The 54,570-nt window shown below is 67.5% G+C and carries 59 protein-coding genes (2 of these 59 cut by a window edge); 29 read left to right on the top strand and 30 right to left on the bottom strand.

The window, feature by feature from the left end:
• Positions 1 to 750, bottom strand: partial view of an AmpG family muropeptide MFS transporter gene (locus F579_RS0108765; RefSeq protein WP_019023549.1) — the 5' portion only. Its footprint begins 678 nt before the window's first position; only the first 750 of its 1,428 coding nucleotides appear in the window; its start codon is at positions 748 to 750; its stop codon lies beyond the left edge, outside the window.
• A gap of 21 nt (positions 751 to 771) precedes the next feature.
• Positions 772 to 1,545 carry an exodeoxyribonuclease III gene (locus F579_RS0108760; protein WP_019025608.1) on the bottom strand — a complete coding sequence of 258 codons (774 nt, stop codon included), beginning with the start codon at positions 1,543 to 1,545 and terminating at the stop codon, positions 772 to 774.
• A 103-nt stretch (positions 1,546 to 1,648) separates the two neighbouring features.
• Between F579_RS0108760 and pyrE the strand changes: the two genes are divergently transcribed.
• Positions 1,649 to 2,284, top strand: coding sequence for an orotate phosphoribosyltransferase (pyrE, locus tag F579_RS0108755; RefSeq protein ID WP_019023551.1), 636 nt, complete (start codon positions 1,649 to 1,651; stop codon positions 2,282 to 2,284).
• Positions 2,285 to 2,289: 5 nt separating this feature from the next.
• Here the strand turns inward: pyrE and F579_RS0108750 are convergent, their stop codons facing one another.
• From F579_RS0108750 to F579_RS0108740, 3 genes are all read right to left on the bottom strand, one after another.
• Positions 2,290 to 3,309, bottom strand: coding sequence for a LysM peptidoglycan-binding domain-containing protein (locus tag F579_RS0108750; protein WP_051076684.1), 1,020 nt, complete (start codon positions 3,307 to 3,309; stop codon positions 2,290 to 2,292).
• Positions 3,310 to 3,311: 2 nt separating this feature from the next.
• Entirely contained in the window at positions 3,312 to 4,142 is an 831-nt protein-coding gene (locus tag F579_RS0108745; RefSeq protein ID WP_019023553.1) for a PP2C family serine/threonine-protein phosphatase, read from the bottom strand.
• Between the two features lie 72 nt (positions 4,143 to 4,214).
• A complete protein-coding gene (locus tag F579_RS0108740; protein ID WP_019023554.1) occupies positions 4,215 to 5,165 on the bottom strand; it encodes a PDC sensor domain-containing protein in 951 nt (316 codons plus the stop codon).
• Positions 5,166 to 5,301: 136 nt separating this feature from the next.
• Here F579_RS0108740 and F579_RS0108735 point away from each other — a divergent pair, with 136 nt between their 5' ends.
• Complete coding sequence (locus tag F579_RS0108735; protein WP_019023555.1) at positions 5,302 to 5,805, top strand: GNAT family N-acetyltransferase; 504 nt, start codon at positions 5,302 to 5,304, stop codon at positions 5,803 to 5,805.
• Positions 5,806 to 5,823: 18 nt separating this feature from the next.
• Here F579_RS0108735 and F579_RS0108730 read toward each other — a convergent pair whose 3' ends face one another.
• The 6 genes from F579_RS0108730 to F579_RS0108705 form a co-directional block, all read right to left on the bottom strand.
• Entirely contained in the window at positions 5,824 to 6,036 is a 213-nt protein-coding gene (locus F579_RS0108730) for a hypothetical protein (protein WP_019023556.1), read from the bottom strand.
• Positions 6,037 to 6,151: 115 nt separating this feature from the next.
• Positions 6,152 to 7,156: a hydrogenase expression/formation protein HypE gene (gene hypE / locus F579_RS0108725; protein ID WP_019023557.1), complete on the bottom strand. Its 1,005-nt coding sequence runs from the start codon at positions 7,154 to 7,156 to the stop codon at positions 6,152 to 6,154.
• The gene (hypD, locus tag F579_RS0108720; protein ID WP_019023558.1) at positions 7,153 to 8,241 is read right to left on the bottom strand and encodes a hydrogenase formation protein HypD; all 1,089 of its coding nucleotides are present in this window, start codon (positions 8,239 to 8,241) and stop codon (positions 7,153 to 7,155) included. The genes hypE and hypD overlap by 4 nt, the downstream gene beginning before the upstream one ends.
• Entirely contained in the window at positions 8,238 to 8,492 is a 255-nt protein-coding gene (locus F579_RS0108715) for a HypC/HybG/HupF family hydrogenase formation chaperone (protein ID WP_019023559.1), read from the bottom strand. The genes hypD and F579_RS0108715 overlap by 4 nt, the downstream gene beginning before the upstream one ends.
• 3 nt (positions 8,493 to 8,495) lie before the next feature.
• Positions 8,496 to 10,811, bottom strand: coding sequence for a carbamoyltransferase HypF (gene hypF / locus F579_RS0108710; protein ID WP_019023560.1), 2,316 nt, complete (start codon positions 10,809 to 10,811; stop codon positions 8,496 to 8,498).
• Complete coding sequence (locus tag F579_RS0108705; RefSeq protein ID WP_018863238.1) at positions 10,808 to 11,068, bottom strand: hydrogenase maturation nickel metallochaperone HypA; 261 nt, start codon at positions 11,066 to 11,068, stop codon at positions 10,808 to 10,810. The genes hypF and F579_RS0108705 overlap by 4 nt, the downstream gene beginning before the upstream one ends.
• 201 nt (positions 11,069 to 11,269) lie before the next feature.
• Between F579_RS0108705 and F579_RS0108700 the strand changes: the two genes are divergently transcribed.
• From F579_RS0108700 to ubiB, 6 genes are all read left to right on the top strand, one after another.
• Positions 11,270 to 11,590: a hypothetical protein gene (locus F579_RS0108700; protein ID WP_019023561.1), complete on the top strand. Its 321-nt coding sequence runs from the start codon at positions 11,270 to 11,272 to the stop codon at positions 11,588 to 11,590.
• A gap of 366 nt (positions 11,591 to 11,956) precedes the next feature.
• Complete coding sequence (locus F579_RS0108695) at positions 11,957 to 12,862, top strand: DMT family transporter (RefSeq protein WP_019023562.1); 906 nt, start codon at positions 11,957 to 11,959, stop codon at positions 12,860 to 12,862.
• 191 nt (positions 12,863 to 13,053) lie between these two features.
• Positions 13,054 to 13,419: a gamma-butyrobetaine hydroxylase-like domain-containing protein gene (locus F579_RS0108690; RefSeq protein WP_019023563.1), complete on the top strand. Its 366-nt coding sequence runs from the start codon at positions 13,054 to 13,056 to the stop codon at positions 13,417 to 13,419.
• Between the two features lie 2 nt (positions 13,420 to 13,421).
• The gene (gene ubiE / locus F579_RS0108685) at positions 13,422 to 14,171 is read left to right on the top strand and encodes a bifunctional demethylmenaquinone methyltransferase/2-methoxy-6-polyprenyl-1,4-benzoquinol methylase UbiE (RefSeq protein ID WP_019023564.1); all 750 of its coding nucleotides are present in this window, start codon (positions 13,422 to 13,424) and stop codon (positions 14,169 to 14,171) included.
• A 6-nt stretch (positions 14,172 to 14,177) separates the two neighbouring features.
• Positions 14,178 to 14,771, top strand: coding sequence for an SCP2 domain-containing protein (locus tag F579_RS0108680; RefSeq protein ID WP_019023565.1), 594 nt, complete (start codon positions 14,178 to 14,180; stop codon positions 14,769 to 14,771).
• A 299-nt stretch (positions 14,772 to 15,070) separates the two neighbouring features.
• Entirely contained in the window at positions 15,071 to 16,756 is a 1,686-nt protein-coding gene (ubiB, locus tag F579_RS0108675; protein WP_019023566.1) for a ubiquinone biosynthesis regulatory protein kinase UbiB, read from the top strand.
• A 148-nt stretch (positions 16,757 to 16,904) separates the two neighbouring features.
• Here the strand turns inward: ubiB and odhB are convergent, their stop codons facing one another.
• Both odhB and F579_RS0108665 read right to left on the bottom strand, forming a co-directional pair.
• Complete coding sequence (gene odhB, locus F579_RS0108670) at positions 16,905 to 18,224, bottom strand: 2-oxoglutarate dehydrogenase complex dihydrolipoyllysine-residue succinyltransferase (RefSeq protein ID WP_019023567.1); 1,320 nt, start codon at positions 18,222 to 18,224, stop codon at positions 16,905 to 16,907.
• 28 nt (positions 18,225 to 18,252) lie between these two features.
• The gene (locus F579_RS0108665; RefSeq protein ID WP_019023568.1) at positions 18,253 to 21,054 is read right to left on the bottom strand and encodes a 2-oxoglutarate dehydrogenase E1 component; all 2,802 of its coding nucleotides are present in this window, start codon (positions 21,052 to 21,054) and stop codon (positions 18,253 to 18,255) included.
• Between the two features lie 177 nt (positions 21,055 to 21,231).
• On the opposite strand from F579_RS0108665, the gene uvrD reads away from it, so the two are divergent.
• Positions 21,232 to 23,445: a DNA helicase II gene (uvrD, locus tag F579_RS0108660; protein WP_026300986.1), complete on the top strand. Its 2,214-nt coding sequence runs from the start codon at positions 21,232 to 21,234 to the stop codon at positions 23,443 to 23,445.
• Between the two features lie 360 nt (positions 23,446 to 23,805).
• Here the strand turns inward: uvrD and F579_RS0108655 are convergent, their stop codons facing one another.
• Positions 23,806 to 24,336: a DsrE family protein gene (locus F579_RS0108655; protein ID WP_019023570.1), complete on the bottom strand. Its 531-nt coding sequence runs from the start codon at positions 24,334 to 24,336 to the stop codon at positions 23,806 to 23,808.
• A 160-nt stretch (positions 24,337 to 24,496) separates the two neighbouring features.
• Between F579_RS0108655 and rpsT the strand changes: the two genes are divergently transcribed.
• Positions 24,497 to 24,766, top strand: coding sequence for a 30S ribosomal protein S20 (gene rpsT / locus F579_RS0108650; RefSeq protein WP_012981510.1), 270 nt, complete (start codon positions 24,497 to 24,499; stop codon positions 24,764 to 24,766).
• A 141-nt stretch (positions 24,767 to 24,907) separates the two neighbouring features.
• Here the strand turns inward: rpsT and ggt are convergent, their stop codons facing one another.
• Genes ggt through coaD form a run of 3 tightly spaced genes read right to left on the bottom strand, consistent with a single transcriptional unit; the run spans position 24,908 to position 27,387 of the window.
• Positions 24,908 to 26,611, bottom strand: a complete 1,704-nt coding sequence (gene ggt, locus F579_RS0108645; protein ID WP_019023571.1) for a gamma-glutamyltransferase — start codon at positions 26,609 to 26,611, stop codon at positions 24,908 to 24,910.
• Positions 26,612 to 26,613: 2 nt separating this feature from the next.
• Positions 26,614 to 26,862, bottom strand: a complete 249-nt coding sequence (locus tag F579_RS0108640) for a YfhL family 4Fe-4S dicluster ferredoxin (RefSeq protein WP_012981508.1) — start codon at positions 26,860 to 26,862, stop codon at positions 26,614 to 26,616.
• 33 nt (positions 26,863 to 26,895) lie between these two features.
• Positions 26,896 to 27,387: a pantetheine-phosphate adenylyltransferase gene (gene coaD / locus F579_RS0108635; RefSeq protein WP_019023572.1), complete on the bottom strand. Its 492-nt coding sequence runs from the start codon at positions 27,385 to 27,387 to the stop codon at positions 26,896 to 26,898.
• A 142-nt stretch (positions 27,388 to 27,529) separates the two neighbouring features.
• On the opposite strand from coaD, the gene F579_RS0108630 reads away from it, so the two are divergent.
• Positions 27,530 to 27,757, top strand: coding sequence for a hypothetical protein (locus F579_RS0108630; RefSeq protein ID WP_018139831.1), 228 nt, complete (start codon positions 27,530 to 27,532; stop codon positions 27,755 to 27,757).
• 11 nt (positions 27,758 to 27,768) lie between these two features.
• Here F579_RS0108630 and F579_RS0108625 read toward each other — a convergent pair whose 3' ends face one another.
• From F579_RS0108625 to F579_RS0108615, 3 genes are all read right to left on the bottom strand, one after another.
• Positions 27,769 to 28,797, bottom strand: coding sequence for a PA2778 family cysteine peptidase (locus F579_RS0108625; RefSeq protein WP_019023573.1), 1,029 nt, complete (start codon positions 28,795 to 28,797; stop codon positions 27,769 to 27,771).
• Positions 28,798 to 28,804: 7 nt separating this feature from the next.
• Complete coding sequence (locus F579_RS0108620; protein WP_026300988.1) at positions 28,805 to 29,224, bottom strand: PA2779 family protein; 420 nt, start codon at positions 29,222 to 29,224, stop codon at positions 28,805 to 28,807.
• A 169-nt stretch (positions 29,225 to 29,393) separates the two neighbouring features.
• On the bottom strand, positions 29,394 to 29,831 hold the full coding sequence (locus F579_RS0108615) for a hypothetical protein (RefSeq protein ID WP_026148128.1): 438 nt from the start codon (positions 29,829 to 29,831) through the stop codon (positions 29,394 to 29,396).
• A gap of 155 nt (positions 29,832 to 29,986) precedes the next feature.
• Here F579_RS0108615 and F579_RS0108610 point away from each other — a divergent pair, with 155 nt between their 5' ends.
• Complete coding sequence (locus F579_RS0108610; RefSeq protein WP_019023575.1) at positions 29,987 to 30,223, top strand: GDCCVxC domain-containing (seleno)protein; 237 nt, start codon at positions 29,987 to 29,989, stop codon at positions 30,221 to 30,223.
• A gap of 16 nt (positions 30,224 to 30,239) precedes the next feature.
• Here the strand turns inward: F579_RS0108610 and F579_RS0108605 are convergent, their stop codons facing one another.
• Complete coding sequence (locus tag F579_RS0108605) at positions 30,240 to 31,505, bottom strand: 6-phosphofructokinase (RefSeq protein WP_019023576.1); 1,266 nt, start codon at positions 31,503 to 31,505, stop codon at positions 30,240 to 30,242.
• A 220-nt stretch (positions 31,506 to 31,725) separates the two neighbouring features.
• On the opposite strand from F579_RS0108605, the gene F579_RS0108600 reads away from it, so the two are divergent.
• The 4 genes from F579_RS0108600 to F579_RS0108585 all read left to right on the top strand — a co-directional run bounded on the left by F579_RS0108600 (position 31,726) and on the right by F579_RS0108585 (position 36,138).
• Positions 31,726 to 32,739, top strand: a complete 1,014-nt coding sequence (locus F579_RS0108600) for a class 1 fructose-bisphosphatase (RefSeq protein WP_019023577.1) — start codon at positions 31,726 to 31,728, stop codon at positions 32,737 to 32,739.
• A 107-nt stretch (positions 32,740 to 32,846) separates the two neighbouring features.
• On the top strand, positions 32,847 to 33,818 hold the full coding sequence (locus F579_RS0108595; protein ID WP_019023578.1) for a chromate resistance protein ChrB domain-containing protein: 972 nt from the start codon (positions 32,847 to 32,849) through the stop codon (positions 33,816 to 33,818).
• Positions 33,815 to 35,167 carry a chromate efflux transporter gene (gene chrA / locus F579_RS0108590; protein ID WP_019023579.1) on the top strand — a complete coding sequence of 451 codons (1,353 nt, stop codon included), beginning with the start codon at positions 33,815 to 33,817 and terminating at the stop codon, positions 35,165 to 35,167. The genes F579_RS0108595 and chrA overlap by 4 nt, the downstream gene beginning before the upstream one ends.
• Before the next feature lie 11 nt (positions 35,168 to 35,178).
• Positions 35,179 to 36,138: an MBL fold metallo-hydrolase gene (locus F579_RS0108585; protein WP_019023580.1), complete on the top strand. Its 960-nt coding sequence runs from the start codon at positions 35,179 to 35,181 to the stop codon at positions 36,136 to 36,138.
• 59 nt (positions 36,139 to 36,197) lie between these two features.
• Here F579_RS0108585 and F579_RS0108580 read toward each other — a convergent pair whose 3' ends face one another.
• The gene (locus F579_RS0108580; protein WP_019023581.1) at positions 36,198 to 37,193 is read right to left on the bottom strand and encodes a 2-hydroxyacid dehydrogenase; all 996 of its coding nucleotides are present in this window, start codon (positions 37,191 to 37,193) and stop codon (positions 36,198 to 36,200) included.
• 160 nt (positions 37,194 to 37,353) lie between these two features.
• Here F579_RS0108580 and F579_RS0108575 point away from each other — a divergent pair, with 160 nt between their 5' ends.
• The 12 genes from F579_RS0108575 (at position 37,354) to F579_RS0108515 (ending at position 47,081) form a co-directional block, all read left to right on the top strand.
• Positions 37,354 to 38,466: a sulfite reductase subunit A gene (locus tag F579_RS0108575; protein ID WP_019023582.1), complete on the top strand. Its 1,113-nt coding sequence runs from the start codon at positions 37,354 to 37,356 to the stop codon at positions 38,464 to 38,466.
• The gene (locus F579_RS0108570) at positions 38,463 to 38,936 is read left to right on the top strand and encodes a cyclic nucleotide-binding domain-containing protein (RefSeq protein WP_019023583.1); all 474 of its coding nucleotides are present in this window, start codon (positions 38,463 to 38,465) and stop codon (positions 38,934 to 38,936) included. The genes F579_RS0108575 and F579_RS0108570 overlap by 4 nt, the downstream gene beginning before the upstream one ends.
• Entirely contained in the window at positions 38,926 to 39,798 is an 873-nt protein-coding gene (locus F579_RS0108565) for an FAD/NAD(P)-binding protein (RefSeq protein WP_019023584.1), read from the top strand. Before F579_RS0108570 ends, F579_RS0108565 begins: the two co-directional genes overlap by 11 nt.
• Positions 39,795 to 40,583, top strand: coding sequence for an oxidoreductase (locus F579_RS0108560; RefSeq protein WP_019023585.1), 789 nt, complete (start codon positions 39,795 to 39,797; stop codon positions 40,581 to 40,583). Before F579_RS0108565 ends, F579_RS0108560 begins: the two co-directional genes overlap by 4 nt.
• On the top strand, positions 40,580 to 41,878 hold the full coding sequence (locus F579_RS0108555) for a Ni/Fe hydrogenase subunit alpha (protein ID WP_019023586.1): 1,299 nt from the start codon (positions 40,580 to 40,582) through the stop codon (positions 41,876 to 41,878). The genes F579_RS0108560 and F579_RS0108555 overlap by 4 nt, the downstream gene beginning before the upstream one ends.
• A gap of 68 nt (positions 41,879 to 41,946) precedes the next feature.
• On the top strand, positions 41,947 to 42,219 hold the full coding sequence (locus F579_RS0108550) for a BrnT family toxin (RefSeq protein ID WP_018878197.1): 273 nt from the start codon (positions 41,947 to 41,949) through the stop codon (positions 42,217 to 42,219).
• Between the two features lie 25 nt (positions 42,220 to 42,244).
• On the top strand, positions 42,245 to 42,454 hold the full coding sequence (brnA, locus tag F579_RS0108545; protein ID WP_019023587.1) for a type II toxin-antitoxin system BrnA family antitoxin: 210 nt from the start codon (positions 42,245 to 42,247) through the stop codon (positions 42,452 to 42,454).
• A gap of 204 nt (positions 42,455 to 42,658) precedes the next feature.
• Positions 42,659 to 43,132: a hydrogenase maturation protease gene (locus F579_RS0108540; RefSeq protein ID WP_019023588.1), complete on the top strand. Its 474-nt coding sequence runs from the start codon at positions 42,659 to 42,661 to the stop codon at positions 43,130 to 43,132.
• 596 nt (positions 43,133 to 43,728) lie between these two features.
• Positions 43,729 to 44,781 (top strand): hypothetical protein, encoded by a 1,053-nt coding sequence (locus F579_RS0108530; RefSeq protein ID WP_019023590.1) that lies wholly within the window; start codon positions 43,729 to 43,731, stop codon positions 44,779 to 44,781.
• Between the two features lie 97 nt (positions 44,782 to 44,878).
• On the top strand, positions 44,879 to 45,493 hold the full coding sequence (locus F579_RS0108525; protein ID WP_019023591.1) for a hypothetical protein: 615 nt from the start codon (positions 44,879 to 44,881) through the stop codon (positions 45,491 to 45,493).
• The gene (locus F579_RS0108520; RefSeq protein ID WP_019023592.1) at positions 45,490 to 46,449 is read left to right on the top strand and encodes a hypothetical protein; all 960 of its coding nucleotides are present in this window, start codon (positions 45,490 to 45,492) and stop codon (positions 46,447 to 46,449) included. Before F579_RS0108525 ends, F579_RS0108520 begins: the two co-directional genes overlap by 4 nt.
• Positions 46,446 to 47,081 (top strand): hypothetical protein, encoded by a 636-nt coding sequence (locus F579_RS0108515; protein ID WP_019023593.1) that lies wholly within the window; start codon positions 46,446 to 46,448, stop codon positions 47,079 to 47,081. Before F579_RS0108520 ends, F579_RS0108515 begins: the two co-directional genes overlap by 4 nt.
• 439 nt (positions 47,082 to 47,520) lie before the next feature.
• On the opposite strand, the gene hslU is transcribed toward F579_RS0108515, so the two are convergent.
• From hslU to F579_RS15075, 8 genes are all read right to left on the bottom strand, one after another.
• Positions 47,521 to 48,855, bottom strand: coding sequence for an ATP-dependent protease ATPase subunit HslU (hslU, locus tag F579_RS0108505; RefSeq protein ID WP_019023594.1), 1,335 nt, complete (start codon positions 48,853 to 48,855; stop codon positions 47,521 to 47,523).
• A 45-nt stretch (positions 48,856 to 48,900) separates the two neighbouring features.
• Positions 48,901 to 49,443 carry an ATP-dependent protease subunit HslV gene (gene hslV / locus F579_RS0108500; RefSeq protein WP_018139854.1) on the bottom strand — a complete coding sequence of 181 codons (543 nt, stop codon included), beginning with the start codon at positions 49,441 to 49,443 and terminating at the stop codon, positions 48,901 to 48,903.
• Positions 49,444 to 49,623: 180 nt separating this feature from the next.
• Entirely contained in the window at positions 49,624 to 50,577 is a 954-nt protein-coding gene (gene xerC / locus F579_RS0108495) for a tyrosine recombinase XerC (RefSeq protein ID WP_019023595.1), read from the bottom strand.
• Positions 50,549 to 51,286 (bottom strand): DUF484 family protein, encoded by a 738-nt coding sequence (locus tag F579_RS0108490; RefSeq protein ID WP_019023596.1) that lies wholly within the window; start codon positions 51,284 to 51,286, stop codon positions 50,549 to 50,551. The genes xerC and F579_RS0108490 overlap by 29 nt, the downstream gene beginning before the upstream one ends.
• A complete protein-coding gene (gene dapF, locus F579_RS0108485; RefSeq protein WP_019023597.1) occupies positions 51,283 to 52,119 on the bottom strand; it encodes a diaminopimelate epimerase in 837 nt (278 codons plus the stop codon). Before dapF ends, F579_RS0108490 begins: the two co-directional genes overlap by 4 nt.
• Complete coding sequence (locus F579_RS0108480) at positions 52,119 to 52,793, bottom strand: trans-aconitate 2-methyltransferase (protein ID WP_019023598.1); 675 nt, start codon at positions 52,791 to 52,793, stop codon at positions 52,119 to 52,121. Before F579_RS0108480 ends, dapF begins: the two co-directional genes overlap by 1 nt.
• Positions 52,790 to 54,094 carry a diaminopimelate decarboxylase gene (gene lysA, locus F579_RS0108475; protein ID WP_019023599.1) on the bottom strand — a complete coding sequence of 435 codons (1,305 nt, stop codon included), beginning with the start codon at positions 54,092 to 54,094 and terminating at the stop codon, positions 52,790 to 52,792. The genes F579_RS0108480 and lysA overlap by 4 nt, the downstream gene beginning before the upstream one ends.
• Entirely contained in the window at positions 54,095 to 54,232 is a 138-nt protein-coding gene (locus tag F579_RS15075) for a lipoprotein (protein WP_017926463.1), read from the bottom strand.
• A 312-nt stretch (positions 54,233 to 54,544) separates the two neighbouring features.
• Here F579_RS15075 and soxY point away from each other — a divergent pair, with 312 nt between their 5' ends.
• Positions 54,545 to 54,570: the 5' end (the start) of a thiosulfate oxidation carrier protein SoxY gene (gene soxY, locus F579_RS0108465; protein WP_019023600.1), read on the top strand. 448 nt of this gene lie beyond the right edge of the window; 26 of the gene's 474 nt are visible here — the first part of the coding sequence; its start codon is at positions 54,545 to 54,547; its stop codon lies off the right edge, out of view.

The following is a 54,570-nucleotide window of genomic DNA, read 5'->3' as shown; positions in this document are numbered from 1 at the left end:
GATGAGCCAGGCTTTGAAGTCGCGCCAGAGCCCGGTGTCGGAGGTGTTGTTGATGTAATGCACCACGCGCTCTTCCAGTTGCGCGGTCTTCGTGTCGCGCGGCGCGACCTCTGGCTCGCGCACGATCAGGGTGCAGATCACCCCGACCAGCATTAGTGCCGCCATCGCCATGTAGGACAGGCTCCAGCTGCCGGCGGCCGCAATATGCAGGGCCCCCGCTCCGGCCGTCAGCAATGCCACGCGATAGCCGAAGACATAGGCGGCCGCCATGGCGCCCTGGCGCTCCTGGCTGACTGCCTCGATGCGGTAGGCATCAATCGCGATGTCCTGAGTCGCGGCGCCAAAGGCCGTGAGCACGGCCCAGACCGCGACCAGCCAGAGCTGTTCGGTGGGATCGGTAAAGGCAATCCCGAACAGCCCCAGCATGATGGTCGCCTGCGCCGCCAGCATCCAGGCGCGCCGCCGCCCGAAGATCCGGGTCAGCAGCGGCAGCCGCATCCGGTCTACGATCGGGGCCCACAGCACCTTGATGCTGTAGGCCATGCCCACCCAGGAGAGGAACCCAATCGAGGCCAGTTCGACACCGAGGTCGCGCAGCCAGGCGGTGAAGGTGCCGCCTGTCAGCAGTAGCGGAAGCCCGGCGGCAAAGCCAAGGAACAGCATGCCCACCACCCGTGGGTGGCGGTAGACGGCCAGTGCCTCGCGCCAGTCGCGGTTCGGCCGATTCTGCGACTCGGCAGCCGTGCTCACGAAGTTGCCCGCAGATGACGATCAGGGGGTGTAGTCATAGTCGATCCAGAACGGGGCGTGATCGGAGTAGCGGTCGTCAGTATGGATGTACGGGTCCCGCGCGGTTTCTGCGATGCCGGGGGTGGCGATCTGGTAATCGATGCGCCAGCCCACGTTCTTCGCCCAGGCCTGGCCGCGATTGGACCACCAGGTGTACTGCTCGGGGCGGTCGTCCAGTCGCCGGAAGACATCCACCATCCCGATCTCGTCGAACAGGTGATCCAGCCAGGCGCGCTCCTCGGGGAGGAAGCCGGAGTTCTTCTGATTGGATTTCCAGTTGCGCAGGTCGATCTCCTTGTGGGCGATGTTCCAGTCGCCGCAGATCACCCACTCGCGCCCGTCCTGCATGCGCTCTGCCAGCCACGGCCGGAAAAAGTCCAGAAACCGCCACTTGGACTCCTGCCGGTGGTCCCCCGAGGAACCCGAGGGCAGGTAGAGCGACACCACGGACAGGTCCCCGAAGCGCATCTCCACGTAGCGGCCCTCGTTGTCCGCCTCCTCGAAGCCAATGCGCGCGATCACCTCGTCCGGCTGACGCCGGCTGTACAGGGCCACGCCACTGTAGCCGGGCTTTACCGCATCCACATAGGCGCAGTGGTAGCCGGGGGGGTGGAAAGGCTCGCCCTGAATCTGGTGAATCTGGGCCTTGGTCTCCTGGATGCAGACCACGTCGGCCGCGGTCGTCGGGAGCCAGTCGAAGAAGCCCTTGCGGGCGGCGGCACGGATGCCATTGGCGTTCATCGAGAGTATGCGCATGGCCGGGAACGATACCGGCGCGCGCGTGTACAGGAAAGGGCTGGCGTGATGAATCCCGCCACGCTTGTGTCAGAATACGGCGTTTTCCGACCGGAGCCCCGCGATGACCGCCCATGCCTTTCTCGACTATGCCCTGGAACGCGACGTCCTGCGCTTTGGCGAGTTCACACTGAAGTCGGGGCGGGTAAGCCCGTATTTCTTCAATGCCGGCCTGTTCAACCGGGGCTCCGATCTCGTGCGCCTGGGCGAATTCTACGCGCAGGCCATCGTCGATTCCGGCGTCGCCTTCGACCTGGTCTTTGGCCCGGCATACAAGGGCATCCCCTTGGCCGCGGCCGTAACCGAGGCGCTGTACCGCGACCACGACATGGATCGCCCCTGGGCCTTCAACCGCAAGGAGGCCAAGGATCACGGAGAGGGCGGCAACATCGTGGGTGCGCCGCTGGCCGGGCGCGTGCTGATCGTGGACGACGTGATCACCGCCGGCACTGCCATCCGTGAATCGGTGGAGCTGATCCGTGCGGCGGGCGCCACGCCGGTGGCGGTGGCTATTGCCCTGGATCGCGAAGAGCGCGGCCGCGGCGAGCGTTCGGCAATCCAGGAGGTCGAGGACGAGCTGGGCCTGGAGGTCGTGCGCGTGGCTCGGCTGGGGGACCTGGTGCAGATGCTGGAACAGACCGGCCGCGCCCCCGAGCACCTTGAGGCGCTGCGCGCCTACCGCGCCGAATACGGGGTCTGACCGGCTCAGGAGGCGCCTTCTTCCGAGCGTCCCAGCCGTTCCAGGCGGCGCTGCAGTTCCAGGGCCCGCAGGCGGTATCCGCGTGCGGCCTCGAACTCGGGATCCAGCTCCAGCGCCTTGTCCCACAGGGCGATCGCCTCTTCCAGGTCCTGGTTGCGGTAGCGCTGGATGGCCGCCGCATGCAGCTCTTCCTTGCGCTGTTCGCGCAATTCCTCACGCGCTTCCCGGGCCGCATCGTGCCCGGAGTCGGCCTCCAGCGCCCGGTCATAGGCGGCGAGTGCGGCCTCGGGGTCACCCGCATCGCGCGCCGCGTGCCCGCGCTGCTCCCAGTAGCGGCCGTCCACTGCGCGTTCCAGCTCGTCGAGTCGTTGCCCCCGAAGGCCATTGCCGGTCTGCGCACGCGCCTGCCGGACCCCATCGCGCGCCTCTCCGTAACGACCCGCCTCCAGGTCAGCCTCGATCGCGCGCAGATAGGCCTCTTCGTCGTCCTGTCCGCCCAGGGCGGCCAGTTGGTCTTCGAGTCCCTCCGCATTGGCGGCCGGCGCCTCGCGCGCGGCGCTCTGCGGTATCCGCAGGCGCTGGCCGACCAGTAACCGCGACGGGCGCTCGATGTCGTTGTAACGCGCGAGGATCAGGAAGCGATTGGCATCACCCAGGTACTGCCGGGCCAGCTGACCCAGTGTCTCGCCCGGCTCCACCGTGTGCGAGAAATAGGCCGAGCCCAGTTCCTCGCGCGGGTCCGCATCCAGCTGCGCGCGCAGGCTGCGCGCGACCCGGTGACCGGGTTCGCCCTTCAGGAATCGGTCCAGGGCTGGGTCTGCCCGTTCGATGTCCCCTTCCTGCAGGGCCTCGATGATTTCCGCGATGGTCAGGTCTTCCGCAGGCGCGGGGCCGCCGTCTGCAGCGGCTTCTTCTGACACCTCGGGCGCCTCGGTGGCCGGTTCGTCTTCATCGACGCCCAGCACCGCGCAGCCGGTCAGCAGGGCGACGAGGGGCAATGCTGCCCCTACAACAAGGCGCGTCATGTTCAGTCCAGAGGCCAGAAGAGGATTGCAAGGACGGCGAGCAGGAGCAGGGCCCCCAGCAGTAGCGGCCGGATGGCGGCACGCAGGTGGCGCCGATCCGGGCCGGTCATGGCCTGTGCACGCCAGGCGGCGATGGCCACATTGTCGCCATGCGCGCCGCCGCGCTGTGCTGCGCAGGCGGCCGCCTGCGTACAGGCGGCCCGAAGATCCGGCTGACTCATCCATCGAGCACTTTCCTCGGGGCCCCGCTGTTCCCAGTACCCATCGGAGCACAGCAGGAAGCGACTATCGGGCGTCAGCGAGGCCTCGCCATGGTCCACCCGTATTGGGTCGACCACGCCCAGGGCCTGCAGGAGCTGATTTTGTTCCGGGTGGGTTGCCATGTCCTCTTCGCGAATCTCGCCGGCATCCACCAGCGCCTGCACCCGGGTGTGGTCCCGCGTGCGGGTGATCAGGTGCTCCCCCTCGAAGTGATACAGACGGCTGTCGCCGCAGTGGGCCCACCAGGCCCGCTCCGGCCCGACATACAGCGCGACCAGCGTGGTCCCGGATTGTTCACCGGGTGCCGAGCCGGGGTTGTACAGGGCGGCCTGGGTCTCGTGAAAGAGGCGCTTCAGGAGTGTCGCCGGGTCCTGCGGGCGACCGTCGCAGTCGTTCCACAGGCGCTCGGCGGTGGCGATGGCCATCCGGGCTGCCTGAGCGCCGTCCGCGTGCCCGCCCATGCCGTCCGCGACGACCAGCAACGCGCAGCGGGCATCCGGGCAGGCCCATACGCCGACTGCGTCCTGCTGCTCGCGCCGCCCGCCGATCTCCTTGGCTACTGCGGTATCCATCCCCTGTCCCCGCGCCTGGATCCGAGCCCATCATGGCCCAGGCGGCGGGTCGCTGTCAGCGCGCGAGGCCGTTTACCCGGTGGCGCCGATCCAGAAGTCGATGGAGCGGCCGAGGAAGTCGTCCCAGGTCATGTAGTGGGAGCCGTCGCAGGAGAAGGTCAGGCTGACCATGCCGTTGAACAGGTTCACCGAGGCCGAGCGCAGGTAGATGGTCTCGTCGGCAAAGCGCAGGGCCTTGAGCCCTTCGAGCACGCGGCCCACAGCCTCTTTCGGGATCAGGGCTTCCTCCGGGTAGGGCTCGTGGGGGAAGGCGAGGCAGACATCGGGGTCGGCCAGGGATTCGTGGGTCAGGATGCGGTAGCGGTAGGGGTCCTCGGTGGTCCAGAGCGTCGCCCGCGAGCTGGAGAAATGGAACACGCCCTGGAATACGCCGCGCTCAGTGAACAGTTCTTCCAGGATGGCCAGCGCGGTGTCGATGTGCTGGTCCATCAGGCTTTCGGTGCGGCTCTGCAGGAACAGCGTTCCGCGGATGGACGGGTCGCCCTTGATCTGGCGCCATTCGTTCGGTTCTTCGTAGAGATCCTCCGACAGGTCCGGCAGATTGCGCAGGTCGAAGTCCGCGCCGAGGAACCCGAGTGCCGTGCCGTTCTCGTCGCGCACCAGTTGTAGCGAGGTGAGCGAAGGGCGGCGTCCGAGCAGGCTGATGTAGGCCTCCGACAGCAGGAAGCCCTCGGCTGGCACCGCCTCCTTCATGTAGGGGCGCTGCGAGCGGTCGCGACCGAAGTGCTCCGGCAGCACGCCGCTGCGCGAGATGTTGTCGGATAGCTGGATGCCCTCGGTGTTCAGGGCATAGACAAACGTGGCTTCCGGGATCTGCCGGATCGCCTCTTCCAGGATCGAATCCAGTGCCTCGCGTCGCGGCCAGGCCTTGCTTATACGGGCTGCGATTTCGGCCAGCGGCTCCTGTAGCCGGGCTTCCAGATATTCGCGCTGGTGCTCGATGGCTTTTTTCAGTTCCGTCATGGTGCGCTGTCGTCTCTTTTCGGTGCGGCGTGATTATCTCTGATCGCACATGTCGCTGTCGTGAAGCCCTCGGCATGGGGCACTCCTGACCCCTCTCGTGGTCCCAGCAGGAACCGTGCCGAATAAGGGGTGTCCGATGGCCGCCAGCGTTGTCCAGAGTTCGGGCCTGCGCCCCGCCTGCCGAGAGGACCTGGGGGCGATCAATCAGCTGGTCGCCGAGGCGATCGAGGACTGGCCCTTGCCGGAGCGGGTACGCCGCCTGGCACTGCCGGCCTGTCGCTACACCGAGGCCGATCTGATGTTCCTGGACGCCGTCGTGCGGGAGGAGGCCGAACAGGTGGTCGGTGTGGCGACCTGGGAGTCCGCCGAGGCGCGGGAGCTGCCCGACGGAGCGGTCACGGGCCTGCTGCTGCACGGGCTGTACGTGGCCCGCACCGCCCGTGGTACGGGTGTCGGACGGCAACTGGTAGTGGCCTGCCAGGAGGCCGCCCGCGCTGCGGATGTCGACGGGGTGCTGGTCAAGGCGCAGACGTCGGCGGCCGGCTTTTTCGCCCGGGTCGGCTTCCAGTCGGTGCCGGTACGCGACCGGGACCGGGACTTCGAGCAGCGCTACTGGTGTCCGATTGCGGCCGATGCATGAACGCGCAGGGCGCCCGGATCAGTCCCGGCGGTCGTCACGGCTTCGGCGGCGCAGCCACCAGCCGACAATGCCCCCGCCGACCACAGCGAGCAGTACCAGTCCTGCCACATGTTCCGGGGCGCTCAGGTAGTGCAGCAGCGAGAAGCCGTCGCCATGGCCGTGCCCCGGGTGGGCGAGGGCGGGGCTGCTGGCGAGCGCGAGGACCGCAGGAATCAATGGGCGCATCGACATCGTGGGTTCCTCCTGACTGAAGCGTGAGTTTCACCATAACGCCCGTCGGGCGCCGCCGTCATGCCCGTCATCCCGTATCTCCGTCAGCACTCCATCGGGCCGTTTCCGCGGTCCCTCAGCAGATGCGGGGCAACTGCTCGCCGGCCGGCAGGATCACGCGGCGGTCCACGCCGGTCGCCAGGCGTCGGATGACCGCGGGCTCGCCCGCCTCGGCCTGGCCGATCGCGACGGCGCCGGCCGTCTCCGATCGTGACCGCAGCACGCTCAGGGCATGTTCGGCCGCGGGTTCCGGTACGGCGGCCAGAAAGCGGCCCTCCGAGGCGCTGTGCAGCGGGTCCAGCCCGAGCATCTCGCAGGCCCCGCGCACGTCCGCGCGCACCGGGATGGCCGCATCGTCCAGCACCAGGCGGCAGCCTGAGGCATCCGCAAGTTCCTGCAGCGCGGCCACCGTGCCGCCGCGGGTCGGGTCGCGCAGCGCATGCACGGGCACGTCGGCCGCCAGCAGCGCGGCCACCGCCCCAGCGACCGACGCGCTGTCGCTGGGGGTCGGTGGGTCCAGCCCCAGACCCTCGCGCGCGGCCAGGATGGCGACGCCATGTCGGCCCAGGTCACCGCTGGCCAGCAGCACGTCACCGGGCCGGATCGCGTCCGGTGCGATCCGCACCCCCTCCGGCACGATGCCCACCCCGCTGGTGTTGAGGTAGGCCCCGTCGCCGCGCCCGGCCTCGACCACCTTGGTATCGCCGGCCACCACCTGCACACCACATTCTTCGGCAGCCGCGCTTACGGAGGCGAGGATGCGCCGCAGATCCTCCAGCGGGAGCCCCTCCTCGAGGATCAGCCCCAGCGTCAGCCACAGCGGCCGCGCCCCGGCCATCGCCAGGTCGTTGATCGTGCCGTGTACCGCGAGGCGGCCGATGTCGCCGCCCGGGAAGAACAGGGGCCGCACCACGAAGCTGTCGGTGGTCAGGGCCAGGCGCCCGCCCGGTGCGTCGAGCACGGCCGCATCGGGGGCGCCGCGGGCCGGGGTGCCCAGTGCCGGCAGGATCACCTCGTCCAGCAGCTTCGCCTGCAGCCGGCCCCCGCCGCCATGCGCGAGGCGGACCACCTCCGTGGTCATGCCCCGCCCCGGTAGTGCAGATAGGCGGCACAGGCCCCCTCGGAGGACACCATCGGCGCGCCCAGCGGAGTGTCCGGGGTGCACTCGCGGCCGAAGGCGGGGCAATCGGTCGGTCGGCGCAGCCCGCGCAGCACCTCGCCGGCGATGCAGGGCCCGTCCGCACCGGTCGCGGGGGCGGTGATCCCGAAACGCGCGACGGCATCGAAGCGGGCGTAGGCCGGGCGCAGGCCCAGCCCGCTGGCGGGCAGGCGGCCCATGCCGCGCCAGTCACGTTCCACCGGCTCGAACACGCGACTGACCGCATCGCGCGCGGCGGCATTGCCGTCGTCGCGGGCGGCCCGGTCATAGCGGTTCTCGACCCGGGCCTCGCCGCGTTCCAGCTGCTCCACACAGGCCCGGATCCCGGCCAGCAGGTCCACCGGCTCGAAGCCCGTCACCACGATGGGCACCCGGAAATGCTCGGCGATCGCCTGATAGGCCGCCGCCCCCTCCACGGTGCAGACATGCCCGGCGGCCAGAAAGCCCTGGATGCGGTGGGCCGGGTCCGTCAGCAGGGCCTCCATCGCCGGCGGCACCAGCGAGTGCGAGACCAGCAGCGACAGGTTGGACAGCCCCAGGGCCTCGGCCTGCAGTACCGTGATCGCGGCGGCCGGGGCGGTGGTCTCGAAGCCCACCGCCAGCAGCACCACCTCGCGCTGCGGGTGTTCGCGCGCCAGCGCGACCGCATCCAGCGGCGAGTAGATCACGCGCACATCCCCGCCGGCCGCGCGCGCGGCGTTCAGGTCGCCCAGCGCGCCGGGTACGCGCAGCATGTCGCCGAAGGTGCACAGCATCACCTCCGGGCGGCGGGTCAGCAGTACGGCCTGGTCCAGGGTCTCGGTCGGGGTCACACAGACCGGGCAGCCGGGGCCGTGGAGCAGCTCGACCGCGTCCGCCAGTAGATCGTCCAGCCCGTGGCGCAGGATCGCGTGGGTCTGGCCGCCGCAGACCTCCATCAGCGTCCAGCGCCGGGTGCAGGCCGCGCGAATCGCCTCCGCCTGCTGCAGGATCAGCGCCGGGTCGCGGTATTCGTCCAGGTGCCTCACGGGCCCTCCGGGGCGGGCGGCGCGTGCTCGGGGATCGCGCGCAGCGCCGCCAGGGTACGCTCGGCCGCGGCCTCGTCGATGGTGGCGATCGCGATGCCGGCATGCACCAGCACGTAGTCGCCGGGCCCGGCCTCCGGGGTGCAGGCGAGCGACACCGTGCGCGCCACGCCACCGAAGCGGACCCGCGCCTGGCGGAACAGCGGGTCGTCGCCCTCCACCGTGTCGATAAGGCCGGGGATCGCAAGGCACATGGGTCAGTCTCCTTCTTCCGGTCGGGCCGGGTGCGCGGCGCGGCGTGCGAGCACCGCCTGGCCCAGCGCCAGTCCGCCATCGTTGGGCGGAACGGCCCGTGGCCACAGCGGGTGAAAGCCGGCGTCCCGCAGGGCCGCCACGCAGCATTGCAGTAGATGCCGATTCTGGAAGCATCCGCCGGTCAATGCCACGGTCTCGCGTTTGCTCGCCCGTGCGGCGGCCACCGCGAACCGCGCCAGTGCGATATGCAGCCTTGCGGCAATCGCCCCGGGGGCGGCACCGCCCGCCTGCGCCGCCAGCAGGGCGGCGATCAGCGGGCCCCAGTCCGCCTGCCAGGGCATCGCGTTCTCCAGCTCGAGATCCGGGGCATCCACCACGCCCGGCGCGGCCTCCGCCGCCTGCTGCACCAGCATCGCGGCCTGCCCCTCGAAGCCGGCACCGGTGCGCAGCCCGGTCAGGGCGGCCACCGCATCGAACAGACGCCCGACGCTGCTGGTCCAGGGCGCGTTGACGCCGCGATCCAGGACGCGGAGCAGCGCTGGCCACTCGGCATCGTCGAACAAGGCCCGCGCCGGACTGGCCGCCAGGGCCGCCGTATCGCTCGCGAAGTGCGCATGCAGCAGCCCCAGCAGTGCGCGGCGCGGCTCGCGGATTGCGGCCTCGCCCCCCGGCAGTCGGAACGGGCGCAGATGGCCTAGGCGCTGCCAGTCGCCATTGGCGGCCACGGTCAGGCACTCGCCCCCCCAGAGCGTCCCGTCCGTGCCCAGCCCCGCACCGTCCCAGACCAGCGCCAGGGCCGAGGCCTGCACTCCCTGCTCGGCCAGACAGGCCGCGGCATGGGCGTGGTGGTGCTGCACGGGGAAGACCGGCACGCCCGCGCCCTCGGCCAGTGCCGTGGAGGCGTAGTCCGGGTGCCGGTCGCAGGCGACGTGTTCGATCTGCACGCCGCAGAGCCCGGCCAGCGCGCGGGCCTCGCTGTCGAGGCGGCGCAGGGCCGGATCGCTGTCGAGGTCGCCGACGTGGGCGCCGACCACGACCTCGCGGTTCAGGGCCAGCGCCGGTGCCGCCTTCAGGTGGCCGCCCAGCGCCAGCGTGACTGGGCCGGGCGCCGGCAGCGGGATGCGCAGGGGCATGGTTCCCCGCCCCAGGCGCAGACACTGCGGCTGCCCGGCCGCGATCTGGAACACGCTGTCGTCCAGCGGCCGCGCAATCGGCCGGTCGTGGTCGAGGATGGCATCCGCGATCACGCCCAGCCGGGCCACCGCTTCCTCGCCGTCGATACAAAGCGGCTCGCCACTGCGGTTGCCGGAGGTGCAGACCAGCGGGATCGCGAGCGCGTCCAGCAGCATCTGGTGCAGAGGCGTGGCCGCCCGCATCAGCCCGAGGCGGTTCAGCCCCGGGGCGATGTTCCCGGCCAGCGGCGCGCCAATCTTGCGATCCACCAGCACGATCGGGGCCTCCGGGCTGTCCAGCAGTGCCCGTTCCGCTTCGGATACATGGGCCAGACGGTCCAGCCAGCCGCCATCCGGCAGCAGCACCGCCAGCGGCTTTTCCGGGCGCTGCTTGCGCGCGCGCAGGCGGGCAACCGCGGACTCGCGGGTGGCGTCCGTCAGCAGCTGGAATCCGCCCGGGCCCTTCAGGGCCAGAATCTGCCCCTCGCGCAGGGTGGCCACGGCGGCATCCAGTGCCGCATCACCGGTGGCCTGTTCGGTACCGTCCGGCGCGCGCTGCACGAGCCGCGGCCCGCAGTCCGGGCAGGCCATCGCCTCGGCATGGAAGCGCCGATCCCCCGGGTTCTCGAACTCCGCCCGACAGGCCGGGCACAGCGGGAAGTCATGAAGGGTGGTGCCGGCACGATCCCAGGGCAGTGCCGTGGCAATGCTCCAGCGCGGGCCGCAGGCCGTGCAGGCGGTGAACGGGTAGCGGTAGCGCCGCGCCGTCGGGTCGCGGATCTCGGCCAGGCAGTCGGGACAGGGGGCGCGGTCCGCGGCCAGGGCCGGGGCACCGCCTCGGTTCGGCCCCGCGGTGACCCGGAAGCCCGCCGCGCCGGTGGGGCTTACGGGGCCGACGGAAATGCCATCGACGTGCGCGGCTGCCGGCGCCTCTTGCGCCAGCGCCGCGCGAAACGCATCCAGGCTGGCTGCGTCGCCCTCGGCCTCGATCACCACGCCCGCGGGCGTGTTGCCGACCGTGCCAGCCAGGGACAGACGCCGCGCCAGCGCCGCGACGAATGGGCGAAAACCCACGCCCTGCACCCGGCCGGTGACGACCAGGCGCCAGCGCTCCCGCGCCGGGCTAAGTGTCGCGGGCGTGTTCACGCCACGTCCAGGCTCCGCAGCAGGATCTGTTGCGCCTCGGGGTGGGTCTCGTCGTCGGAGGTTTCCACCTCCAGCTCGGCGCCCTCGGCCAGCGTGCCGCGGGTGCCATCCTCGAAGTGTTCGCGGAAGTGCTCCGGCGTGATGTGCGACAGCGCGCCCAGCCAGACCCGCACCCGGGTGACCCGCTCGGCGTTGTTATCCGCCGCCACCTGCTCGATCTTGCGCATCAGGTCGGCCATCAACGAAAACTCGTGCATCTCGACTCCTTGGATTGGGTGCGCCAGCGCAGTCGGTTTCAGTGCCCAGCTTCCTCCAACCCGGGAGTGCGCTCAACCGCACGGGCGCGGATGTTTTCCGGGCACTTGTATTCTCTGCCCCGCATGACGTCTCTGGTGCGGCTGACCGTCGTGCGCGAGGCTGTGCATTCAAACGACAGCCCCCTTTCGTCGGAGACGCCCATGCACATCCACCTCGATACCCCGGACCTGATGACCCGCGTGCGCCTCGAATCCCGCTGGCGTTCGGCCGGGGCCACGGTCACCAGTGGCGATGGGGCCGAGCGCCCCGATCTGGTGGCGATTGACCTGGCGGCCCGCGACGTGGCTACCGTGGCCACCTGGCGCGAACGCTGTCCGGATGCCGCCATCCTGGCCTTCGGTCCGCACGTGGAAGGCGCGATGCTCAAGGCCGCCCGCCAGGCGGGTGCCGACGAGGTCGTTGTGCGCGGCAAGGTAGCCGATCGCGTGAGCCGCCGAATCGAAGGCTCCGGGTCGTCCTAACGCGCCAGTATCCATTTCGACGAAGGACAGCGCGGGCGCCAGCGGCTTGGGGCGGTTGTGCCATGACCTGCGAGGCGTATGCTGGCCACGGGGAACGGGGAGGGCGTTCATGCGCTGAATGAGTCTGTGGCTGGCCGGTCTGGTCCTGGTCTTGCCGATCGTCGCCAGCGCGGATGAGACGTGGCCGCCAGGTGGACTATCCGCCACGCGACTGACGGGGCGATTGGCGTATACGCCGACGCGCCCTTCACCATAGGACGTTATTTGTGAACCGCGGACCGATCCCTTCGTCGCGGTCCTTAATCAAGCGCGGCCAGGTTACGACCCGGTGGCGGCTTGTTCGGACAACAAGAAAGGAAGCGAATAATGGGTCTGGGTGTGGGACTGGTGGTGCTGGCGGCCTTCTTCTGGGGGCTGTCCGGTGGGATCGGCGGCATCCTGATGGCCGAGGGCTGGGATGCCTTCGTGGTCTCGTTCTACCGCGGGGCCATCGGCCTGCTGTTCGTGCTGATCTGGCTCGCCTGGCGTCCGGGTGGCAGCGGGCTGGGCAGCGGCAAGATGTGGTTCTGGTCAGCCGTGGCCGGGCTGGGTGTAGCCGGCAACTTCGCGTTCTACTTTCTCAGCATCGCGCATGGCAGCGTCGCGGTCGCCGCCACGCTGATGTACTGCGCCCCGGTGTTTGTCTACATCATTTCCTTCGCCCTGAGGCTGGAGACCCCTACCACGCTCAAACTGGTGGCCATCGCGATGGTCATGGTCGGCATCGTCCTGCTCACCCAGATCTACGACACCGGGGCGGGCGGTGTCACCCTGATCGGCGCCGGTGCCGGCCTGCTGGCGGGCCTGTCCTACGCGATCTTCATCTTCGGCTTCAAGTACGCCGGCCAGCACGGCAGCCCGCAGGCGATCCTCGCGATCGCCTTCGGCGTGCTCGTCATCCTGCTGATGCTGCCGGGCGACAACACGCAGATGGCCACCGTGCTGACCACCACCGACTGGCCGCTGTTCCTGGCCCTTGGCATCTTTGGTGCCGGCCTGTCGTTCGCCTTCTACATCAATGGACTGCGGACCACGGCCCCCGCCGTTGCCTCGATCGTCGCGATGATCGAACCGGTCACCGCCACGCTGTTCGGCGTGGTGATCCTGCACGAAAGCCTGGCACTGGTTCAGATCATCGGCATGGCCCTGATCCTGGTCACCGTCACCGCCCTCAGCGTCTCCTCCCGCGCCACCCCGCCCCCCGTCCCCGAGCGGGGCCGCGACGCCGAGTAGCCGGCAGCGCTCTCGCACATGGTCCTGTCGCCTGTGTGATCCATCCTGCCGGGGGGCAGGCCCGCGGTGCGCAGGGAGATGCCACGCTGACCCGCTGGGCTGGTATCCTCGCAGCCTGTTGACAGTGGCCGCTTCGGGCGGTCGCGCAAGATCTTTCCGGGCCCGTCCCGGCCGAGGATTCTGGAGGCCGCATGAGCAGCAAGCACCGACCCACCGATATCCAGTTGCATCAGAAGTCGCGCATCCTGGAGATCTCCTACTCCGATGGCTCGCATTTCGAGTTGCCCTGCGAATTTCTGCGGGTGTACTCGCCCTCGGCCGAGGTGCGCGGGCATGGCCCGGGCCAGGAGGTGCTGCAGGTGGGCAAGGAGGATGTGAACATCACCGGGATCGAGCCGGTCGGTAACTATGCGGTGAAGCTGGAGTTCTCTGACGGCCACGACACCGGCATCTATGATTGGGACTACCTGCACAAGCTCGGCACGGAGCAGGAAAGTCTGTGGCAGGATTACCTGGATCGGCTGAAAGAGGCCGGCCACGAGCGCAAGACGCACTGACGATGAAAGAAGAGCCCGGCAAGACCCACTTCGGCTACCAGAGCGTCCCCGAGTCCGAGAAGGCCTCGCGGGTCGGCGAGGTGTTCCACTCGGTCGCCTCGCGCTACGACGTGATGAACGACCTGATGTCGATGGGCATCCATCGCATCTGGAAGCGCTACACGCTGGAGCGCACCGGCGTGCGCCCGGGCATGAAGATCCTGGACCTGGCCGGGGGCACCGGGGACCTGGCCGGGGCCTTTGCCCCGCGCGTCGGGCCGAAGGGACAGATCGTGGTCTGCGACATCAACGCCTCGATGCTGGAGGCCGGACGCGACCGCATGCTGGACGAGGGCCATGTGGGCAACCTCGACTTCGTGCAGGCGGATGCCGAGCAGCTACCCTATCCGGATGACTATTTCGACCGCGTGACCATCGCCTTTGGCCTGCGCAACGTGACCCGCAAGGAGCGCGCGCTGGCCGAGATGCGCCGGGTGATCAAGCCAGGCGGGCGCGTGCTGGTGCTGGAGTTCTCGCAGCCGATGGCGCCGTTGCGCCCGATCTACGATGTCTATTCGTTCAAGATGCTGCCGCTGATGGGCAAGCTGGTCGCCAACGATGCCGACAGTTACCGCTACCTGGCGGAGTCCATCCGCATGCACCCGGATCAGGAGACCCTGGCCGGGATGATGCGCGATGCCGGGCTGGAACGGGTCGAGTACGACAACCTGACCGGTGGCATCGTCGCCCTCCACCGCGGCACGAAACTGTAGCGTTTCATGGCCGAACCCTTCGCCCTGCCCAGTCCGTTCACGGCCCTGATCGAGGCCGCGCTGAACGATCATCTGGCGAGCGCGCCGGAGAAGGATCGGGCGCGCCTGGCCGGGCGTGCGATCGCCATCGTGATCGAGCCGCCGGGGCTGGCCTTTTCGCTGGTCGGGGCCGCCGACCGACTGCAGGTCATCGGCGGTGTCGAGGCACCGGTGGATGTACAACTGGCAGGCTCGCCACTGTCACTGGCCGCAGCGATGGGGCGCGACGACCGCTCCGGACTGACCATCAACGGTGACGCCACCGTGCTCTCCGATCTGCAGCATGCGCTGCGCGATGCCGGGGTCGACTGGGAGGGGCTGTTCGAGCGCTTTGCCGGCGCCGGGGCCGCCGGGCCGCTTCGCCACCTGCTGGATCAGGCCCGCGGCAGCCTGCGCCACCTGGGCCGCCGCTCCGCCGAGGACACCGCTGACTATCTGCGTGACGAACTCGAGTGGCTGCCGGCCGGCGGGGCCTTCGAGGCCTTTGCCGAGGATGTCGCCGACCTGCGTGATGGAGTCGCCCGGCTGGATGCACGCCTGCGCCAGCTGGGGAAACACTGATCCATGAACACGCTCGCGTTGGTACCCCAGGTTTTCCGAGGCAAGGCGCGTCGTGTAGCGGGTAGTGGTTCTACCCGCAAGCGGCGCAACGCAGGATCGGGGAACCTGGGGCACCAACCCCGAAGGGGCTCGGCCGCTTTTGTGCGCGCACGGCGTTGCGGCTCCCTTGTGCAGAATGACTGCACGGCAGTCGCCGCGCCTTGTTCGCACGCAAAAGCGACTCGAGCGCGAGCGTGTACATGGATCAGTGTTTCCCTGGAGGCCAGCACCGCCTCCGATACCGACGACCGGCAGGCCTGATGCGCCGCGCGCTGTACCGGGGGCTGCGGCTGTGGACCATCGCGCGGGTCCTGGTGCGCTATCGCCTCGATGTCATCCTGTTTACGCTGAAGCCGCTGCGCCCGCTCAGCTTCCTGCTCTATCTCGCGCCCTGGAACTGGTTTCGCCGCACCGAAGGTACGCGCGGCGAGCGCATCCGCCGCGCGCTGGAGGATCTGGGGCCGATCTTCATCAAGTTCGGGCAGATGTTGTCCACCCGGCGCGATCTGCTGCCGGACGACATCGCGGTGGAGCTGGCGCGGCTGCAGGACCGGGTACCCCCGTTCCCGTTCGAGCAGGCGCGCGCCCTGATCGAGGCCGAGCTGGAACGTCCGATCGAGAATTCCTTCGCCACGTTCGAGGACACGCCGATCGCCTCGGCCTCCATCGCACAGGTGCATGCGGCCACGCTGCAGGACGGGCGCGAGGTCGTGGTCAAGGTCGTGCGCCCCGGCATCCTCAAGACCATCCGCGCGGATCTCGAGGTGATGCACCTGATCGCGGACCTGGCCGATCGCTACTGGTCCGAGGCCAAGCGCCTGCGCCCGCGCGAGGTGGTGGACGAATACGAAAAGACCGTCACCGACGAATTGGACCTGATCCGCGAGGGCGCCAACGCCGCCGCGATCCACCGCAACTTCGAGGACAGCCACCTGCTGTACATCCCGGAGATCATCTGGGACTACACGCGCCGCAGCGTGCTGGTGATGGAGCGCATCGGCGGCATCCCGGTGGCGGATATCGCGGCACTGCGTGAACGCAACGTGGACCTGAGGCTGCTGGCCGAACGCGGAGTGGAGATCTTCTTCACCCAGGTGTTCCAGCACAACTTCTTCCACGCCGACATGCACCCGGGCAACATCTTCGTCGATGCCACCCACCCGGACGACCCGACCTACCTGGCGGTGGACTTCGGCATCGTCGGCTCGCTGCTGGATTCCGACCAGCGCTACCTGGCGGAGAACTTCCACGCCTTCTTCAACCGCGACTACCGCCGCGTGGCCGAGTTGCACGTGGAATCCGGCTGGGTACCGAAGGACACCCGTGTAGACGAGTTCGAGGCGGCAATCCGCACCGTCTGCGAGCCGATCTTCCAGCGCCCGCTCGAGGAGATCTCCTTCGGCCAGGTGCTGCTGCGCCTGTTCCAGACCGCCCGGCGCTTCAACATGGAGGTCCAGCCGCAGCTGGTGCTGTTGCAGAAGACCCTGCTGAACATCGAGGGTCTGGGCCGTCAGCTCTATCCGCAGCTGGATCTGTGGACCACCGCCAAGCCGTTCATCGAGGACTGGATGCACGAGCGCATGGGCGTGCGCGCATTCATCCGCAATGCGCAGCAGCACCTGCCTCGGTTGCTCGCCCAACTGCCCGAGATGCCCATGCACCTGGAGAAGGCCCTGACGGTGGAGGAGCAGCGCGCCGAACGCGACGCCGCCCTGCGCCAGCAGATCCGCGATCTGGAAGAGGGGCTGCGCCGCCAGAACCGCCGGCGCCACGAGGCCTGGGGAGGCGCGGGCCTGCTCGCCCTGGCGGGGCTGGCCACCCAGCTTGACGTGTCCACCTGGCTCGGACTGGCCTGGCCGGCCTGGCCGCTCGGCCTGTTCGGCGCCGCGATGCTGCTATTCGGGTTGCGCCCGGGCCCGTACCGACGCCCCGTCGACCGCGCCTGAACACCACGGGCAGCGTCGCCCGTTCGTTCACGGCCGTATCGCTGCAGCCGGCAGGAGGCCATCCCTCTGGCCGATAGGGACCTGTCCAACGCCCCATCGGCCAGAGGGCTGGCCTCCTACAGGGGGGCGAGGTCCGGGACGGGCGGGGTCAGACGTCGAGGAGCAGGCGCGCCGGGTCCTCGATCGCGTCCTTGATGGCGACGAGGAAGCGGACGGCATCGGCGCCGTCGACCAGGCGGTGGTCGTAGGAGAGGGCGATATACATCATCGGCCGGATCGCCACCTCGCCGTCCACCGCAACGGGGCGTTCCTTGATCGCGTGCATGCCGAGGATGGCGCTTTGCGGCGGGTTCACGATCGGGGTGGAGAACAGCGAGCCGAATACCCCACCGTTGGTGATCGTGAAAGTGCCGCCGCGCAGCTCGTCGATATCCAGCTTGCCGTCGCGGGCGCGCTCGGCGAAGTCGCGGATGCGGCGCTCGATATCGGCGACGCTGGCGTTGCCGGTATCGCGCAGCACAGGCACCACCAGCCCGCGCGGCGAGGACACGGCGATGCCGATGTCGCTGTAGTGGTGATAGACGATCTCCTCGCCATCGAGCGCGGCATTGATGATCGGAAAGCGCTCCAGCGCGCGGCTGGCGGCGGCCACGAACAGGCCCATGAAGCCCAGCTTGATCGAGTGGCGATTCTCGAAGGCCTCCTTGTGGCGCGCGCGCAGGTCCATCACGGCGGACATGTCGATTTCGTTGAAGGTCGTGAGCATCGCGGTGGACTGCTTGGCCTCCAGCAGCCGCTCGGCGATCCGCGCGCGCAGGCGCGTCATCGGTACACGTTCGATGCCGCCGGCGGATTGCGCCGGCTCGCGTTCCGGGGCGCGCCCTTCGGTTGAAGCAGGCGAGGGTGCCTCGCTACGGTGCGAACGGGCTGCCTGTGCGCGCTCGACGTCCTCACGCTGAATACGGCCATCCTCGCCGGTGCCTTCGACATCCTCGGCTTTGAGCCCCGCCTCCTGCAGCAGACGTCGCACGGACGGACTGGGTGGCGGGGTGGCGGCACCAGAGGAGCCGCCATCGCGTGGGGGCTTCGCGGTGTCCCGGGCCTTGCCTGCCCCCTCGGCGCCGGGAGCAGAAGTCGCTGCACCGGAGGATTCACCTGTTGGCTGCGAGGGTGTGGACGCCTCCTCTTCTTCGGCTCCGGCGTCATCTTCGCTCGCCTCTTCGGCCGGCCCCAGGTAGCCGATTACCGCATCGGTCTTCACGGTATCGCCCTCGCTGACCTCCAGCGCCGTCAGGGTGCCGGCGGAGGGAGCGGAGACCTCGAGTACGACCTTGTCGGTCTCGAGTTCGGCGATCAGTTCATCGCGCTTGACCGCATCGCCCGCCTTCTTGTGCAGGGCGACCACGGTCGCATCGGCGACGGATTCCGGGAGCTCGGGGACCTGGATCGGGGTCGGGTCGGATGCCATTTCGCTTCCTTGTGCTGTGCGTCAGTGTTCAGGGCGTGGGGTGCGGGGTGTCGCGCGAACTGATCGGCCCGAATGCCCGCTCGAGCAGGTCCTTCAGCTGCGCCTTGTGGACCTCCGGGTAGCCGACCGCCGGCGCGGCGGCCGGGGGTCGTGCGACTGCGTGCAGCGTCTGACCACGCACCGTCAGCAGTGGATTGATGCGCGGCGCCAGGAATCCCAGATAGCCCTGGTTCTCCGGCTCGTCCTGCACCCAGACGAACTCCTCCGCGTGTGGGTAACGTCCCAGCAGTTCGGTCAGGCGCTCCTCGGGGAACGGGTAGCACTGTTCCAGGCGCAGGATCACGACATCCCAGTGCTGGCCCTCGGACTGGCTGGCAGCCAGGTCATAGTAGATGCGCCCGCTGGTCAGCAACACACGCTTGACGGCCTTGGGGTCCTCGATGCGCGCATCGTCGATGACCGTCTGGTACTGCCCGTGCGCCAGTGCCTCGAGATCGGAGACTGCGTGTTGATGCCGCAGCAGGCTCTTCGGCGTCATCACGATGAGCGGCTTGCGATAGGGGCGTACCATCTGCCGGCGCAGCAGATGGAAGATCTGCGCGGGCGTGGTCGGCACACAGACCTGCATGTTCTCCTGCGCCGCCAGTTGCAGGAAGCGCTCGGGCCGGGCCGAGGAATGCTCCGGACCCTGCCCCTCGTAACCATGCGGCAGCAGCAGCGTCAGTCCGCACAGGCGACCCCACTTCTGCTCGCCGGAAGAAATGAACTGGTCGATCACCACCTGCGCGCCGTTCACGAAGTCACCGAACTGCGCCTCCCAGACCACCAGGGCCTCCGGCGCGGCCGTTGCATAGCCGTACTCGAATGCGAGCACGCCTTCCTCGGACAGCAGCGAATCGATGACCAGAAAGCGCGGGTGATCCGGATCCAGCCGGCGTAGCGGCACTAGCGCCTTTCCGGTCTCCTGGTCATGCAGCACCGCGTGGCGGTGGAAGAATGTGCCGCGCCCGGAGTCCTGGCCGGACAGGCGAATACGGTAGCCGTCCTGGATCAGCGTGCCATAGGCCAGCGTCTCGGCCGCGCCCCAGTCCAGCAACTGATCGCCCGCAGCCATCGCGCGACGGGCATCGAGGATCTTCTGCACACGCGGGTGGACCTGAAAGCCCTCCGGCGGTGTCGAGAGCTGGCCGAGCATACGCGACAGGCGCGCGCTCTCCACGCCCGTCTCCACATCCTGATCCCAGGTCTGGTTCACATAGGGCGCCCAGTTGGTTGTGGTGCCATGCCCGTCGTCGTGCAGCGACAGGGCCACGGGCTCGCCGGCATCCAGGCGGGCGCGATAGGTCTCGACCGCCTCGTCCTGGGTCTTCTCCTCGGTCAACCCGGCCTCGATCAGTGAGCGCGCGTAAAGCTCGCGGGTGGTCGGCAGGTCGCGGATACGGCGGTACATGTGCGGCTGCGTGGCGGCCGGTTCGTCGGCCTCGTTATGCCCTTGGCGGCGGTAGCAGACCAGGTCGATCACGACGTCCTTGCCGAAGCGCATGCGGTAGTCCAGTGCGGCCTGGGTGACGAATACCACGGCCTCGGGATCGTCGCCGTTCACGTGCAGGATCGGCGCATTCACCATCTTGGCGACATCGGTCGCGTAATGCGTCGAACGCGCGTCTTTCAGGGTCGATGTGGTAAAACCGATCTGGTTATTCACGACCACGTGCACCGTGCCCTTGGTGGAGAATCCCCGGGTCTGGGACATGTTCAGGGTCTCCATGACCACGCCTTGCCCGGCGAAGGCGGCATCGCCATGGATCACCACGGGCATCACCCGGTTGCCCTTGCGGTCGCCAATGCGCACCTGGCGGGCGCGCACCGAGCCCTCGACCACGGGTGTCACGATCTCCAGATGCGAGGGGTTGAACGCCAGCGCCAGATGGACCGGGCCACCGGGCGTCTCGACATTCGAGGAGAAGCCCATGTGGTACTTGACGTCCCCGGTACCCCGGTCGTCGCGCGGGCGGCCCTCGAACTCGCCGGCCAGATCCGCGGGGGCCTTGCCGAACAGGTTGACCAGCACGTTCAGGCGCCCGCGATGCGCCATGCCCAGCACGACCTCCTGCAGCCCGCGCGCACCACCGCGCTGGACCAGGGCATTCAACAGCGGGATCAGGCTCTCCGCACCCTCCAGGGAGAAGCGCTTCTGTCCGACATAGCGCCGATGCAGATAGCGCTCCAGCCCCTCGGCCGCGGTCAGGCGTTCGAGGATGGCCAGCCGCGTCTCGTCGCCGAAGCCGAAGTGGCCATGAACCGACTCCAGCCGCTCCTGCAGCCAGCGTTTCTCCTCGGTCGCCGCGATGTGCATGTACTCGGCACCGATACTCGCGCAGTAGGTCTCGCGCAGTACCCGCTCGATCGTGTCCAGCGAGACCGGGCCCTCGATGAACAGGGAACCGGGGTCGAACAGGATCTCCGGGCCGACCCGGTCCAGCCCGTGGTACTCCCGGCTCAACTCCACGGGCGGCTCGGGGGCCGCGCGCTCCAGCGGATCCAGGCGCGCCCCGAAGTGGCCCAGGTAGCGATAGGAGTTGATGAACTGCAGCACCCGGATCTGCAGCTGCTCATGGGCCAGATCCGGACGATCGCTGGAACGCCGACGGCGCTCTCGACCTGGCGCGCTCTCCAGCGAGCGGAAGTAGTCGGCCCAGGCTGGCGGAACCGACTCCGGGTCCTCGCGGTAGCGTTCCAGCAGGGTCTCGGCGAAAAGCAGGTTGTCCGGGTGTAGCTCCTGTCCGGAGACCGGCGTATCCAGCCGGTGCAGCGAGGGCATGTCATTCATTCGCGATGTTCCGATTGCTCGTGCGCGGTGTTACTACTTGGGACTCGTCTCGGCGGCGAGGTTCCCCGCGCAGGGCCGATGACGGTTGTGACCGAGAGTAGCGCGTTTGCGCGGCGGAAGGCACACGTCCCGCGTGCACAACGTGCGATTCCGGCCGGGTTTCCCTACCATTCGCGCATGGATGTCTCCCCCCTGCTCGATTCCCTGAACCCGGCCCAGCGCGAGGCCGTGGCCGCCCCGCCGCAGCCGCTGCTGGTGCTGGCCGGCGCCGGTTCCGGCAAGACCCGCGTACTGGTGCACCGCATCGCCTGGCTGATCGGTGTTGAGGGCGTGGCGCCGCACAGCCTGCTGGCGGTCACCTTCACCAACAAGGCGGCAGCGGAAATGCGAGGGCGCATCGAGACGCTGCTGGGGCATCCGGCGACTGGACTGTGGGTCGGCACCTTCCACGGGCTGGCCCACCGCCTGCTGCGCCAGCACTGGCAGGACGCGCGGCTGCCGCAGGGCTTCCAGATCCTCGACTCCGACGACCAGTTGCGCATGGTCAAGCGCGTGCTGCGCGGCCTGGAGCTGGACGAGGCGCGATGGCCGCCGAAACAGGCGCAGTGGTACATCAACGCGCGCAAGGACGAGGGCTCGCGTCCGGAACACCTGCCGGATACCGGCGACCCGGTCGCACGCCAGTGGGTGCGCATCTACACGACCTACCAGCAGGCCTGCGAGCGCGCCGGGGTGGTGGACTTCGCTGAACTGATGCTGCGCTCGCTGGAGCTGTTGCGCGACAACAAGGCCCTGCTGGAGCACTACCGCACGCGCTTTCGCCATGTGCTGGTCGACGAGTTCCAGGACACCAATGACATCCAGTACGCCTGGCTGCGCCTGCTGGCGGGCGACAGCCCGGTGTTCGCGGTCGGTGACGACGACCAGTCCATCTATGGCTGGCGCGGCGCGAAGATCGAGAACATCCAGCACTTCCAAAAGGACTACCCGGGCACGCAGGTCGTGCGCCTGGAACAGAACTACCGCTCCAGCGCCAACATCCTGAACGCCGCCAACGCGCTGATCCGCCACAACTCCGGGCGCCTGGGCAAGGAGCTGTGGACCGAGGACACCGAAGGCGCCCCGGTGCGCCTGTACACCGCGCTGAACGAGCAGGAAGAGGCGCGCTTCGTCGCCGAGACTATCGCGCGCCACGTGGACCAGGGCGGGCTGTACCGCGAATGCGCCGTGCTGTACCGCTCCAACGCCCAGTCGCGCGTACTGGAGGAGACCTTCATCGCGCGGCGCATGCCCTATCGCGTCTACGGCGGCCTGCGCTTCTTCGAGCGCCAGGAGATCCGCGACGCCCTGGCCTACCTGCGCCTGGCCGGCAACGGCGATGACGACGCCGCCTTCCTGCGCGTGGTCAACCAGCCGCCGCGCGGGATCGGCGAAAAGACCCTGGAGGGCCTGCGCCAGGCGGCCCAGGCGGCGGACACCAGCCTGCTGCAGGCGGCCGTCCATGCGGTCGACTCCGACGCTCTGCCCGGGCGCGCGCGCAACGCGGTCGCCGGCTTCGTACAGCTGATCCACACCTTGCAGCAGGAGCTTCCGCGCCAGCCGCTGGCCGACCAGGTGGAACAGGCGATCGAGCGCTCGCAGCTGCGCGAGCACTACAAGAAGGAGAAGGGCGAGCGCGGCGAGGCGCGCCTGGAGAACCTGGACGAACTGGTAGGCGCGGCGCGCGCCTTCGACATGGAGCCCACGGCCGAGAGCGAGGAAGGCGAGGGCAATCGCCTGACGGAGTTCCTCGCCCACGCGGCGCTGGAGGCCGGCGAGGGCGCGGCTGACCCGCACGAGGATGCGGTGCAGATGATGACTCTGCACTCGGCCAAGGGCCTGGAGTTCCCACTGGTCTTCCTGACCGGCCTGGAAGAGGGCCTGTTTCCCAATTCACGCTCGCTGGAGGAGCCGGGGCGACTGGAGGAGGAGCGCCGCCTCGCCTACGTCGGCATGACCCGCGCGGAGCAGGAGCTGTACCTGATCCACGCCGAGACCCGCCGCCTGTACGGGCGCGAGTCCTACAACGTCGCCTCGCGCTTCATCAACGAGATCCCGGAGGGCGCGCTGGAGGTGCTGCGCCCGCAGGCCTCGCCGTTTGGTGCGGGGCGCTTTGCCGCCAGCCGCCAGCGCACCGCGGGCTTTGGATCACTGGATACCGCAGATGCCTCGGCCCGCGACAATGGCCTGTCCATCGGGGCCCGCGTGCACCATGCGAAATTCGGCGAGGGCCTGATCACCCAGTTCGAGGGTTCAGGCAATTCGGCGCGGGTGCAGGTGAACTTCGCCCACGCGGGCTCCAAGTGGCTGGTACTCGGCTTCGCCAAGCTCGAGGTCCTGGGCCAGCACTAGGGAGACGCTGATTCAATCGCACGTCCGCGCTCGAGTCGCTTTTGCGTGCGAACAAGGCGCGATGACTGCCGTGCAGTCATTCTGCACAAGGGAGCCGCAACGCCGTGCGCGCGCCCGTTTTTGATCAACAATGGGCGGCCGACCCCTGCTTTCAATGGCTTGTGGGGTTGGTGCCCCCTGTTCCCCGATCCTGCGTTGCGCCCCGATTCAATCAAGAACGGGCGGGTAGAACCACTACCCGCTGCACGATGCGCCTTGTCTCGGAAAACAGGGGGCGCCAACGCGGATGTGCGATTGAATCAGCGTTTCCCTAGAAAGCCCCGCCGAGGCGGGGCTCAAGGCTGCAGACAGCGGCGCCGATCACTCGATCTTGATGTAGGCGAAGCCCTTCTCGTTCTGCAGCTCGGCGATACGTACCACGCCCGAGGGCACGAACTCGACGTGGTCATAGACCTCGTCCTGGTCCAGACCGATCTGCGAACGGGTGATCTCGCACAGCTCCAGCTGGACGCCATGGGTGCTGGCCAGGCTCATCAGGCGACCGCGCAAGGTATCGCGTTCTTCCTTGAGCTCCTCGTCGGCCTCGAAGGGCGTATCGGCGAGATCGTCGTCGGTCAGGAAGCGGATGCCGTGCGCGACGAACACGATGCGCACGTCCACGTCCATGAACTCGTCCTGGTAGTGCGTCATCATGTTGTTGATGCTGGTCAGCATCGCGGAGAAACGGCGGGGATCGGCGAAATCGGCGTGATATACCACCTTGGCCTCGGGCTCCATGGCCTCGGCACGGGGCGTGAACGCCAGCGCGGCGAACAGCAAACCCGTCAGCATCAGAGCCATCGAAAAACCGGGCAGGCGTGCCATTCGAATGGCGCGGGAGAGCGGAAACATCGTGGTTCTCCTTGTGGGGTGGTCTTGTCTTATACAGTAGACGCCGCGACCCCGCGACGCCATCCAGAACCCCAGCGGTACAAGGTTGACGCGAACGGGACCCAGCGGTATGCTCTGCCGCCTTTTCCAGAACCTAGCGCATCAACGCGAGGGAAGTACTTTGGCGAATATTGCTTCTGCCCGTAAGCGGGCCCGTCAGGCGGTCAAGAATCGTGCTCACAACATGGCGCTGCGCTCCCGTTTCCGTACGGCCATGAAGGCCGTACTGAAGCCGCTGCAGCAGGGTGATGCCCAGGCAGCCAGCGAGGCCTACAAGAAGGCCGTGCCGGTCATCGACGCGACCGTGAGCAAGGGGCTGATCCACCGGAACAAGGCGGCGCGCCACAAGAGCCGCCTGAACGCCCGCATCCGCGATCTGGCCCAGGGCTAAATGCCCTAGCCGTTCGGGGCCCGGCCCCGAACGGGATTGCCTGCCAAGCCGCGCCCGGACATGATCCGGGCGCGGCTTTTTGCGTAGCTCGCTGCAGGAAAACATTGCAACCGCGGCAACCGGGTGCGAATGGCGACTCGGTTACTCGGAGAGCACGCGGGCGCCGCCCTCGCCACGCGGGTCGGAGGCTGCCTCCAGCCGCCCTTCCCCGCGCTCCCACAGGATCGCCTGCATGTCACCGAAGGGGCGTACCTGCGGCACCAGGCGGTGGCCGCGCGATACCAGCTGTCCACGCGTCTCCATGTCGAACGCGCTCGTCTCGTGTTCCACACGATCCGGCAGGTACTGGTGGTGATAGCGCGGTTGCTCGACGATCGTCTCCACATCCAGCCCTTCCACCACGCCCAGGATGCCGTGCAACACCATGGTGATGATGCGGCTGCCCCCCGGGGTACCCAGGATTGCCACGCGATCATCGGTCTCGACAAAGGTCGGACTCATGCTCGACAAAGGCCGCCGATACGGGGCAATCGCATTGGCCTCGAAGCCGATCAGTCCGTAGGCATTGGGTTCGCCCGGCTTGGCCGAGAAGTCATCCATCTCGTTGTTCAGCAGGACCCCGGTGCCGGGCACCACATAGCCGGACCCGAACGGGTAGTTCAGCGTCAGCGTGGCGGCCACACGGTTGCCGTCGGCGTCGATCACGGAGAAATGGGTCGTCTCCGGGCTCTCGGCCGCCAGTGTCGGATCGGGGAGATCCGCCTGCGGGTCCACCGACAGCGGCAGGTAGCGGCTGGGCGTGGCCTGGTCCGGGTGGATGGTCGCGCGCAATCCGGCCGCATAGTCGCGCGACAGCAGCCGCTCCAGTGGCATGTCGACATGATCCGGATCGCCGAGGTACTCGGCACGGTCGCGATAGGCGCGGCGCATCGCCTCGATGGTCAGGTGCGCCCGCAGGTCCGGGGCCAGTTCTTCGAGGTCGTAGAACGACAGGATGTTCAGGATTTGCCCCAGGGCGATGCCGCCCGAGGACGGCGGTGAGGCGGTGGTAATCCGCGCGCCGCGATACTCGATGTGGATCGGGTCGCGCTCGACGACCTCGTAGCCCTCCAGGTCTTCCAGCGTCCAGATACCCCCGGCCTCGCGCACCCCCTCGACCAGGCGATCGGCCAGGTCGCCGGTATAGAAACCGTCGCGACCCCCTTTGGCCAAAAGACGCAGGGTGTCGGCCAGATCCGGCTGCACCAGGCGCATGCCCGCGTCGGGCACGCCGCCATTGTCGAGAAAGATCTGCGCGGCATCCGCGCCATCCCGCAGCGCCTGGTGGCGGAAGCTCGCCATCTGGTTGTAGCGGCTGCCCACTTCGACCCCGTCCTCGGCCAGACGGATGGCCGGCTCCAGCGTATCGCCGAGCGGCAGGTTGCCGTAGTGGCGGGACAGGTGGTCGATCCCGGCCGGCATGCCGGGGATCCCGGCGGCGAGCACCCCGTCGAGTGACAGCCCTTCGACCACCTCGCCATCATCGTCCAGGTACATGTCGCGATGCGCCTCGCCCGGGGCTGTCTCGCGGGCGTCCAGCATCACGCTGTGGTCGTTCTCCGCATCATAGAGCAGGAAAAACCCGCCGCCCCCCAGGCCGGAGCCATAGGGTTCCGCCACGCCGAGGGCGGCCGTCACGGCAACGGCGGCATCAAACGCATTGCCGCCCGCGGCGAGGATACGCTCGCCCGCCGCGGTGGCCTCCGGATGAGCGGAAGCCACCGCCCCCTGGCCGGGCCCCTCGGCCTGAACGGGCGCCGCCAGCAGGGCAGCAACCAGGGCGGCGGGGAGCAGGCGCGCAAACATCGTTACGCGCCCATCAGCTTCTCGTACTTCGCCTGCAACTGCTCGCGCGTCTCCTTGCGGTCAGGGTCCAGCGGGATGCAATCGACCGGGCAGACATCCTGGCACTGCGGTTCGTCGTAATGCCCGACGCACTCGGTGCAGCGCTCCGGGTCGATCTCGTAGATCTCGTCACCGGGATAGATGGCCTCGTTCGGGCACTCGGGCTCGCAGACATCGCAGTTGATGCATTCGTCGGTGATCATCAGGGCCATGGGGTTGTCCTCGTATCCAGTCGCAGGGCCCGGCTAGCGCTCCAGGCCGTTTTGTTCGGCCAGCATGCGCGCCACGCCGGGGCTTACGAATTTTGAGACGTCGCCGCCCAAACGGGCGATTTCCCGTACCAGACTGGAGGAGACAAAGCTGTATTCCTCCGCCGGGGTCAGGAACAGCGTTTCGACCTCGGGGGCCAGCTGACGGTTCATGGCTGCCAGCTGAAATTCGTGCTCAAAATCGGATACCGCGCGCAGGCCGCGCAGGATCACGTTGGCCCCCTGGGCATGAACGAACTTGGCCAGCAGCACGTTGAAGCCCTGAACCTCGACCCCGTCGATCCCCTTCACTGCCTCCTCAGCCAGCGCGACGCGCGTCTCCAGCGGAAAGGCCGGCCCCTTGTTCGGATTGGCAGCCACCGCGATCACCACGCGATCAAACAGACGCGCGGCGCGGCGCACGATATCCGTGTGCCCGTGGGTGATCGGGTCGAAGGTGCCGGGGTAGATCGCAGTGACTTGGGACATGCCAACAGCCAGCAGGGAACAAGGCCCGTATTAGACCGCAAGGGGTGGGGGCACACCAAACACCCCCATCCGCGCGTGTTCGGAAATCGCTCGAACAGGCTTTACACTGCCCCGTCTCGTCCACCGCCGCCAAGGGCTACCGATGACCGATGACTACCGTCCGCCGCTCGCCGATTACTGGGACCAGCTCGAGGCCCGCTATGGGGGCGGGTTCAACTTCCACCAGATCTCGCGCGAGGAGCTGGCCCAACTGGTCGAGCACCTGCGCCACGCCGTGAAAGAAGACCCGCAGGTCACGGACGTCGAAAAACAGAACCTGGGGCTGGTCCTCAAGCACGCCGAACAGACCCTGGAGAAGCGCAAGGCCTGACGGGCCGCCCGCTACTCCTGCGGGGCGCGTGCTTCCAGCGCCGCGGGGCACGGCGGCAGGGCGCGACACTGATCGCCGTCGTCGGGTGCCCCGGCCGCCGCCCCCAGGGTAGGCGCATAGCTCCCGGGCCCGGCCAGTTCGCCCGCGCAACTGGCGGCCTCGCGGGCCTGCTCGCCGCACTGGCGGGCAATCAGCACATGGGCCAGGTTGTTCCAGCCCTCGTGCCGTTGCGGGTCCCGCTCGATCAACTGGCGCAGGGCGTCCTCCGCCGTTAGCAGGTCGCCCTGGGCAAAGGCCACGTTCGCGAGTCCGACATAGCCGATCGGGTGCTCCGGCCAGTGCTCCATCGCAGTCCGATATCCCGTGGCGGCCGGGCTCAGACGACCCACCTGCTCCAGTTCGTTCACGGCCCGCAGCCAGCGCAGCGGCTCGGCCGTGGCTGGCAGCTGATCTGGCTCGGTCACTAGGAAGGCCCAGCGATCGCCCCGCGCCCAGGTGCGTTCGAAGCGAGCGAACGAATTCACGTGGCGCTCAATGGGCCCGCTGCGCAGATACACCTCGCGCTCCTCCAGGTCGTAACCCATCACCACGGCAAAGTGCCATTCGGGGAACATCGCGACCCCTAGGTTCTGGAACACCACCACGGGGTTGCCCTCGGCCACCTCGCGCAGGATGGATTCCAGCTGCGGCTCCACGCGGTAGGCCACCAGGTCACGGGCGCGAGCGGCGGCACGCATCTCGGCCTGCAGGCTGCCCTCGCGGGCCGGGATGTAGACCTCGTCGATCAGATCTTCCAGCGAGGAATCGATCCCGCGCGCGCCCAGCACAGTCGCCAGCGCCGCCGGGCCGCACTGGTAATCCTCCTGCGGGAAGAACGGGGTGTCTTCCAGCTCCACGCGGGTGGGCAGATCTTCCGGAGTTTCGCTGGAGAGCTGCGCACTCTGGGGCGCCGTGGCGCAGCCACTGAGCCAGAGCACGGCCAGCAGGCCGCAAACGAGTGCGGCGAGCCCGGAGGCTCGCCGCCAGTACGCAGGTGCCATGAGAGACCTAGCGTTCGCGGGCAGGGCCAACGAACGAGAAGATGTCGGTCACGCCGACCGCGTCCAGGATCACGAGCACGACGAACACGATGGCAACCACACCGACCACACCAGCGGCCCCGGCCGGATCGGTTTCCATGCGGGCCTCGAGGTGGGCCAGCTCTTCCGGGGTCAGCCGGGCTACGCGCTCCTGGGCCCGGTCGGGGTCCACACCCATCTCGACAAGCTTTTCGCGAACGGCCTGATCATCCAGCTGTTTGAGCAGCTGCGCGCGGGTGTCGTCCGCGCTGGCCTGCTGGATCATGGAGCCCGTATCCAGCATTCCCGCACTGGCAAAGGCCGGGGTCGCGGGCAGCAGGGCCAGCGCCAATGCAATCAGGAACGCGGCGGGGGCGGACAACCAACGGCTATGCGGTGCGTGGGACATGGTCGAACTCCTTTTTCGATTGAACAGGACCGGCAATCCGCCGGAGTGACACCATTTCAGTGTACCCGCCGGCTCGGATGCGCCAAGCCCCGAATCACTTATTTTTTCGCGCCCGGTCACGCTATCAAGACCCGTTCAGGGGAACACGGACCACGAAACGCGAACTGGATCAGCTCTCTTCGGGCGGATCGACCTTTTCGATGTCGTACTCGAGCACTTCGACCGAACGCGCCCAGGCCCCGCCGCAGACGCTGTCATCGCGCGTGCGCTCGCGCATGTCGCCCGGCGCAATCGTGCCAAAGCGGCGCACCGTGGTGCGCACGTCATCGTCGAGCTCGCCAGGGCAGGTGTAGGCCGTCTTGGTCACGGTCACATCGACGTAGTCTTCGCTCTCGTTCACGACGCGCCACTCGCCGCGCACGTTGTCGCAGCCATGATCGCGCAGCCGGTATTCGACCTTGACGTCATCGGGCGAACCATCGGCCGGTAGCCAGTAAGCACCTTGTGCCGACACCGTGCCCGGGGCGGCGAAAGCCCCCATCAAGGCGACTGCCGCAAAGCCCGCCAGCGTCCGGTTCAGGGTTTGGCTCTTCATGATCTCCTCCACAGTCTCTGGACTTCGGCTGGCCCTCTTGCGTGGCCTTTATCACACATTAGACGTCCGGCTTGCGCTGGCTACTCCGTTTCCGGGTAGCACACGGGGTTTTTCCTCCCGCCGACGCCTTGTACATTGCAATTTTGCCGCCATCGCCTGAAACGCAGATGAATGAAATCGTCGCGGAATCGACGCTGACCTGCCCCCGATGCGGTCACGAGAAGACCGAAACGATGCCCACCGATGCCTGCCAGTGGTTCTACGAGTGCACCGGCTGCGGCAGCCTGCTGAAGCCGTTGCCGGGGGATTGCTGCGTCTTCTGTTCCTACGGGACTGTGCCCTGCCCGCCCATCCAGCAAGAGGGCCCCGGCGGCTGCTGCCGGCCGAACGACGCGTCGGAATAGCAGGCCCGGGTACTCGCTAGTCGGTCTTGACGTCGTACGGGGGGCAACGTTTGGGCAAGAGCTCGCCGCGCAGGCGCGGATAGCAGGGCAGGCCCTGCTCGAATGGCGGGGCGTCCTCGCCCTGAATCAGCGGGCGCAGGTAGTCGCGCGCGGCCTGGGTGATGCCGTAGCCATCCGGAGTGATGTAGTTGCGCGGCATGCCCTGCTCGATATCGGCGACGGTCTCGAGCGGGGTAAAGCCGATGCTCCAGCGATAGGGCTTGCTGGAGTCGCGCCGAATGATCGGCATGAAGGCATCCTCGCCGGCGACCACCCCCTCCACCGCCGCGCGGCCACAGGCATAGGCCTGCTCCACGTCCACCTTCGACGCGATATGGCGCGCGGCGCGCTGGATGTAGTCCACCACCGCCCAGTGCAGCTTGTGCCCGGTCTCCTCGCGAATCAGCTCGGCCAGGCGCGGGGCGGCGCCCCCGAGCTGGGTGTAGGCGTAAACATCGTGGCTCTGCGCGACCGAGAACAGGCCGCCGTCGGGATTCTTCAGCCCCTCGGAGACGACCACCACACAATACCCGTGACGCTCGATGGTGCGGTTCAGGTGGTCCAGGAAGTCGTCCTGGTCGAACGGGACCTCGGCGAACAGGATCAGCATCGGCGGCTGGCCGTCGAACTCCTGCGCCAGCGCCGCAGCGGCCGCCAGCCAGCCGGCATGGCGACCCATCACCTCCATCACGAACACCTTGGTGGAGCTGGTATGCATGGACTCGACGTCCAGGCTGGCCTCGCGCACTGCCGTGGCGATGAACTTGGCGGCTGAGCCAAACCCCGGGCTGGAGTCGGTCACGGCCAGGTCGTTGTCGATCGTCTTGGGTACGCCGATCGCCTTGATCGGAAAGCCCATGCGTTCACCCATCTTCGCGATCTTCAGCGCCGTGTCCATGGAGCCGCCACCGCCGTTGTAAAAGAAGGTGCCGATGTCATGGGCGCGGAACACCTCGACCAGGCGTTCATACTGCCCTGGGTCCTTGTCCGGGTCGCCGAGATCGAAGCGGCAGGAACCGAACGCCCCGCCCGGCGTATGGCGCAGGGCGGCCAGGGTCAGCGGGTCCTCGTGGTCGAGGTCGATGATCTCTTCGCGCAGCACACCCAGGATGCCGTCGCGCGCCGCATAGATCTGGCCGAAATGGGCCGGGTGGGCGCGGACCGCCTCGATCACCCCCCAGGCACTGGCGTTGATGACGGCGGTGACCCCGCCCGACTGGGCGTACAGCGCGTTCTGCGGCATATAAATCCTCCATTTTTGTTGGGGGTCCCGAATGGCGAGCAAACGCAGTGCCAGGGCCGTCGCGTCGCCATCAGTGCTACAGATCGGCCACATAGGGTGCTTTTGCTACACTATGCCGCCTTTGACACCCGGCGCGCCGGGGCCGTTCGCCCCGCGACGGGGCTGCTGTGCCCCATTTCGCGCCGTGTCGCCCGATTCACAACAGCATCAGGATTGCATCATGCATATCGGTACCACTCTGACCAACTGCATCATCGAAACCCAGCGCGGCATCCAGGGCGCAACCGGCGAATTCACCGGTCTGCTGAACGACATCTCCGTGGCGTGCAAAAAGATCTCCAACCTCGTCGACAAGGGCGATCTGGTCGGCGTGCTCGGCTCCGCCGGCTCCGAGAACGTGCAGGGCGAGACGCAGAAGAAGCTCGACATCATCACCAACGAGGTGTTTATCGAGAGCCTGAGCCACAACGGCCATGCGGCCGGCCTCGCCTCCGAGGAGATGGAAGAGATCTGCGAGATGCCGGCCGACGCGCCGCGCGGTCATTATCTGGTCCTGTTCGACCCGCTGGACGGCTCCTCCAACATCGATGTGAACGTCTCCGTGGGCACGATCTTCTCGATCCTGAAGGCCCCCGAGGGCGTGACCGATCCGAAGACCGAAGACTTCCTGCAGCCGGGCACCAAGCAGGTCGCCGCCGGTTACTGCCTGTACGGCCCGTCCACCATGATGGTCATGGCCACCGGCCAGGGCGTGAAGATGTTCACGCTGGACAAGGACTTCGGGGAATTTCTGCTGACCAAGGACACCGTGCAGATCCCGGAGGACACCCAGGAGTTTGCCGTCAACATGTCCAACAGCCGTTTCTGGGAAGCGCCGATGAAGCGCTACATCGACGAGTGCCTGGCCGGCAAGGAAGGCCCGCGCGGCAAGGACTTCAACATGCGCTGGGTCGCCTCCATGGTCGCCGAGGTGCACCGCATCCTGTGCCGCGGCGGGGTGTTCATGTACCCGATGGACACGAAGATGCAGGCCAAGGGCACGACCGGCAAGCTGCGCCTGATGTACGAGGCCAATCCGATGAGCTTCATCGTCGAACAGGCCGGCGGCGCCGCCACCACCGGCCGCGAGCGCATCATGGACATCAGCCCCGAAGGCATCCACCAGCGCGTGCCGGTGGTCCTGGGCGCGAAGAACGAAGTGGAGCGCATCACCAGTTACCACAACGAGGGCTGATCGCCACGCCCTCGGCAGCGTAAGCCCGGCCCCGCAAGGCGCCGGGCTTTTTTGTGCCTGGTACACGGAATTTGTAACGTCCATTACATTGCTGATATATATGTAACATGGACCCTGCGGATACCGACTGGCAGCTGCTCATCCTCGCCTTTCAGAGCGGGCAGGACTCGACCCGGGTCCGGCTCTGGCGCGCGCTGAAGGCGCTCGGCGCCGCCACGCTGCGCGACGGCGTCTACCTGCTGCCCAATCGCCCGGATCTGCGCGACGCTCTGCTGGAACTGGCGGAATCCGCACGGGCGGCGGGCAACCAGGCCTACCACCTGCCGGTGGCCGCCAACGCCGAAGAGCAGGCGCATTACCGCAGCCTGTTCGATCGCGAGGCCGACTACCGTACGCTGCAGACCAGCGCCGAGACCCTGCTGGGCCAGCTGCCCGGACTGGGCGAGGCCGAACTGCTCAAGCGCCTGCGCCAGGTCCACCGCGAGGCGGAGCAGCTGCGCCGCACCGATTACTTCCCGGGCCCCGGACGCGGCCCACTGGAGGCCCAGCTGGCCCGGCTCGAAGCCGCAGCCCAGTCGATGCTCTCGCCGGACGAACCATCGCCCGCGCCGGATTCCGGAATCCCCCGCCTGGACCCGGCGGACTACCGGGGCCGGCTATGGGCCACGCGCGCGGCCATGTGGGTGGACCGGGTCGCCAGTGCCTGGCTGATCCGCGAATTCATCGACCCGGAAGCCCGCTTCGTCTGGATTCCCACCCCGGCCGACTGCCCGACCGAGGCCCTGGGCTTCGACTTCGACGGGGCCGCCTTCACCCACGTTGGCGACCGCGTCACCTTCGAGGTCCTGCTGGCCGCCTTCGGCCTGGAGCGCGACAGCGGTCTGGCCGGACTGGCCGAGATGGTGCACTTCCTGGATGTGGGGGGGCGTCCCATCCCCGAGGCGGCGGGCTTCGAAAGCATCCTGACCGGGGCCAAACAGCAGTGCGCGGACGACGACGCCCTGCTGGCCCGCGTGACCCCGGTGCTGCACGACCTCCGCCAGGCCTATGAACAACAATCCGGACACAACACCGAATGACCGATCCCCGACACTCCGCGACCCAACGACCCGACCCGCCCACTCGGGCCGAGGCCTTTCGCTACTGGCTGAAACTCGGCTTCATCAGCTTTGGCGGTGCCGCCGGGCAGATCGGGATGATGCACGAGGAGCTGGTGGAGCGGCGCCGCTGGGTCTCCGAGAACCGCTTCCTGCATGCGCTGAACTACACGATGGTGCTGCCGGGTCCCGAGGCGCAGCAGCTGGCGACCTATCTCGGCTGGCTGCTGCACGGGACCTTCGGCGGTCTGATGGCCGGGCTGCTGTTCATCCTGCCTTCGCTGTTCCTGATGATCGGTTTGTCCTGGGTGTACCTGGCCTTTGGCGATGTACCGGCGGTGGAGGCCGTGTTCTATGGCATCAAGCCGGCGGTGGTCGCGATCATCGTCTACGCGGGCTGGCGCATCGGCGGACGGGTACTCAACAATGGCCTGCTGTGGCTGATGGCCATTGCGGCTTTCCTGGCGATATTCGCGCTCAACATCCCGTTCCCGTACATCATCATCACGGCGGGTATCCTCGGCTGGCTGGGCAGCCGCGTCTGGCCAGAGCGCTTCCAGAGCGGCGAATCGCACGGGGCCGGCAGTGTCGAGTCCCGTGGCCCGGCGGTGGTGGACGACGACACGCCGCCCGCCCCCTGGATGCAGTTCCGCTGGCCACGGGTCATCCGCTTTCTGGTGGTGGGCCTGGGCCTGTGGGCCGTTGTGTTCGGGACGCTGCTCGCCGTGTTCGGCTGGGATGCCACGCTGACTCGCATGGGGCAGTTCTTCACCCAGACTGCGCTGGTTACCTTCGGCGGCGCATATGCGGTGCTGCCCTATGTCTACCAGGGCGGGGTGGAGACCTATGGCTGGCTGAGCCCGACGCAGATGATCGACGGCCTGGCCCTGGGTGAATCCACACCCGGCCCGCTGATCATGGTGGTCACGTTTGTCGGCTTCATCGGTGGCTGGACGCAGGCCTTCCTGGGACCGGATCAGATCGTGCTGGCCGCCCTGCTCGGGGCCCTGGTCGCGACCTTCTTCACCTTCCTGCCGTCGTTCCTGTTCATCCTGGTCGGCGCACCGCTGGTCGAGCGCACCCGCGGGGACCTGCACTTTACCGGCCCGCTGACGGGGATCACCGCCGCTGTGGTCGGGGTGATCGTGAACCTTGCCGTCTTCTTTACCTGGCACGTCCTGTGGCCGGACGGATTCGAGGGGACCTTCGAGTGGTTCTCCGCCCTGCTGGGCATCGCTGCCTTCATCGCCCTGGCCCGCTTCCGGGTCGGGATTATCCCGCTGATCGCTATCTGTGCCGTTCTGGGCGCCGGGTATCAGCTTCTACTCTAGGAGTACGTGACATGCTGAAAAACACACGCAACAGGGCCCTGCTTGTTCTGGCCCTGGCGGCTTTTGTTCTAAGCCCGATGCTCGCGGCCAAGGAGGCGCCCATCCTGCCGGAACCCGAGGCTGTCTCGGACCATGCCCACGCCTGGATCGGGCCGTACGGCGGGCCGGACACCGAGAACCAGGGGTTTCGCATGAACCTCGGCTACGTGGTCGGCGAAGACGCCGTGGCCGTGATCGATTCCGGCCACACCCCGGAAATGGCCAGGGAGATGCTGGAGCACATTCGTGCCACAACCGACAAGCCGGTGCGCTACGTAATCAACACCAACTCGCAACCACACCGCTTCATGGGCAATGACGTCTTCCGCGAGGCCGGGGCCGACATCCTGGCCGCGCCAGAGGCCGTCGACCGCATGCAGGGGAACGCCTCGATGTTCGCCATGCAGCTCGAGAACGCGCTGGATCGGCCGGAAGGCTCCACCGAGCACCCCGAACCGCCGAACGTGATGGTCGAGGATCGCGAGGAACTGGACCTGGGTGGTGTCACGTTGACGGTTCGCCATGTGGGCAGCGCCCACACCCACGGCAGCCTGATCGCGGTAGTCGAGCCCGACAACGTCGTGTTTGCCGGTGACGTGCTCTACGGGGGGCGCCTGCTGGCCGTCCTGCCCGACGGCAGCATGGAGGGTTGGCTGGAGGCCTACGAACTCCTGCAGGACGACTACGCGGATGCGAAGTTCATCCCGGGCCACGGTGAACCGGGCGCACTGTCGATCTTCGACCACCCGACCCACGACTACCTGCGCGCGCTGTGGGACCACATGTTTGAGGCGGCGGACATGGGCACCGACATGCAGTCCGCGATCCGCGCCTTTGACGACTCGCCCTGGCAGGATCTGGCCGACTTCGACGACCTGGCCCCGCGCAATACGAATATCGCCTATCAGGAAGCCGAAAGCGCCCTGTTCTAGTTGCGGCTGGACCCGTGTCTTCCTCCGGGACCGAGTGCCCGGGGGAAGGCATGACGCTATCAGACGACGCGGCCCTCGGGTTGCACGTCCGGATCCTGGTGCAGGGTGGTCAGGTTGGCGACGGTGGTGTCGGCGATGTTGGTCAGCGCCTCGTGGGTCAGGAAAGCCTGGTGGCCGGTGACCAGCACGTCGTCGCGCTGCATCAGCCGCGCCAGGCGCCGGTCCGGCAGACCGGCCAGTGACCAGTCGTGGAAGAACAGGCCCGCCTCGGCCTCGTAGACATCCAGCGCAAATCCGCCCAGCTGACCGGAGTCCAGCGCGACCTCGGCGGCATCGGTATCCACCAGCGCCCCGCGTGCGGTATTGATCAGAAAGGCCCCGCGCGGCATCCGCGCCAGGGTATCGGCATTGATCATGTGCCGGTTCTCCGGCGTCATCGGGCAGCTCAGGCTGACCACCGAGGACTCCGCCAGCAGCGCATCCAGGTCTCGATACTCCACCCCCGCTTCCTGCAGCTCCGCATTCGGGTAGGGGTCGTGCGCGAGCACCCGGCAGCCAAAGCCGAGCATGATTCGGGCAAAGGCCTGGCCGATCCGCCCGGTGCCCACCACACCCACGGTGCGCCCGACCAGATCGAAGCCCGTCAGGTGGTCGAGCCGGAAATCGCCACGCCGGGTCCGGTCCCAGGCCCGGTGCACCCGGCGGTTCAGCGTCATCAAGAGGGCGACCGCATGCTCCGCGATCGCGTTCGGGGAGTAGGCCGGAACCCGCCCCACGCGCACGCCGCGCTCGCGGGCCCGCGCCACATCCAGATTGTCGTACCCGGAGCAGCGCAGCGCGATCACGTGGATGCCCTGATCCGCCAGCCCGTCAATCACCCGGCGGTGCAGGTCGTCGTTGGTGAACACGCAGACCGCATCGGTGCCCCGGGCCAGGTGCACCGTCTCCGCGGTCAGGCGCTCGGCGTACACCACCGGCACCATGCCGGCGGCCACCAGCGCCGGGATCAGATGCTCGCGATCATGCTGCTGGGTACTGAAGACGGCGACCTTCATCGGTTCTCCCGGGTGTTGCCTGGATTTCGCCCCAGCATAACCGGGAACGACCCCCCTCCGGGCTGGATCGCGGTCCGGGGTTGGCGCACTATAATTTCAGCCACGGTCGCCCATCGACTGAACGTCGATGCAGGCTGCGGTAAGCGTTCGAGGATGCCCCATGCATGTGATCGCCCCACAAGCCGTGGATACGCTGATCCGCCTGCTGGCCGGTGATGGCTACGAGGTGGTGGGTCCGACGCGGCGCGACGGGGCGATCGTCTACGACCGCGTGCAAGGCCTGGATGACCTGCCGGCGGGCTGGGGGGACGAGCACGCCCCCGGCCACTACCGCCTGCGCGAGCGTGACGACGAGGCCCTGTTCGGCTACGTGGTCGGGCCGCACTCCTGGAAGAAGTACCTGTTCCCGTCCGAGGAGACCCTGTTCCGACTGACCCGCCAGCCGGACGGCAGCTTCGTGACCGAGCCGGGCGAGCCGGCACCGCCCCGGCGCGCGTTCATCGGCATGCGCGCCTGCGAGCTGGCGGCGATCGCCGTGCAGGACCGGGTGTTCCTGGGCCAGGCGGTGCAGGACCGCGGCTATGCGGCGCGGCGTCGGGACGTGTTCATGGTCGCGGCCCACTGTGCCGAGCCCGGCGGTACCTGCTTCTGTGCCTCGATGGATACCGGACCGCGCGCCCGCGAGGGCTTCGACCTGGCCCTGACCGAGGTGATCGACGCTACGCAGCATTTCCTGGTCATCGAGGCGGGGAGCGAGGCGGGGCGCGCGATGTTCGAGCGTCTGGAGCCGCGCCCGGCCAGCGACGCGGAACAGGTTGCGGCGGAACGGGTATGGGCCGAGGCCCCGGAAAAGATGGGCCGGCAGATGCCCGGCGACGCGCGCGAGGTGCTGAACCGGGCCTTCGAGCACCCGCGCTGGGAGGAGACCGCCGAGCGCTGCCTGTCCTGCTCCAACTGCACCCTGGTCTGCCCCACCTGTTTCTGTTCCCAGGTCGAGGAGGTGCCCGATCTGGAAGGCCAGCGCACCGAGCGCGTGCGGCGCTGGGACTCCTGCTTCAACCAGGAGCACTCGCACCTGGTCGGCGGGCCGCACCGTGACTCGGTGGCCGCGCGCTACCGCCAGTGGATCACCCACAAGCTGGCCACCTGGCACGACCAGTTCGACACCTCCGGCTGTGTCGGCTGCGGGCGCTGTATCACCTGGTGCCCGGTCGGGATCGACATCACCGAGGAGGTCACCGCGGTGCGCCGTGATGCGGAGGGCTCGCCATGAAGGAGCTGCTGTCCATCCTCGAACAGCAGCCGTTCTTCGAGGACTTCGACCCGAAGCACCTGCGCCTGCTGGCGGCCTGCGCGGCCGAGCGCAGCTACGAATCCGGCGCGCGGCTGATGCGCGACCACGAACCGACCGAGACCTTCTGGCTGATCCGCGCAGGCCAGGTCGCGCTGGAGAGCCGGCTGCGCGAAGGCACCGTCCCGTTCCAGACGCTGGGGCCCGGCGATATCCTCGGCTGGTCCTGGCTGCTGCCGCCGTACCGGGCAAGCTACGACGCCCGGGCGGTCAGCGACCTGCACACCCTGCGCTTCGACGCCGGCGTGCTGCGCGAGCGCATGGAGGCCGACCCGGTCTTCGGCTACGCGTTGCTCAAGCACTTCACCGCACTGATCGTGCAGCGGCTGCAGGCCGCGCGCCTGCAGGGGCTGGACATCTACCAGAACGGGGGGCCGGGTCATGTCGCCTGAGTCCGCGGTCGCGCTGCCCGACCAGGCGATGGCGCCGCGCCCCTGGCGCATCCGTGCCCGCCACGCCGAGATTGCCAGCGACGAGGTCTTCAGCTGGACGCTCGAGCCCGAAGCGGACTCCGGCACCGATGCCGACTCGAACACGCCCCCGGCGCCCGGGCAGTTCAACATGCTCTATCTGCCGGGCGTGGGCGAGGTGCCGATCTCGGTCTCCGCCATCACCGACGACGGCGGCATCGTCCACACCACCCGCGCGGTCGGCAGCGTGACCCGCGCGATGCAGGACCTGGGACCCGGGGCGGTGGTGGGGCTGCGCGGGCCGTTCGGCACGGCCTGGCCGCTCGAGCAGGCGCGCGGGCGCGACCTGGTGCTGGTCGCCGGTGGCATCGGCCTGGCCCCGCTGCGCCCGGTGATCCACGCGGCGCTGGAACGGCGCGCCGACTTCGGACGGGTGGTGGTCTGCTACGGTGCACGCTCGCCCGGGGACATGATCTTTCGTGACGAGCTGGAGGCCTGGGGCGCGCACGACGATCTCGACCTGCGCATTACCGTGGATCGCGGCACCGCCGCGTGGCGCGGCGATGTCGGCGTGGTCACCCAGCTCGTCGATCGTGGCGGCTTCGATCGGCGCAACACGCTGGCGATGACCTGCGGCCCGGAGGTGATGATGCGCTTCACCGCCGCCGCGCTGGAGCGCCGCGGCCTGAAGCCGGAGGACATCTACGTGTCCATGGAGCGCAACATGCGCTGCGCGGTGGGCTTTTGCGGCCACTGCCAGATCGGGTCGCAGTTCGTCTGCCGCGACGGCCCCGTGTTCCCCTACCCGGTGATGGAGCCGGCCTTCCGGATACGCGAGCTATGAGACGGGAACAACCGACCCTCGCGGTATTCAAGTTCGCCTCCTGCGACGGCTGTCAGCTCAGCCTGCTCGACTGCGAGGACGAGCTGCTGGCGGTGACCGACCGGGTACGGATTGCCCACTTCCCCGAGGCCACCCGCACCCGCATCGACGGCCCCTGGGACCTCACCCTGGTCGAGGGCTCGATCACCACGCCCCAGGCGGCGGAGGAGATCCGCGAGATCCGCCGCGCATCGAAGTTCCTGGTGACCATCGGCGCCTGCGCCACCACCGGCGGCATCCAGGCCCTGCGCAACTTCGCCGATGTCGAGGCGTTCACCCGCCAGGTCTACGCCCACCCGGAATACATCGAGACCCTGGCCACCTCGGATGCGATCAGCCAGCACGTGCCGGTGGACTTCGAGCTGCGCGGCTGCCCGATCGACAAGTACCAGCTGCTGGAGGTCATCAGCGCCTTCCTCTACGGCCGCCGCCCGCAGATCTCCAGCGCCAGCGTCTGCGAGGAGTGCAAGCGGGCGGGGCAGGTCTGCGTGATGGTCGCCCACGGCACGCCTTGCCTGGGTCCGGTCACCCACGCCGGCTGCGGCGCGCTGTGCCCCGGCTGCCACCGCGGCTGCTACGGCTGCTTCGGCCCCAAGGAGACGCCCAACGCGCCCGGCCTGTCCGGGCAGCTGGAGGCCCTCGGCATGGAGCGCGCCACCCGCGTGCGTTTCTACCGCACCTTCAATGCCGGCGCCGACGCCTTCCGCGAGGAGAGCGAGCGCGAAGAATCAGGAAACGGACCATGAGCGAGACCCGCACCATCGAAGTCGACTACCTCGCGCGCGTGGAGGGCGAGGGCGCGATGTACGTGCGCACCGAAGGCGACCGTGTGGAGGAGGTGAAGCTGTCGATCTTCGAGGCCCCGCGCTTCTTCGAGGGCTTCCTGCGCGGGCGCGACTTCCGCGAGGCCCCGGACATCACCGCGCGCATCTGCGGCATCTGCCCGATTGCCTACCAGCTGGGTGCCTCGCTGGCGATGGAGGACGTCTGCGGCGTGACCGTAGACGGCGTGCTGCAGGACCTGCGCCGGCTGGCCTACTGCGGCGAATGGATCGAGAGCCACGCCCTGCACGTGTTCATGCTCCACCTGCCGGACTTCCTCGGCTATCCCGACGCGGTCACCGCCGCGAAGGACCACCCGGACATGGTGCGCAACGGCCTGCGCATCAAGAAGATCGGCAACTCCATCCTGCGCCTTTTGGGCGGGCGCGAGATCCACCCGGTCAATCTGCGCGTGGGCGGCTTCTACCGCACGCCGACGCCTGCCGAGGTCGCCGGGCTGCGCGAGGACCTGGCCTGGGGCCTGGAGGCTGCCTCCGAGGTGGCCGAATTCCTCGCCACCCTCGACTATCCGAACCTGGAGCGCGATTACGAGTTCGTGTCACTGGTGCACCCGGACGAATACCCGATCACCCACGGCCGGCTTGGCTCGAGCAGTGGTCTGGACGCCGCCATCCGTGATTACGACGACGTCTTCACCGAGGAGCACGTGGCCCACTCCAACGCCCTGCACAGCCACCGCTCCGACAGTGGCGAACCGGTGTTCATGGGCCCGCTGGCGCGCTTCGCCCTGAACCGCGAACGCCTCACCCCGCGCGCCGCCGAGCTGGCCGAGCGCGCCGGGCTGGGCGCGGCCTGCCGCAACCCGTTCCGCAGCATCCAGGTGCGCATGATCGAGATCGTGCTCGCCTTCGAGGAGGCCCTGCGTCTGGTCGACGGCTACCGGGCCGCACCGGCCGAACCCGCGCTGCCGGTCACCCCGCGTGCCGGCACCGGCTTCGCCGCCACCGAGGCCCCACGCGGCATCTGCTACCACCGCTACAGCATCGACGAAGCCGGCCTCATCACCGACGCCAAGATCGTCCCGCCCACCTCGGTCAACCAGCCCACCATCGAGGCCGACCTGCGCGAACTGGTGCAGACCCATCTTCATCTGCCGGACGACGAACTGCGCCACCACTGCGAGGTCGCCATCCGCAACTACGACCCCTGCATCTCCTGCGCCACCCACTTCCTCGACCTCACCGTCGACCGCCAGTAAGGCCCTGCGCGAAGGAGCGCTTGACTCTCCGAGAGCAAAAAACACCATTCTGGTATAATTTCTAAACCATGAAGTCATTCGAGTTCGACGAACGGAAGAGTCGATCGAATCTGGAGAAACACGGCATCGACTTCGTGACCGCCCAGGCCCTCTGGCGTGACCCCGATCTGCTGGAGATCCCCGGCCGTACGGAGGACGAACCCCGCTTTCTGGTGATCGGTCGCATTGAAAGAAGGCACTGGACCGCCGTTGTCACTCACCGAGAGGCCTGCGTTCGTATCATTTCCGTACGCAGGTCGCGCAAAGAAGAGGTTGCGCTGTATGAAAGCGAAGACATTTGACGGGCGCTTTGACAGCGGAGAAGAGATGACCGATGCCCTGGACCTGTCAAGGGCCAAACGCCCGCTGCGCAAACAACGGCGGGTAAACGTGGATTTCCCGGACTGGATGATCGAGTCCCTGGACCGAGAAGCCAGCCGATTGGGCGTCACCCGTCAATCCATCATCAAGATCTGGCTGGCGGAGCGGCTGGAAACGACCACTGCTGCCCGGGAAAGCGAGGGCGCGCCGCGTTAGTCACCGCCAGGTATCGACTGGGAGCGCCCCGTGGCACGACCATCCGGACAGAACCCTCAGGAAAAACGGCTGTTTCCGGCCTCCGAGACCGAAGATTGGCGATCGGATCTGAGCGACGAGCGCCGCGAAGAAATTGTCCAGGCGGCACGAAACACCCCCATAGCCCCGGAACGCCCGCAAAAGGCGTTGGCTACGCCTCCCGTCATGCCAATCACCGGCAAAGGGCCGTTGGTGATCGGCATTGGCAACCCCTGGCGCGGCGACGACGGCATCGGCCACGCCGTGGTGGACGCGCTGGCCGATACCCCGGGCCTCGCCACCGCGAAGAGCCACGGCGAACCCGCCGAACTCATGGAGTTATGGCAGGGCCACGACCCGGTCATCCTCGTCGATGCCATCGTCACCGGCGCCGCCCCCGGCACCCTCCATCGCCTGGATGCCCGCGAGCCCCTGCCGCGCGGCGCGCGCTACTCTTCCCACGGTATCGGCCTCGCCGAAGCCGTCGAACTTGCCCGCTCCCTGGGCGAGCTCCCGGGCACCCTCATCGTCCACGGCATCGAACCCGCGTGCCTCGAAGATGGCGCCAGGCTCTCACCCGAGATCTCAGCTGCCACTTTCCAGATGAGCCGGAACATCCTGAAGGAATTCAAAAGGCCCCGGCCTGACGCTTCTCGCTGACCCGAGCCCTATGGTGAAGGGCTCATCCCGGCCGGCCCGGATGCAGTTGATTTCGTTGGCGCACAGGTAGAGATACCAGGTTTGCTGGGCAAGAGGTTTCGGGTGTGTGAATACCGCCGGGGCCAGCAGCGCCAGATTCACACCCCGCTGGGGATCGCGCACGGATGGCGGTGTAGGCGTCCGGGTGGGTCCACTGGGCTCGATCCTGGTTTAGCGGCGGGCGGGTCAGGTCCAAGTGTCTCGGGGTGCGCTAGGCGACACCGAAGACCGTGAGCGATTCGTGGGCGTCAGGTAACGGAGTGCCCGGGGACGCCTCGAAAAAGAGTCGGCGCCAGTGGCTGAACTCGGCCAGGCCCGGGCGGGCCGCTTCGGCGTTCATTGACACGGGTTGAAAGCCCATTCAGCATTCGCAGCCTTACTCATGGAAAGGGATTGTCCATGACCTCGCCACGGATTGGCGCGTTCGCCGCACAGGCACACCTCTATCTCGCAGCCCTCATTGTCTTTCGTGCGCCCACTTGCGCGCGCGCCTGCCTTCAGCATGTGAATGTTTTGGGGCCGCGTTTCGGGTGCCTACCTCGGTCCAGGATTGCTCTGTGAGCGTCGCCGACCTGATGGGGTCAGTGCTCATCGCCCTGATTCCGATGGCGGTTGCCATTGTTGCGACCGTTGGGGTGCTGATTGCCGTGCGTCGTGCGTCGGCTGCCGTCAGGATCGGCTATGCCCTGCTCGTACTGGCCCTGCCGGTGGCCATGATGTTGGGGCTCATGCTTCTTCTGGAAGAGTATGCGCGCGAGGTGTCCACGGGACTGCCGTTGGCCCTGTTCGCGTTCATTGGCAGCCCGCTGATGGTCGTCTGGTGGTTTCGGCGGCGTCACCCAGTGCGGTTGGAGACGGGCGCGCCCGCCGACCCTACACCGCGCAGCTCCCGCCTTACGTTTCGCTACTGGCGGCTGGAGCTGGCTCTCGTAGCCCTGCTTGTGCTGGTCGTCCTCACGGAGAACCCGGTCTCGCGCATGCTCAATGACTATGCGGGCCGGATTCACCTGAAGGTCGCAACGGCGCACTTCGACTTGTCAGGCCACAAGTTCGATGTGCCGGTGCGGTTTTTCTACTTTGTCCATGAAGAGCTGGGCCACTGGCCGCGCCCCGGAGAGGGACGACATGAACCGGCGACCCTCCCGCTGAGCACTCTCCTGCCGGATCTGCGGCCTTATCATCACGAAGACCGGGATCGCTGGACCCGGGGTGACGACGCCCTCGGAGACCGGGTGGAAATCATGCTCTTGAATGAACCGCCTCCCGGGTTTATTGGCCCGATGGGGCGGCTTGCAAGGGAGAACCCGCAGGGCGGCCGGACATCCGATGATGGCCTCGTTATGTTCGAGACCGCTCCACAGGAGAGCGGCCCGAAGGGCCCGGGTTCGTCGTCATTTTTTGTCCCCGAGGACGCATCAAAGGACCTTGTAATCCGGTGTACCTCGCCAGGCGAGCAGCCCGCTTCTGAATGCATGGCCATGACCGCCTTTCGCGACGATCTCGCATTGACCTACCGCTTCAGCCTCGAGCACCTTCCGGGCTGGCAGCGGATAGATCGCGAGGTTCGACAGCTCCTGGATTCCCTTTCGGTCGAGGGTGACGCGTCATGAGGCCTTCCGCATGTTTTACCATCCCCCGTGATCGGCTATCCCGTTTCACTATCGACCCCGTCCTCGTGATCCGGGCGCAGAATCGGGGCGTGGACTCATGACACGTCAGGCGAAGCCGCCCAAGCCCTTTTTCAATTACCAAAAGCTCGGAGCCTTTGGCCTCGTGTTCTGGGTGCCTCTGGTTGTGACGGTCCTGGTTTCGCAGGTGGGTCTCGCAGGGAATGCAGGCATCGCTACGGCCGTTCGGTGGCTTTCTGACGGGGTTGCCGGCGGGCTTCCCATGATCGACACGATCGCTGAATCCCGTCGGGACACCGAGGGCATCCGGGCAGCCCTGGCGGCAGCCATCGCATTTCAGCCGTTTCTGTTCGTTTACCTGTTTTTCAAGATGTCCAGATCCGTACGCCCCGAGCGGCCTTCCGGCATGGCGCTTCTGAAGCTGATTGGATCGCTCACCTGGTTCTTTGCGTTTTTTGCGTTTGTCGTCTTCGCCCAGCTGTATGCCGTCCTGCCAGCGGCAGGGCCTGGTCCATCGGGTCGCATGACCGAAAACCTTGATCCTCTGTTCGAGATACCGGCGGTCGCGGCGACCTCCCTCTTTTTCGTGCTGTACTTATCCACGACGATGGCTTCCGCGTGGCTCTTTATGCTGGGAACCCTGGCGAGCGATTCGTTTTCGGCGAGCGGGAAGAACCGGGGACGGGGCGCATGAGTGGCGCCGGCCGGCTGGCCCTGATTGTGGTCGTCCTGGTGGCGATCTGGCTGGCGGGCTCCGCCCTGTGGTCGGGCCTCGCGCGGCCCTGGCTCTCCGAGTTGGGGGTGTTCGACGCCCTGCACGAAATCTATGGCGAACCGCCACGGCTCGAGATCCAGGAATTTTCGCCTCCGATCCGCAAGGCCAACATCAACGGCGTGCCGATTGCGATTCCCTCCAATTACCTTTCTCTGGTCGGCATCGAGTACAAGGATCAGAGCGCCTGGGCGCCACGAAGTCCGGATACACCGAAGCCCGATGAGCGCACCTTCGAGGACGATGCGCAGGCCTTCTCCCTATACGTTCGCTGGCCAGACATGGTCCCGAGAAGCCCGGAGACACAGTCCAGCTTCTGGACCAGGGATGACCCTGATGGCGACGTCTGGCTGTTAATCGGCGTGGTGGCGATTTCCGACTTTCGTCGCGATGGCCAGTTTTCGTATGAACTTCTCCGTGAGCGCGGTGATTGGGCCCCCGCCCTTCGAGGAGTCATGCAGAGATTCGACGAGGGTGAGCGCATCACTCATGAGTGGAATGATGAGAAGGGGCGTTACAAACATCTGAAAAACATTCGGTATGAAATGAGGGGGCGCGACCCCGAAACCGGGCTCCAGTGGGCGCAGCCTGTGGGTCCAGGGACAGATAAGCTCGAGTTATGGAACCAGACTCTTTATTGGAAGGGTGACGTCGACGGTGTTGTGACCGACTATTTCCAATGCCGGGCCGGGAGTACGGCGAATCCCGATTTTATTCATACATGCCGCTATAAGTTCACCATTCCTGAGTGGGGGGGCCGCGTAGCGTTTCGGTTTCCACGCGACAAGCTTGTCGCGTGGCGCGAAATGAAGGTGGCCGTGCGCGATCTCATTCTGGGCCTTGTGGACCCGGTGGAGAACGCAGAAGAGGGCCCGTGAGCATTCGTGAATCGCTCATCGAGCTGCTGACGAAATACCCCGGGCCGACAGAGGCCGAGGCCCGGCGTTGGCGGTACGCCCTGATGGCAATGGGTGCGTTCGCGCTTCTCGCCGAAGGGGTCCTCGTCTACATCCTTTATTACATGGACCCTGTAGCGCCTCCATTCTGGCTGGCCTCTCCGGCGGGCTGGCTATGGGAGCATGTTCCCGCCGCGCGTGGGTTCACGAACAGCTCCTTCGGCCTTCGCGCACAGATGCCGTACGTATTTGTGGTGTTTTTCGTCTTGGTGGTCGCTACTGCTGCGCTGGTAGCCTGCTGTAATCGCCGCGGATCGATCTTCGGCATGGCAGTCAATTTTCTTCAAGAGGGGATCTTTAGGCAGGGGGTTATCCTCGTCGCGGTGCCCATCGTGTACTACGCCGTTGCCTTTTTCGTCCTTTCTTCCGATCTGGAGGCGGTTTCGAGCCCGAGTGAGCGATCGTACCGGCATTACGGTTTGTTTTTCGAGACAGAGATGGGTGTTGCGACTGTCTGGGTGCCGCTGGCCTTGTTCTGCGGTTCCTTCATCGGGGTCCATCTCTCGATGATCGCCGAGATTCCAAGGCTTCTCAGGGCCGCCCGCGTTGGTTGACCTCGCTTGCTAGCGGATCCAGGAAGGTAATCGTCCATGTGCACCGTGGCTTGTTTTTCGCTATGGCTGTCTTTTCTTTTTGTCTGGGCGGCCCCTTTCAGCCTGATCATTCTTGGGTCCCGTAGACGCGCTGGCCTGGGGGCGCGGATGTCCTACGCAGGTCTGATCTTGCTGGCCCCGCTTGTGACGCCGTATATGGTCCGTGCCCTGTTTGTGTTTCGCCGGCCGGTTCATGCGTAACGAACCGCGCCTATTTCGGGGAGGGTTGAACATGCCGTGAAATGGGCGCTGAAGGCCGCCACCATTCTGCTGATGGTGTCGCCCTGTGGCCCCACGCCACGCGGGGAGTGGATGGAGGCGAGCCAAACTCGCCAGCGTCCCCGGCGTGAACTTGTTGGCCCTGCCGCTCGGGGTGGGGGACGGTCGGCAGGGCCGGGCTTTAGAGGATGTAGCGCGAGAGGTCTTCGTTTTCGACCAGGTCGCCGAGGCGTTCGTCGACGAACCTGCGGTCGACGATGACGGCGCCGTCGACGTCCGGGGCGCGGTAGGCGACGTCCTGCAGCAGGCGTTCGAGCACGGTGTGCAGGCGGCGCGCGCCGATGTTCTCGGTGCGCGCGTTCACGTCATGGGCGATCTCGGCGAGGCGGCGCACGCCGTCTTCCTCGAAGCGCAGTTCCACGCCTTCGGTCTTCATCAGCTCGGTGTACTGCTCGGTCAGCGAGGCAGTGGGTTCGGTCAGGATGCGCACGAAGGCGTCCACCGACAGCGGGCCCAGCTCGACGCGAATCGGGAGTCGGCCCTGCAGCTCCGGTACCAGGTCGGACGGCTTGGACAGGTGGAAGGCGCCGGAGGCGATGAACAGGATGTGGTCGGTGCGGACCATGCCCAGCTTGGTGGAGACGGTGGTGCCTTCGATTAGCGGCAGCAGGTCGCGCTGCACGCCCTCGCGCGAGACCTCGCCGCTACTGCCCTTCTCGCTGCCCTTGGCGACCTTGTCGATTTCGTCGAGAAAGACGATGCCGCTTTGTTCGACGCGGTCGATCGCCTGCAGCTTCAGCTCTTCTTCGTTGATCAGGCGCGCGGCCTCTTCCTCGATCAACAGCTTGCGGGCCTCGGCGATCTGCAGCCGGCGCGAGCGGGTCTTCTGGCCGCCGAGGTTCTGGAACATCGATTGCAGCTGGCTGGCCATCTCTTCCATGCCTGGCGGGGTCATGATCTCCACCCCGTGCGGGTTCTGCTGCACCTCGATGTCGATTTCGCGCTCGTCCAGGTCGCCCTCGCGCAGGCGCTTGCGCAGCTTTTGGCGGGTGTCGCTGTTGGAGTCGTCCTGCGCGGAGTCGGTGAAGCCGGCGTTGCGCGGGCGTGGGAGCAGGGCATCGAGGATGCGCTCCTCCGCCGCGTCTTCGGCCTTTACGCGATTTTCCTTGATGGCCTCGTCGCGCAGCTGCTTGACCGCGGCCTCGGCGAGATCGCGGATGATCGATTCGACATCGCGGCCGACATAGCCGACTTCGGTGAACTTGGTCGCCTCGATCTTGATGAACGGCGCGCGCGCGAGTTTGGCCAGACGCCGGGCGATCTCGGTCTTGCCGACGCCCGTCGGGCCGATCATCAGGATGTTCTTGGGGGTGACCTCCGGCTGCAACTCCGGGGGGAGCTGGCGGCGGCGCCAGCGGTTGCGCAGGGCGATGGCGACGGAGCGCTTGGCCTCGTCCTGGCCGATGATGTAGCGGTCCAGTTCCTGGACGATCTCGCGGGGGGTCATGTCGGTCATGGCAAAAGGGGCCTTGGTCGAATCGTTCGTGTGGGGCCGGGCGCGTTATTCCGCGTCCAGGCTCTCCAGCGTGAGGTTGTGATTGGTGTACACGCAGATGTCGGCGGCGATGTTCAGTGACTTCTCCACGATGTCGCGGGCCGACAGGTCGGTGTTCTGCAACAGGGCCTGGGCGGAGGCCTGGGCGTACGGACCGCCGGAGCCGATCGCGATCAGCGCGTTTTCCGGTTCGATCACGTCGCCGTTGCCGGAGATTACGAAGGAGTTCTCGCGGTCGGACACGGCCAGCAGGGCCTCCAGCCGGCGCAGGGCGCGGTCGGTGCGCCAGTCCTTGGCCAGCTCGACTGCGGAGCGGGTGAGGTTGCCGGAGTGTTTCTCCAGCATGCCCTCGAAGCGCTCGAACAGGGTGAAGGCATCGGCGGTGCCGCCGGCAAAGCCGGCCAGGATGCGGTCGTGGTAGACGCGGCGGACCTTGCGGGCGTTGCCCTTCATCACGGTGTTGCCAAGCGATACCTGGCCGTCGCCCCCGAGGGTGACGGCGCCGTCCTTGCGGACGCAGACGATGGTGGTGCCGCGAAACTGTTCCACGGGCGCTCTCCTTTGTGCTGCGGTCGGGGCCGGCCGCCTGTCTCGTTGCTCGGCGAAGCCGCCAGGGGCTGCTCGCAAGCGCTAGGGAGTCAGGCTGTGGCGACGCCCGAGGTTTTTGCGGTCCGGAAGCGGTTGGGTCCCGGTCGTTGCTGTTGGTTCCCCGCCCGGAGAAAGCTGGACTCAGCGTTTGCCTGGCGAACGGTCTCTCCGGGCACGCGGGTGGGCGGCATCATACACCTGTGCCAGGTGCTGATAGTCGAGATGGGTATAGATCTGGGTGGTTTCAAGGTTGGCGTGACCCAGAAGTTCCTGAATGGCTCGCAAATCGCCACTCGATTCCAGCAGATGACTGGCGAAGGCATGGCGCAACCGGTGCGGATGCAGGCGCACGTCCAGCCCGGCGCGCCGGCCGGCCTCGGCTACGCGGCGCTGGACTGCGCGGTTGCCGATGCGGGCGCCGCGGCGGGTCACGAACAGGGCGCGTTCGTCGGGTGCGGCCCAGTCGCCCCGGCGCTTGAGCCAGCTGCGGATCGCATCACGTGCCACCCGCCCCACCGGGACGCTGCGCTCGCGCCGGCCCTTGCCGAGTACCCGCACCAGCCCGGTATCGAGGTCGAGATCCGTCAGGTCCAGCCCGGTCAGCTCGGACAGGCGCAGCCCGGAGGAGTACAGCAGCTCCAGCATGGCCTGGTCGCGGGCGGCCAGGACCGGGTCGAGGTCCTCGGCCGGGGTCAGGGCCTGCTGGGTCTGGTCGACGTCGAGATCGCGCGGCAGGGCGCGCCCCGCGCGCGGTCCGCGCAGGCCGGCGGCGGGGTTGGCCGGCATGCGGCGGTGCTCGACCTGAAAGGCGAAGAAGCCGCGCGCGGCGGACAGAAAGCGCTGGATGGAGCGCGGGTGGCGGCCCTGGCGGGCGAGTTGCCCGGCGATGCGGCGCATGTCCGCGGCCCGGAGATCGGCCCATGGACCCGTGTGCAGGCTGCGCAGGCGGCCCAGGTCGCGCCGGTAGGCATTGACGGTATGCGGCGAATGGCCGCGAACATCGCTTAAATGCCCCAGAAAGGCCGCGATGTCCGCATCCTGTGGCGGGCTGGAGTCGGTCGCCGCCTCAGGCGGCGGCGTGCGTCCGCTCGACATGGCAGCGGATCGATTCGGCCAGCAGGTCGCCGATATGGGTAACGAAATAGATGCCCATGTCGGGCTGGAAACGGTCCGGGGAGTCGCTGGCCAGACCCAGTACCCCGATGCGGTCGGACTCGTCACCCAGTGGCATCAGGATCGCGGAGCCGATGCCGTCGGCCGAGTCGAACAGCACGTCCAGCATCTCGCCCGGCACACGGCCGCACTGGGCCTTGCCGCGCGCGAACAGCGGATCGAACGTACTCAGCTCGCCGGATTCCAGGGCGTGCAGGTCGTCCACCTCGCGGTCGGCCAGGCGGATGCTGACGCGCTCGGCACCCAGCTCGTTGCGCAGGGCGTCCTGGGTCAGTGCCAGCACGGCATCCAGGTTCTCGGCGCGCATCAGGGTCTTGGCCAGTTCGTGCAGGTGCTGGCCCATCCGCTCGTTGTCGCGGGCGCGTTCGACCAGCTCGCCCATGTGCTGCTCCATCGCGCGGTGCTTTTCGCGCAGCAGGGCGACCTGGCGCTCCATCAGTGACACCGCCCCGCCGGCCGGGTGCGGCAGGCGCAGGATGTCCAGCAGCGGCAGGTGGTCCTGGAAGAAATCCGGGTGATCGCGCAGATAGGCCTCGACGTCGGCCGCGCTGATCGTTTGGTTGTTCTTGTCGTCCGTCGCCTGCGGCTTGGGGGTCTTTGCAGCAGAGGCGTTGGAGGATTGCCCAGTCATAGATCGATCCAGCCGTTGAAAACCGTGGTGGCCGGTCCGGTTAGCCAAACCGGGGCCTCGGCCTGTGCGTTCCAGCTTAGCACAAGGGTACCGCCCGGCAGCGAGACTTCAACCTCGTCGTCGACGAGGTTGCGTCGGCGCAGAATGGCCATCGCGGCGGCCGCGCCGCTGCCACAGGCCAGCGTCTCGCCGACTCCGCGTTCGAATACCCGGAGGTCCACATGCGTGCGGTCGCGCAGTGCGGCAAAGCCGACATTCACGCGGCGCGGGAAGCACTCGTGCCGTTCGATCAGCGGCCCGACCTCGGCCACGGGCGCGCTCGCGACATCGTCGACCAGCAGCACCGCATGCGGATTGCCCATGGACACCGCGCCCAGCGTGAGCGCATGGCCCTGCACGTCCAGGGTGTAGGCATCGGCCTCGTGTTCGGCGACCAGCGGGATCTGTTCGGGCGTGAACACCGGCCGGCCCATGTTGACCCGCACACGCTCGTCGTCCTCGACATGCAGCACGATGCGTCCGCCCAGGGTCTCGACCGGGATCTCGCGGGCCTCGGTCAGGCCTTGTTCACGCACGAAGCGGGCGAAGCAGCGCGCACCGTTGCCGCACTGCTCCACCTCGGAGCCATCGGCGTTGAAGATGCGGTAGCGGAACAGGGCCTGCGCCGGATCGCCCGGGGGCTCCACCAGCAGGATCTGGTCGCAGCCGATGCCGAAGTGGCGATCCGCCAGGTGACGCAGCATCGCCTCGTCGAGCCGGACGGTCTGGCGCGTGCCGTCGATGACGACGAAGTCGTTGCCCAGTCCGTGCATCTTGGTGAATTCCAGGCGCATCAGGTGGCCTCCGGCAGGTGTCCGAAGATGATCATGTGACGGTCCGAGGTGGGGCGGACGGTGAAGCCGTCGAGTCCTGCGTCGGCCAGCTGCGCGCGCACCTCGTCGGGCGTGAAGGCCGCGTGCAGGGAGTGTTCGAAGTCGCGGCGCAGCACGTCCGGGTCGTTGGCTGCGTACTCCGCGACCAGGGCTTTGACCGCTGTCTCCGAGTTGGGTCGCCGCAGGTCCATGACGAACACGGCTGCGCCGGACCCGCCATCGCGCCGGATGGCCTGCCACAGCACGGTCGGGTCATGCAGGTGATGCAGCAGGGAATTGCTGATGATCGTGGCATACGGGGCGCGCGGGCCGCGCGCCGCGGGCAGGCAGCCCTCGGCCAGGTGTACGCGCGGGGCGGCCGGGTGGTCGGCCATCAGCACGTCACCGGCGGCCAGCATCGTGGGCGCGCCGTCGAGCCCGTCAACCTCGCAGGCCGGGTGGCGCGCGGCGAAGCGCAGCGAGACATCGCCCGGCCCGCAGCCGAGATCGAGCACGGGGCCGCTGACCGGGCCCGGGAAGGCCTCGGCGAAGGCGTCCACGAAGCCTTCGTGCGGGATGGCGAAGTCGGCCTCGGCATAGGCGCGGGCCTGTGCAGGCTCCAGCATCAGCTCCGGTTCGGGGCGGCGCGGGATCACGGGTCCACGCTCCCGGGTGGATCGTCATCGTCCGGGTCCGTGTCTTCTGGGTCTTGGGGCAGCATGCTCTCGCGCATCATCAGGTGATCGACCTGCTCGCGGCGGTTGATGATCTGGAAGTGGTCGCCGTCGACCATGATCTCCGGCGGGCGCGGACGCGAGTTGTAGTTGCCGGCCATTACATAGCCGTAGGCCCCGGCCGAGCGCACGGCGAGTACGTCGCCCGCGGCCAGCGCCAGCTCGCGCTCGCGGCCGAGGAAATCGCCGGTCTCGCAGACCGGGCCGACGATGTCGTAGGTGCGGGGCTCGGTGTCCTTGCGCCGCACGACCGGGATGATCTCCTGCCAGGCGCCGTACAGGGCCGGGCGCAGCAGGTCGTTCATCGCCCCGTCGACGATCGCGAAGTCGTGGGCCTCGGTGTGCTTGAGGTACTCCACCCGGGTCAGGAACACGCCGGCGTTGGCCGCGATCGCGCGGCCCGGCTCCAGCAGCACCTTCAGCGGGCGCTCGCCCATCACCTCGCGCAGGGCGCTGGCCCAGGCGTCCGGCTCCGGCGGCGTCTCGTCGCGGTAGCGCACGCCGAGCCCGCCGCCGACATCGATATGTTCGAGTTTGATGCCGTCCGCGGCCAGCTGGTCGATCAGCGTCAGCACGCGTTTCAGGGCATCGGTGAACGGGTCGATCCGGGTCAGCTGCGAGCCGATGTGGAAATCGACGCCGATGGCCTCCAGGTGCTGGCTGTCACGCACCCGGGCATACAGTGCCGGCGCCTCCTCGATGGCGACGCCGAACTTGTTCTCGCGCAGCCCGGTGGCGATATAGGGATGGGTCTCGGCGTCGACGTCCGGGTTCACGCGGATCGAGACCGGCGCGGTCACGCCCATCTCGGCCGCAACGGACTCCAGCCGCTCCAGCTCCGGGGCGGATTCGACGTTGAAGCAATGGATGCCGACCTTCAGTGCCCGGCGCATCTCGGCCGCGGTCTTGCCGACGCCCGAGAACACGACCTTCGCCGGGTCGCCACCGGCGCGCAGCACGCGCTCCAGCTCGCCGCCGGAGACGATGTCGAAGCCGGCTCCCAGGCGCGCGAGCACGTTCAGCACTCCCAGCGCGGAGTTCGCTTTTACCGCGAAGCAGACCTGATGCGGCGTGCCGATCAGGGCCTCGCTGAAGGCGCGGTAGTGACGTTCCAGCGTGGCGCGCGAATACACGTAGGCGGGCGTACCCACCAGCTGGGCGAGGTGGTCCAGCGCCACGCCTTCGGCATGCAGCGTGTCACCGTGGTAGTCGAAGTAATCCATTCAGCGGCGCTCCTCGGCGGGGTCGTCGTCATCGGGCAGGTAGAGGTCGCCCTTCTGCCCGCAGGAGGCGAGCATCTGCATCGTGCCGAGCACGACCACGACCGCAATCAGGAGCCACTGGGCCTTGCATGAGCGCATGTTCGTTCCGGGGTGTCGTTGCAATGAAGGGCGATAGTGTGCCATTGATACGGCGCTGGCTTCAGGTTCATCCGCTGTCATTCACCCGATTTTGGACCCTTGGTGATTCGTTCATCATCGATTCAGCGAACTTTGGGAGGATGAACCTGCCAGACCAGCAGAAGACCACTGAAGCTGGTCAGCGATGGAGCCCGACCCCAAGGAATAGATCCCCTGGGGTCGCCGTCCAAAGCAACAGGCGTAAACGTGGGCAACCGCGAAAACGCCGCCGGATAACCCGGAACTGACCCAAAAAGATGAGAGGAGATCTCCATGATTAGCACCAAGCGTCGTGTCTT

It is taken from the genome of Thioalkalivibrio sp. ALJ21, from assembly GCF_000378605.1.
In the GTDB taxonomy this organism is placed as follows: Bacteria; Pseudomonadota; Gammaproteobacteria; order Ectothiorhodospirales; family Ectothiorhodospiraceae; genus Thioalkalivibrio.
This window is presented reverse-complemented; position numbering and strand designations above follow the sequence as displayed.

Bases quoted from the DNA above. Each gene is read 5' to 3' on its own strand.
- F579_RS0108760 (WP_019025608.1), bottom strand. From the start codon at position 1,545: ATGCGCATACTCTCGATGAACGCCAATGGCATCCGTGCCGCCGCCCGC.
- pyrE (WP_019023551.1), top strand. From the start codon at position 1,649: ATGACCGCCCATGCCTTTCTCGACTATGCCCTGGAACGCGACGTCCTG.
- F579_RS0108750 (WP_051076684.1), bottom strand. From the start codon at position 3,309: ATGACGCGCCTTGTTGTAGGGGCAGCATTGCCCCTCGTCGCCCTGCTG.
- F579_RS0108745 (WP_019023553.1), bottom strand. From the start codon at position 4,142: ATGGATACCGCAGTAGCCAAGGAGATCGGCGGGCGGCGCGAGCAGCAG.
- F579_RS0108740 (WP_019023554.1), bottom strand. From the start codon at position 5,165: ATGACGGAACTGAAAAAAGCCATCGAGCACCAGCGCGAATATCTGGAA.
- F579_RS0108735 (WP_019023555.1), top strand. From the start codon at position 5,302: ATGGCCGCCAGCGTTGTCCAGAGTTCGGGCCTGCGCCCCGCCTGCCGA.
- F579_RS0108730 (WP_019023556.1), bottom strand. From the start codon at position 6,036: ATGTCGATGCGCCCATTGATTCCTGCGGTCCTCGCGCTCGCCAGCAGC.
- hypE (WP_019023557.1), bottom strand. From the start codon at position 7,156: ATGACCACGGAGGTGGTCCGCCTCGCGCATGGCGGCGGGGGCCGGCTG.
- F579_RS0108715 (WP_019023559.1), bottom strand. From the start codon at position 8,492: ATGTGCCTTGCGATCCCCGGCCTTATCGACACGGTGGAGGGCGACGAC.
- F579_RS0108705 (WP_018863238.1), bottom strand. From the start codon at position 11,068: ATGCACGAGTTTTCGTTGATGGCCGACCTGATGCGCAAGATCGAGCAG.
- F579_RS0108700 (WP_019023561.1), top strand. From the start codon at position 11,270: ATGCACATCCACCTCGATACCCCGGACCTGATGACCCGCGTGCGCCTC.
- F579_RS0108695 (WP_019023562.1), top strand. From the start codon at position 11,957: ATGGGTCTGGGTGTGGGACTGGTGGTGCTGGCGGCCTTCTTCTGGGGG.
- F579_RS0108690 (WP_019023563.1), top strand. From the start codon at position 13,054: ATGAGCAGCAAGCACCGACCCACCGATATCCAGTTGCATCAGAAGTCG.
- ubiE (WP_019023564.1), top strand. From the start codon at position 13,422: ATGAAAGAAGAGCCCGGCAAGACCCACTTCGGCTACCAGAGCGTCCCC.
- F579_RS0108680 (WP_019023565.1), top strand. From the start codon at position 14,178: ATGGCCGAACCCTTCGCCCTGCCCAGTCCGTTCACGGCCCTGATCGAG.
- ubiB (WP_019023566.1), top strand. From the start codon at position 15,071: ATGCGCCGCGCGCTGTACCGGGGGCTGCGGCTGTGGACCATCGCGCGG.
- odhB (WP_019023567.1), bottom strand. From the start codon at position 18,224: ATGGCATCCGACCCGACCCCGATCCAGGTCCCCGAGCTCCCGGAATCC.
- F579_RS0108665 (WP_019023568.1), bottom strand. From the start codon at position 21,054: ATGAATGACATGCCCTCGCTGCACCGGCTGGATACGCCGGTCTCCGGA.
- uvrD (WP_026300986.1), top strand. From the start codon at position 21,232: ATGGATGTCTCCCCCCTGCTCGATTCCCTGAACCCGGCCCAGCGCGAG.
- F579_RS0108655 (WP_019023570.1), bottom strand. From the start codon at position 24,336: ATGTTTCCGCTCTCCCGCGCCATTCGAATGGCACGCCTGCCCGGTTTT.
- ggt (WP_019023571.1), bottom strand. From the start codon at position 26,611: ATGTTTGCGCGCCTGCTCCCCGCCGCCCTGGTTGCTGCCCTGCTGGCG.
- F579_RS0108640 (WP_012981508.1), bottom strand. From the start codon at position 26,862: ATGGCCCTGATGATCACCGACGAATGCATCAACTGCGATGTCTGCGAG.
- coaD (WP_019023572.1), bottom strand. From the start codon at position 27,387: ATGTCCCAAGTCACTGCGATCTACCCCGGCACCTTCGACCCGATCACC.
- F579_RS0108630 (WP_018139831.1), top strand. From the start codon at position 27,530: ATGACCGATGACTACCGTCCGCCGCTCGCCGATTACTGGGACCAGCTC.
- F579_RS0108625 (WP_019023573.1), bottom strand. From the start codon at position 28,797: ATGGCACCTGCGTACTGGCGGCGAGCCTCCGGGCTCGCCGCACTCGTT.
- F579_RS0108620 (WP_026300988.1), bottom strand. From the start codon at position 29,224: ATGTCCCACGCACCGCATAGCCGTTGGTTGTCCGCCCCCGCCGCGTTC.
- F579_RS0108610 (WP_019023575.1), top strand. From the start codon at position 29,987: ATGAATGAAATCGTCGCGGAATCGACGCTGACCTGCCCCCGATGCGGT.
- F579_RS0108605 (WP_019023576.1), bottom strand. From the start codon at position 31,505: ATGCCGCAGAACGCGCTGTACGCCCAGTCGGGCGGGGTCACCGCCGTC.
- F579_RS0108600 (WP_019023577.1), top strand. From the start codon at position 31,726: ATGCATATCGGTACCACTCTGACCAACTGCATCATCGAAACCCAGCGC.
- F579_RS0108595 (WP_019023578.1), top strand. From the start codon at position 32,847: ATGGACCCTGCGGATACCGACTGGCAGCTGCTCATCCTCGCCTTTCAG.
- chrA (WP_019023579.1), top strand. From the start codon at position 33,815: ATGACCGATCCCCGACACTCCGCGACCCAACGACCCGACCCGCCCACT.
- F579_RS0108585 (WP_019023580.1), top strand. From the start codon at position 35,179: ATGCTGAAAAACACACGCAACAGGGCCCTGCTTGTTCTGGCCCTGGCG.
- F579_RS0108580 (WP_019023581.1), bottom strand. From the start codon at position 37,193: ATGAAGGTCGCCGTCTTCAGTACCCAGCAGCATGATCGCGAGCATCTG.
- F579_RS0108575 (WP_019023582.1), top strand. From the start codon at position 37,354: ATGCATGTGATCGCCCCACAAGCCGTGGATACGCTGATCCGCCTGCTG.
- F579_RS0108570 (WP_019023583.1), top strand. From the start codon at position 38,463: ATGAAGGAGCTGCTGTCCATCCTCGAACAGCAGCCGTTCTTCGAGGAC.
- F579_RS0108565 (WP_019023584.1), top strand. From the start codon at position 38,926: ATGTCGCCTGAGTCCGCGGTCGCGCTGCCCGACCAGGCGATGGCGCCG.
- F579_RS0108560 (WP_019023585.1), top strand. From the start codon at position 39,795: ATGAGACGGGAACAACCGACCCTCGCGGTATTCAAGTTCGCCTCCTGC.
- F579_RS0108555 (WP_019023586.1), top strand. From the start codon at position 40,580: ATGAGCGAGACCCGCACCATCGAAGTCGACTACCTCGCGCGCGTGGAG.
- F579_RS0108550 (WP_018878197.1), top strand. From the start codon at position 41,947: ATGAAGTCATTCGAGTTCGACGAACGGAAGAGTCGATCGAATCTGGAG.
- brnA (WP_019023587.1), top strand. From the start codon at position 42,245: ATGACCGATGCCCTGGACCTGTCAAGGGCCAAACGCCCGCTGCGCAAA.
- F579_RS0108540 (WP_019023588.1), top strand. From the start codon at position 42,659: ATGCCAATCACCGGCAAAGGGCCGTTGGTGATCGGCATTGGCAACCCC.
- F579_RS0108525 (WP_019023591.1), top strand. From the start codon at position 44,879: ATGACACGTCAGGCGAAGCCGCCCAAGCCCTTTTTCAATTACCAAAAG.
- F579_RS0108520 (WP_019023592.1), top strand. From the start codon at position 45,490: ATGAGTGGCGCCGGCCGGCTGGCCCTGATTGTGGTCGTCCTGGTGGCG.
- hslU (WP_019023594.1), bottom strand. From the start codon at position 48,855: ATGACCGACATGACCCCCCGCGAGATCGTCCAGGAACTGGACCGCTAC.
- xerC (WP_019023595.1), bottom strand. From the start codon at position 50,577: ATGTCGAGCGGACGCACGCCGCCGCCTGAGGCGGCGACCGACTCCAGC.
- F579_RS0108490 (WP_019023596.1), bottom strand. From the start codon at position 51,286: ATGACTGGGCAATCCTCCAACGCCTCTGCTGCAAAGACCCCCAAGCCG.
- dapF (WP_019023597.1), bottom strand. From the start codon at position 52,119: ATGCGCCTGGAATTCACCAAGATGCACGGACTGGGCAACGACTTCGTC.
- lysA (WP_019023599.1), bottom strand. From the start codon at position 54,094: ATGGATTACTTCGACTACCACGGTGACACGCTGCATGCCGAAGGCGTG.
- F579_RS15075 (WP_017926463.1), bottom strand. From the start codon at position 54,232: ATGCGCTCATGCAAGGCCCAGTGGCTCCTGATTGCGGTCGTGGTCGTG.